The sequence below is a fragment of the Mesorhizobium maamorense genome (genome assembly GCF_044998965.1).
Classification (GTDB): domain Bacteria; phylum Pseudomonadota; class Alphaproteobacteria; order Rhizobiales; family Rhizobiaceae; genus Mesorhizobium.
The window spans coordinates 3336582-3393725 of record NZ_CP173356.1 but is presented as its reverse complement, the minus strand read 5'-3'; the positions used below and the strand labels follow the sequence as shown (position 1 = coordinate 3393725).

The 57144-nt window shown below is 61.6% G+C and carries 51 protein-coding genes and 4 pseudogenes (2 of these 55 running past the window's edge); 28 read left to right on the top strand and 27 right to left on the bottom strand.

What is annotated here, in order from left to right:
• Window positions 1-19, bottom strand: the beginning of a protein-coding gene (locus tag ACIU1A_RS17220) for a basic amino acid/polyamine antiporter (RefSeq protein WP_404924756.1). 1412 nt of this gene lie to the left of the window's left edge; only the first 19 of its 1431 coding nucleotides appear in the window; the start codon lies at window positions 17-19; its stop codon lies off the left edge, out of view.
• Window positions 20-284: 265 nt separating this feature from the next.
• Here ACIU1A_RS17220 and ACIU1A_RS17215 point away from each other — a divergent pair, with 265 nt between their 5' ends.
• The 4 genes from ACIU1A_RS17215 to ACIU1A_RS17200 all read left to right on the top strand — a co-directional run bounded on the left by ACIU1A_RS17215 (window position 285) and on the right by ACIU1A_RS17200 (window position 4671).
• Window positions 285-1718: a basic amino acid/polyamine antiporter gene (locus ACIU1A_RS17215; RefSeq protein ID WP_404924755.1), complete on the top strand. Its 1434-nt coding sequence runs from the start codon at window positions 285-287 to the stop codon at window positions 1716-1718.
• A gap of 18 nt (window positions 1719-1736) precedes the next feature.
• Window positions 1737-2981, top strand: coding sequence for an arginine deiminase (gene arcA, locus ACIU1A_RS17210; RefSeq protein WP_140499398.1), 1245 nt, complete (start codon window positions 1737-1739; stop codon window positions 2979-2981).
• Between the two features lie 199 nt (window positions 2982-3180).
• Window positions 3181-3495 (top strand): YMGG-like glycine zipper-containing protein, encoded by a 315-nt coding sequence (locus ACIU1A_RS17205; RefSeq protein ID WP_348640490.1) that lies wholly within the window; start codon window positions 3181-3183, stop codon window positions 3493-3495.
• A 147-nt stretch (window positions 3496-3642) separates the two neighbouring features.
• Window positions 3643-4671 carry an AI-2E family transporter gene (locus ACIU1A_RS17200; protein ID WP_404927944.1) on the top strand — a complete coding sequence of 343 codons (1029 nt, stop codon included), beginning with the start codon at window positions 3643-3645 and terminating at the stop codon, window positions 4669-4671.
• 31 nt (window positions 4672-4702) lie between these two features.
• Here ACIU1A_RS17200 and ACIU1A_RS17195 read toward each other — a convergent pair whose 3' ends face one another.
• The 5 genes from ACIU1A_RS17195 to ACIU1A_RS17175 all read right to left on the bottom strand — a co-directional run bounded on the left by ACIU1A_RS17195 (window position 4703) and on the right by ACIU1A_RS17175 (window position 8189).
• Window positions 4703-4945, bottom strand: a complete 243-nt coding sequence (locus ACIU1A_RS17195) for a hypothetical protein (RefSeq protein WP_404924754.1) — start codon at window positions 4943-4945, stop codon at window positions 4703-4705.
• Between the two features lie 186 nt (window positions 4946-5131).
• Entirely contained in the window at window positions 5132-5653 is a 522-nt protein-coding gene (locus ACIU1A_RS17190; RefSeq protein ID WP_140499392.1) for a DUF1269 domain-containing protein, read from the bottom strand.
• A 415-nt stretch (window positions 5654-6068) separates the two neighbouring features.
• Window positions 6069-6614: an HdeD family acid-resistance protein gene (locus ACIU1A_RS17185; RefSeq protein WP_181165256.1), complete on the bottom strand. Its 546-nt coding sequence runs from the start codon at window positions 6612-6614 to the stop codon at window positions 6069-6071.
• 807 nt (window positions 6615-7421) lie between these two features.
• On the bottom strand, window positions 7422-7982 hold the full coding sequence (locus ACIU1A_RS17180) for a hypothetical protein (RefSeq protein ID WP_404924753.1): 561 nt from the start codon (window positions 7980-7982) through the stop codon (window positions 7422-7424).
• Between the two features lie 57 nt (window positions 7983-8039).
• Window positions 8040-8189: a BA14K family protein gene (locus tag ACIU1A_RS17175; protein ID WP_224618859.1), complete on the bottom strand. Its 150-nt coding sequence runs from the start codon at window positions 8187-8189 to the stop codon at window positions 8040-8042.
• Between the two features lie 172 nt (window positions 8190-8361).
• Here ACIU1A_RS17175 and ACIU1A_RS17170 point away from each other — a divergent pair, with 172 nt between their 5' ends.
• The 3 genes from ACIU1A_RS17170 to ACIU1A_RS17160 all read left to right on the top strand — a co-directional run bounded on the left by ACIU1A_RS17170 (window position 8362) and on the right by ACIU1A_RS17160 (window position 11117).
• On the top strand, window positions 8362-8610 hold the full coding sequence (locus tag ACIU1A_RS17170) for a hypothetical protein (RefSeq protein ID WP_404924752.1): 249 nt from the start codon (window positions 8362-8364) through the stop codon (window positions 8608-8610).
• 655 nt (window positions 8611-9265) lie between these two features.
• A complete protein-coding gene (locus ACIU1A_RS17165; RefSeq protein WP_404924751.1) occupies window positions 9266-10732 on the top strand; it encodes a Do family serine endopeptidase in 1467 nt (488 codons plus the stop codon).
• A 244-nt stretch (window positions 10733-10976) separates the two neighbouring features.
• The gene (locus ACIU1A_RS17160; RefSeq protein WP_404924750.1) at window positions 10977-11117 is read left to right on the top strand and encodes a hypothetical protein; all 141 of its coding nucleotides are present in this window, start codon (window positions 10977-10979) and stop codon (window positions 11115-11117) included.
• 8 nt (window positions 11118-11125) lie between these two features.
• On the opposite strand, the gene ACIU1A_RS17155 is transcribed toward ACIU1A_RS17160, so the two are convergent.
• The 3 genes from ACIU1A_RS17155 to ACIU1A_RS17145 all read right to left on the bottom strand — a co-directional run bounded on the left by ACIU1A_RS17155 (window position 11126) and on the right by ACIU1A_RS17145 (window position 15526).
• Window positions 11126-12748 (bottom strand): alpha/beta hydrolase, encoded by a 1623-nt coding sequence (locus tag ACIU1A_RS17155; RefSeq protein ID WP_404927943.1) that lies wholly within the window; start codon window positions 12746-12748, stop codon window positions 11126-11128.
• Window positions 12749-13417: 669 nt separating this feature from the next.
• The gene (locus ACIU1A_RS17150) at window positions 13418-14314 is read right to left on the bottom strand and encodes an NAD(P)-dependent oxidoreductase (RefSeq protein ID WP_140521322.1); all 897 of its coding nucleotides are present in this window, start codon (window positions 14312-14314) and stop codon (window positions 13418-13420) included.
• Window positions 14315-14368: 54 nt separating this feature from the next.
• Entirely contained in the window at window positions 14369-15526 is a 1158-nt protein-coding gene (locus ACIU1A_RS17145) for a mandelate racemase/muconate lactonizing enzyme family protein (RefSeq protein ID WP_140521323.1), read from the bottom strand.
• A gap of 289 nt (window positions 15527-15815) precedes the next feature.
• Here ACIU1A_RS17145 and ACIU1A_RS17140 point away from each other — a divergent pair, with 289 nt between their 5' ends.
• Window positions 15816-16802, top strand: coding sequence for an aldo/keto reductase (locus ACIU1A_RS17140; RefSeq protein ID WP_404924749.1), 987 nt, complete (start codon window positions 15816-15818; stop codon window positions 16800-16802).
• An 84-nt stretch (window positions 16803-16886) separates the two neighbouring features.
• On the opposite strand, the gene ACIU1A_RS17135 is transcribed toward ACIU1A_RS17140, so the two are convergent.
• Complete coding sequence (locus ACIU1A_RS17135) at window positions 16887-17585, bottom strand: FadR/GntR family transcriptional regulator (RefSeq protein WP_140521325.1); 699 nt, start codon at window positions 17583-17585, stop codon at window positions 16887-16889.
• Between the two features lie 349 nt (window positions 17586-17934).
• On the opposite strand from ACIU1A_RS17135, the gene ACIU1A_RS17130 reads away from it, so the two are divergent.
• From ACIU1A_RS17130 to ACIU1A_RS17105, 6 genes and pseudogenes are all read left to right on the top strand, one after another.
• A complete protein-coding gene (locus ACIU1A_RS17130) occupies window positions 17935-19218 on the top strand; it encodes a sugar ABC transporter substrate-binding protein (protein ID WP_140559912.1) in 1284 nt (427 codons plus the stop codon).
• Window positions 19219-19220: 2 nt separating this feature from the next.
• Complete coding sequence (locus tag ACIU1A_RS17125; protein ID WP_224618856.1) at window positions 19221-20144, top strand: carbohydrate ABC transporter permease; 924 nt, start codon at window positions 19221-19223, stop codon at window positions 20142-20144.
• Entirely contained in the window at window positions 20141-21019 is an 879-nt protein-coding gene (locus tag ACIU1A_RS17120) for a carbohydrate ABC transporter permease (protein WP_140825185.1), read from the top strand. The genes ACIU1A_RS17125 and ACIU1A_RS17120 overlap by 4 nt, the downstream gene beginning before the upstream one ends.
• A 106-nt stretch (window positions 21020-21125) precedes the next feature.
• Window positions 21126-21882 (top strand): annotated as a pseudogene (locus ACIU1A_RS17115) (ribonuclease activity regulator RraA).
• Between the two features lie 25 nt (window positions 21883-21907).
• Window positions 21908-22963, top strand: coding sequence for an ABC transporter ATP-binding protein (locus ACIU1A_RS17110; RefSeq protein ID WP_140559909.1), 1056 nt, complete (start codon window positions 21908-21910; stop codon window positions 22961-22963).
• 284 nt (window positions 22964-23247) lie between these two features.
• Entirely contained in the window at window positions 23248-23454 is a 207-nt protein-coding gene (locus ACIU1A_RS17105) for a DUF6494 family protein (protein ID WP_140499366.1), read from the top strand.
• 27 nt (window positions 23455-23481) lie between these two features.
• Here ACIU1A_RS17105 and ACIU1A_RS17100 read toward each other — a convergent pair whose 3' ends face one another.
• Window positions 23482-24357 carry a helix-turn-helix transcriptional regulator gene (locus tag ACIU1A_RS17100; protein WP_140517421.1) on the bottom strand — a complete coding sequence of 292 codons (876 nt, stop codon included), beginning with the start codon at window positions 24355-24357 and terminating at the stop codon, window positions 23482-23484.
• Between the two features lie 95 nt (window positions 24358-24452).
• On the opposite strand from ACIU1A_RS17100, the gene ACIU1A_RS17095 reads away from it, so the two are divergent.
• The 5 genes and pseudogenes from ACIU1A_RS17095 to ACIU1A_RS17075 all read left to right on the top strand — a co-directional run bounded on the left by ACIU1A_RS17095 (window position 24453) and on the right by ACIU1A_RS17075 (window position 29849).
• Window positions 24453-25145 (top strand): ABC transporter permease, encoded by a 693-nt coding sequence (locus ACIU1A_RS17095; RefSeq protein ID WP_140499362.1) that lies wholly within the window; start codon window positions 24453-24455, stop codon window positions 25143-25145.
• 2 nt (window positions 25146-25147) lie between these two features.
• Window positions 25148-25869, top strand: a pseudogene (locus tag ACIU1A_RS17090) (ATP-binding cassette domain-containing protein).
• Between the two features lie 20 nt (window positions 25870-25889).
• On the top strand, window positions 25890-26717 hold the full coding sequence (locus ACIU1A_RS17085; protein WP_140499358.1) for an extracellular solute-binding protein: 828 nt from the start codon (window positions 25890-25892) through the stop codon (window positions 26715-26717).
• 42 nt (window positions 26718-26759) lie between these two features.
• Complete coding sequence (locus ACIU1A_RS17080; RefSeq protein ID WP_404927942.1) at window positions 26760-27887, top strand: molybdopterin-binding protein; 1128 nt, start codon at window positions 26760-26762, stop codon at window positions 27885-27887.
• Window positions 27888-27901: 14 nt separating this feature from the next.
• Window positions 27902-29849: pseudogene (locus tag ACIU1A_RS17075) on the top strand (molybdopterin biosynthesis protein).
• Here ACIU1A_RS17075 and mobA read toward each other — a convergent pair.
• Window positions 29833-30474 carry a molybdenum cofactor guanylyltransferase MobA gene (gene mobA / locus ACIU1A_RS17070; RefSeq protein ID WP_404924748.1) on the bottom strand — a complete coding sequence of 214 codons (642 nt, stop codon included), beginning with the start codon at window positions 30472-30474 and terminating at the stop codon, window positions 29833-29835. The pseudogene ACIU1A_RS17075 and the gene mobA sit on opposite strands and share 17 nt — an antisense overlap.
• Entirely contained in the window at window positions 30464-31348 is an 885-nt protein-coding gene (locus ACIU1A_RS17065) for a formate dehydrogenase accessory sulfurtransferase FdhD (RefSeq protein ID WP_404927941.1), read from the bottom strand. The genes mobA and ACIU1A_RS17065 overlap by 11 nt, the downstream gene beginning before the upstream one ends.
• A gap of 150 nt (window positions 31349-31498) precedes the next feature.
• On the opposite strand from ACIU1A_RS17065, the gene glp reads away from it, so the two are divergent.
• From glp to fdhF, 4 genes and pseudogenes are all read left to right on the top strand, one after another.
• On the top strand, window positions 31499-32755 hold the full coding sequence (gene glp, locus ACIU1A_RS17060) for a gephyrin-like molybdotransferase Glp (protein ID WP_140499352.1): 1257 nt from the start codon (window positions 31499-31501) through the stop codon (window positions 32753-32755).
• Window positions 32756-32831: 76 nt separating this feature from the next.
• On the top strand, window positions 32832-33083 hold the full coding sequence (locus ACIU1A_RS17055; RefSeq protein WP_404924747.1) for a sulfurtransferase TusA family protein: 252 nt from the start codon (window positions 32832-32834) through the stop codon (window positions 33081-33083).
• Between the two features lie 149 nt (window positions 33084-33232).
• A pseudogene (locus ACIU1A_RS17050) lies at window positions 33233-34905 on the top strand (NAD(P)H-dependent oxidoreductase subunit E).
• Window positions 34905-37697 (top strand): formate dehydrogenase subunit alpha, encoded by a 2793-nt coding sequence (gene fdhF, locus ACIU1A_RS17045; protein WP_404924746.1) that lies wholly within the window; start codon window positions 34905-34907, stop codon window positions 37695-37697. The pseudogene ACIU1A_RS17050 and the gene fdhF overlap by 1 nt, the downstream one beginning before the upstream one ends.
• A 263-nt stretch (window positions 37698-37960) precedes the next feature.
• On the opposite strand, the gene ACIU1A_RS17040 is transcribed toward fdhF, so the two are convergent.
• The 10 genes from ACIU1A_RS17040 to ACIU1A_RS16995 all read right to left on the bottom strand — a co-directional run bounded on the left by ACIU1A_RS17040 (window position 37961) and on the right by ACIU1A_RS16995 (window position 46875).
• Window positions 37961-38335, bottom strand: coding sequence for an SH3 domain-containing protein (locus tag ACIU1A_RS17040; protein WP_281405101.1), 375 nt, complete (start codon window positions 38333-38335; stop codon window positions 37961-37963).
• Window positions 38336-38662: 327 nt separating this feature from the next.
• Window positions 38663-39967, bottom strand: a complete 1305-nt coding sequence (locus ACIU1A_RS17035) for an SPOR domain-containing protein (RefSeq protein ID WP_404924745.1) — start codon at window positions 39965-39967, stop codon at window positions 38663-38665.
• A gap of 285 nt (window positions 39968-40252) precedes the next feature.
• Window positions 40253-40945 carry an amino acid ABC transporter permease gene (locus ACIU1A_RS17030; RefSeq protein WP_140622759.1) on the bottom strand — a complete coding sequence of 231 codons (693 nt, stop codon included), beginning with the start codon at window positions 40943-40945 and terminating at the stop codon, window positions 40253-40255.
• Window positions 40946-40965: 20 nt separating this feature from the next.
• Window positions 40966-41682, bottom strand: a complete 717-nt coding sequence (locus ACIU1A_RS17025) for an amino acid ABC transporter permease (RefSeq protein WP_140499340.1) — start codon at window positions 41680-41682, stop codon at window positions 40966-40968.
• Window positions 41683-41748: 66 nt separating this feature from the next.
• Window positions 41749-42576 (bottom strand): transporter substrate-binding domain-containing protein, encoded by an 828-nt coding sequence (locus ACIU1A_RS17020; RefSeq protein ID WP_140499338.1) that lies wholly within the window; start codon window positions 42574-42576, stop codon window positions 41749-41751.
• A gap of 24 nt (window positions 42577-42600) precedes the next feature.
• Window positions 42601-43341 (bottom strand): amino acid ABC transporter ATP-binding protein, encoded by a 741-nt coding sequence (locus ACIU1A_RS17015; RefSeq protein ID WP_140521338.1) that lies wholly within the window; start codon window positions 43339-43341, stop codon window positions 42601-42603.
• A gap of 57 nt (window positions 43342-43398) precedes the next feature.
• Window positions 43399-43962, bottom strand: a complete 564-nt coding sequence (locus ACIU1A_RS17010) for a peroxidase-related enzyme (protein WP_140622763.1) — start codon at window positions 43960-43962, stop codon at window positions 43399-43401.
• Window positions 43959-44441 carry a CMD domain-containing protein gene (locus ACIU1A_RS17005; RefSeq protein WP_140728375.1) on the bottom strand — a complete coding sequence of 161 codons (483 nt, stop codon included), beginning with the start codon at window positions 44439-44441 and terminating at the stop codon, window positions 43959-43961. The genes ACIU1A_RS17010 and ACIU1A_RS17005 overlap by 4 nt, the downstream gene beginning before the upstream one ends.
• On the bottom strand, window positions 44438-45907 hold the full coding sequence (locus ACIU1A_RS17000) for an NAD(P)-binding domain-containing protein (protein ID WP_404924744.1): 1470 nt from the start codon (window positions 45905-45907) through the stop codon (window positions 44438-44440). The genes ACIU1A_RS17005 and ACIU1A_RS17000 overlap by 4 nt, the downstream gene beginning before the upstream one ends.
• Complete coding sequence (locus ACIU1A_RS16995) at window positions 45904-46875, bottom strand: LysR family transcriptional regulator (protein ID WP_404924743.1); 972 nt, start codon at window positions 46873-46875, stop codon at window positions 45904-45906. Before ACIU1A_RS16995 ends, ACIU1A_RS17000 begins: the two co-directional genes overlap by 4 nt.
• A 241-nt stretch (window positions 46876-47116) precedes the next feature.
• Between ACIU1A_RS16995 and ACIU1A_RS16990 the strand changes: the two genes are divergently transcribed.
• On the top strand, window positions 47117-48187 hold the full coding sequence (locus tag ACIU1A_RS16990) for an NAD/NADP octopine/nopaline dehydrogenase family protein (protein ID WP_404924742.1): 1071 nt from the start codon (window positions 47117-47119) through the stop codon (window positions 48185-48187).
• Between the two features lie 382 nt (window positions 48188-48569).
• On the opposite strand, the gene ACIU1A_RS16985 is transcribed toward ACIU1A_RS16990, so the two are convergent.
• Window positions 48570-49007, bottom strand: coding sequence for an Lrp/AsnC family transcriptional regulator (locus ACIU1A_RS16985; protein WP_140499320.1), 438 nt, complete (start codon window positions 49005-49007; stop codon window positions 48570-48572).
• A gap of 126 nt (window positions 49008-49133) precedes the next feature.
• On the opposite strand from ACIU1A_RS16985, the gene rocF reads away from it, so the two are divergent.
• The gene (gene rocF / locus ACIU1A_RS16980; protein ID WP_140499318.1) at window positions 49134-50054 is read left to right on the top strand and encodes an arginase; all 921 of its coding nucleotides are present in this window, start codon (window positions 49134-49136) and stop codon (window positions 50052-50054) included.
• A gap of 3 nt (window positions 50055-50057) precedes the next feature.
• Window positions 50058-51125, top strand: coding sequence for an ornithine cyclodeaminase (locus tag ACIU1A_RS16975; RefSeq protein ID WP_140559895.1), 1068 nt, complete (start codon window positions 50058-50060; stop codon window positions 51123-51125).
• A gap of 131 nt (window positions 51126-51256) precedes the next feature.
• On the opposite strand, the gene ACIU1A_RS16970 is transcribed toward ACIU1A_RS16975, so the two are convergent.
• From ACIU1A_RS16970 to ACIU1A_RS16960, 3 genes are read right to left on the bottom strand one after another with little or no spacing between them, the layout of a single operon-like run.
• Window positions 51257-52072, bottom strand: a complete 816-nt coding sequence (locus ACIU1A_RS16970) for an alpha/beta hydrolase (protein ID WP_404924741.1) — start codon at window positions 52070-52072, stop codon at window positions 51257-51259.
• An 11-nt stretch (window positions 52073-52083) separates the two neighbouring features.
• Window positions 52084-53571: an NAD-dependent succinate-semialdehyde dehydrogenase gene (locus ACIU1A_RS16965; RefSeq protein ID WP_404924740.1), complete on the bottom strand. Its 1488-nt coding sequence runs from the start codon at window positions 53569-53571 to the stop codon at window positions 52084-52086.
• 14 nt (window positions 53572-53585) lie between these two features.
• Window positions 53586-54809 (bottom strand): iron-containing alcohol dehydrogenase, encoded by a 1224-nt coding sequence (locus tag ACIU1A_RS16960; protein WP_404924739.1) that lies wholly within the window; start codon window positions 54807-54809, stop codon window positions 53586-53588.
• A 209-nt stretch (window positions 54810-55018) separates the two neighbouring features.
• Here ACIU1A_RS16960 and ACIU1A_RS16955 point away from each other — a divergent pair, with 209 nt between their 5' ends.
• On the top strand, window positions 55019-55717 hold the full coding sequence (locus ACIU1A_RS16955) for a GntR family transcriptional regulator (protein ID WP_140517369.1): 699 nt from the start codon (window positions 55019-55021) through the stop codon (window positions 55715-55717).
• 6 nt (window positions 55718-55723) lie between these two features.
• A protein-coding gene (locus tag ACIU1A_RS16950; protein WP_404924738.1) for a sugar ABC transporter ATP-binding protein crosses the window boundary here: on the top strand, window positions 55724-57144 show its 5' portion. It continues 157 nt past the right edge of the window; the window shows 1421 of its 1578 coding nt (coding positions 1-1421); it begins with the start codon at window positions 55724-55726; its stop codon lies off the right edge, out of view.

Genomic DNA, 57144 nt, shown 5'->3' with positions numbered 1-57144 from the left:
GCTGAACGGTCGAGTTCATTGAATTTGGATCAACAATTCCTTGGCGGACGGCGGTCCAGCGGCCTCATTGTTACGCCTGCAACCTATCTCGAATCTGGCGCCCACGTGATTGGCATAAAATCCCACTAGTATACCTGACGTCCAAAACCTTTGCCTTGGCTCGTTTAACCGGTTGCCGATATTCGCATTTACTGCTTCTGATCAGACATAACCTTGCTGGACCGAGACGTGTCGGCGAGGCGTCTGATCGCGAACTCTGGTTCGCGCAGCCAGGAGAGCGGTTTATGACTTCAAACGAAAATCAGAAGCTTTCGCTGTTTGCGCTGACCAGCATGGTTGTGGGATCGATGGTCGGCGCGGGCATCTTCAATCTGCCTGGCCGGTTCGCGACTGCGACAGGTCCGTTCGGCGCAATCATCGCCTGGGCAATTGCGGGAACCGGCATGTACATGCTGGCGCGGGTGTTCCAGGCGTTGGCCGAGAAGAGGCCAGACATCGACTCAGGCGTCTTCGCCTATGCCAAGGCCGGCTTCGGCAACTACATGGGCTTCCTGTCCGCCTTCGGCTACTGGCTCGGTAGTTGCCTGGGCAACGTCTTCTATTGGGTGCTCATCGGCTCGACGCTGGGGCGGTTCTTTCCCGGGATCTTTGGGGACGGCAGCAGCGCCATCGCCATCATCGTCTCGTTGATCGGCATCTGGGCTTTCCACTTCATGATCCTGCGCGGCGTCGAGCAGGCGACCTTCATCAATACTGTCGTGACGATTGCCAAGATCGTGCCGATCCTGGTCTTCATCCTGCTCCTGATCTTCTTCTTTCATTTCGGGCAGTTCCGCGAGAATTTCTTCGGCGGCTTGGACATGCCGCCGAAGTCCCTGATCGCCCAGGTGCGCGACACAATGCTGATCACGGTCTTCGTCTTCCTCGGCATCGAGGGCGCCAGCGTCTATTCCCGCTTTGCCAAGGAGCGTTCCGACGTCGGTACGGCGACGATTCTCGGTTTCGTCGGCGTCACAGGCCTGATGGTAGCGGTCACGCTGCTGCCCTACGCGGCTCTGCCGCAATCGGCTGTCGCCGGTGTCCAGCAGCCGTCGATGGCCGGCGTTCTCGAAGCGGTCGTCGGTCACTGGGGTGCGGTCTTCATCTCGATCGGCGTTCTGATCTCGGTGCTCGGCGCCTATCTCGCCTGGTCCCTAATCTGCGCCGAGGTGCTGTTCGCGGCGGCGAAGTCGGAGGACATGCCAAGGCTCTTCGCAGCGCAGAATGGCAACAAGGTTCCCGCTAACGCACTCTGGCTCACCAACATCGTCGTATCGCTCTTCGTGATTTCCACCTACTGGTCGCGGGACGCGTTCAACTTCATGCTCGACATGACGAGCGTCACCGCGTTGCTGCCCTACCTGCTCGTGGCTGGCTACGGCATCCTGCTCGCTCGTAGCGGCGTTGGCTATGAAAAGACGCCGGATCAGCGCGGCCGCGACCAGATCTTCGCCTGGATCGCGGCGATTTACACGATCTTCATGTTCGTCGCCGCCGGGCTCAAATACGTGCTGCTTGTTGCCGTCCTCTTCGCGCCCGGAACTATCCTCTACGTCTGGGCGCGGCGCGAGCAGAAATTGCAGCTGTTCACGCTCGCCGAACTCTTCGTGTTCGCCGTCACGCTCATCGCTGGCCTGATCGGAGCCTACGGGCTGCTGACGGGCGCCATCGCACCTTGAACAGAAAGAAGGAAGGTCATGACAAACAATACTTCATTCGGCGTTCATTCAGAGGTTGGTCAGTTGCGCAAGGTCATGGTGTGCGCTCCCGGCCGCGCCCACCAGCGGCTGACACCCAGCAATTGTGACGCACTCCTCTTCGACGACGTGCTCTGGGTAGACAATGCCAAGCGCGATCATTTCGACTTCATGACCAAGATGCGCGACAGGGGCGTCGAGGTGGTCGAGATGCACAATCTGCTCGCCGAGACGGTCGCCATTCCGGAAGCCAAGAAGTGGATCCTCGACCAGCAGATCGTACCGAACCAGGTCGGCCTCGGCCTCATCGACGAGGTCCGCTCCTATCTCGACGGCCTCTCTAATCGCGACCTCGCTGAAACACTGATCGGCGGGCTGTCGACCTTCGAATTCCCGGAAAGCATCGGCGGCGAACAACTGGCGCTGATCCGTGACGCGGCCGGCGTCAACGAATATCTGCTGCCGCCTTTGCCCAACACGCTCTACACCCGGGACACCACCTGCTGGATCTATGGCGGCGTGACGCTGAACGCCCTTTATTGGCCTGCGCGCCACGAGGAGACCATCCTCACCACGTCGATATACAAGTTCCACCCGGACTTCGCCGGCAAGGTCAATGTCTGGTGGGGTGACCCGACCAGGGATTGGGGGCTTGCCACATTCGAGGGTGGGGACGTCATGCCTATCGGCAAGGGCAATGTGCTTATCGGCATGAGCGAGCGCACTTCGCGCCAGGCTATCAGCCAAGTGGCGGCGGCCCTGTTTGAGAAAGGAGCTGCCGAACGTGTGATCGTCGCCGCAATGCCTAAGCTGCGCGCGGCGATGCATCTCGACACGGTATTCACGTTTGCCGATCGCGACTGCGTGCTGATGTATCCGGACATCGTCAACGGCATTGACGCATTCTCCTATCGCCCTGACGGCAAGGGGGGCGTCGAACTCCACAAGGACAAAGGCAGTTTCATTGAGACGGTGCGTGACTCGCTTGGTCTCAAGAAGATGCGCGTCGTTGAAACCGGCGGCAACGACTACATGCGCGAGCGCACCCAGTGGGACAGCGGCGCCAACTTGGTTTGCGCCTCGCCTGGTGTCGTCTTTGCCTACGATCGCAACACGTACACAAATACGCTGCTGCGCAAGGAAGGCATAGAAGTCATCACTATCTCAGGCGCGGAGCTCGGCCGTGGCCGAGGCGGGGGTCATTGCATGACATGTCCCATCATTCGTGATGCGGTCGACTATTGATAGCAATCCGGCCAGGCTCGGTACAGGCGGCCGGTCGGCCCCCCAAATAGTCTGAAGGCCGTGCCTGTCGGACGGCCTCCAGCACATAAAGACCGTCTACCCCAGAATTGCTCATAGAGCGTTGGAGTCGCTCCCAATCCTTTAGGAACAATCGGCACATTGTTTGGACGGAATGCTCGTTGTTGGCGAGCGGATGTAAATGTACCCAGGAGATGAAATCATGAGAAGTATTATATTTGTTTCTGCTTTGGCTCTGATGGCTGCGGGTTGTACTGCTACGGAACAGCGAACAGCAGGCACGGCGCTGGCAGGAGCCGGAACGGGTGCGGTCATCGGCGGCCTTGCAAACGGCAGTCGAGGTGCCCTTGTAGGCGCGGCGGTCGGTGGCGGCACAGGGGCTGTGGTCGGCGCTGCCACGGCACCGCGCGCGCATCATCGCGAATGCTGGGTTCGTGATCGCTGGGGTCACACGGTTCGCGATCGTCAGGGTCGACCCATCACAAAACGGTGCTAGGCGCGATGCGTAAGATCAGCTTTATTCAGCACGAATCGAGCTGGTTAAGCGATATCGATGGACATTGGTCTGGGCGCTGAGCAAGCTTCCGGACCAATTTCGGAGTTGTCTGTAACGCCATCCAGCCGGCCGGGAACAGACCATACCATGGCAAAGCGAACGCTCTTTGCGCCTACGTATATTCTGGCGGTTATCGCCGTCGTATGGGCGCTGCAGGCCGCTGCCTCAATTTTCGCGCCAGTCGTGTGCGCTCTTTTCCTCATCGCGCTGGTGTGGCCATTGCAGCGCAACCTGCAGCGGCTTCTTCCAAAGCTGATCGCACTGGCGATAGTCGTCTGTGTCGTCGTCCTGGCATTCTTCGCCTTTGCATCGATCGCCAGTTGGGGTTTTGGCCGCATTGGCCGATCGGTCCTCGCCGACAGCGCCCGCTTTCAAGGACTCTATAGTCAACTCGCCGAGTGGTTGGAAGGGCACGGTGTCGTGATGGCCGGCGCCTGGGCCGAGCATTTCAATGTCGGCTGGTTCGTGCGGATAGCTCAGGGCGTGACCGCAAGGCTGAATACCGTGATCTCGTTCTGGATCGTTGTCGTCGTTTACGTGCTTCTGGGTCTTCTCGACGCTGAAGCGGCGGCTCGCAATGCTCGTGTAGCGCTGAGCGCCCAGGCGGCGGCCGCACTGATCAATGGCAGCAGTCAGACAGCATCGAAATGGCGACGTTACATGCTGGTTCGGACATTGATGAGCCTTGCGACCGGTTCGATGGTGTGCGCGCTTTCGGCGGCTTTCGGACTGCGGTTTGCCGCCGAGTGGGGCGTTATCGCCTTCACCTTGAACTATATTCCGTTTATCGGGCCGTTCGTCGCGACATTCTTGCCGACGCTTTACGCGCTCGCGCAGTTCGGATCGCCACAGGCCGCCGTCTCGATTTTTGCCGGCCTCAACATCATTCAGTTCGTCATCGGCAGCTACATAGAACCGCGGGTTGCCGGTTACGTGTTGGCGATGTCGCCTTTTGTGGTGCTGTTTTCGGTCTTCTTCTGGTCGTTTCTTTGGGGTGTGTTCGGCGCGTTCATAGGTGTGCCCATCACCATCGCGCTGGTTACTTTTTGCTCGCAATCGTCGGCGACCCTTTGGATCGCTCAGTTGCTTGGGTCCGCCGATCGGCGGAACGCGTGATTGCCGCCAGGAAATTCGATTGGCCGGGCCCCTAGCGACGTCCGGATCCCGCGCCCCGGACGAGGCCGATGATACAAACCGACAGGATGCCGCCAAGAAGGCCGGCAATGCCGACGCCAATCAGCACGCCGGGCGTGAGGGTGCCGACACCACGAGCGGTGGCATCGACAGCATTTTCGACGTTGCCGAGGAAGTTTGCCAAGGCGGGAATCCGACCGGCCAGCCCTGTCAGGGTCAGTCCTCCCAGGACGCCAGCCGCCGCGACGATTTCCAACCCAGCGCAGCCATGCGCCAAAACCAGGTCGTAGCGAAAGCTCCGCCCGCGCCGCAGATGGCTTCAATCAGAAGCAGGGCCGCTGTCTCAAGGCCGGACATGCTTGCATCGCCCACTTGCTATCCGGCCATCCATCGCCCTTGCCGACCAGCAGAATTCCGATTCCGGGATATTCCGTGACCGCGGTCAGGCGGTCGCGGCCGCGCCTTGGCCGGCCATCGCCGAAGCGCGTTGAAGCGCATCGCGCAGAACCTGCTCCTTCGTCTCATCCAGCGACGTCTTAAGCACCACACCGCCAAAGGCCTGGATCTCCTTGAGCACCTTGTCCGCTGTCATCTCGTGCGCGAGCACGAACAGGGCAGCGTCCCCAGGCTGGATGCTGGCTGACAGATCGCGCATGAACGCATCGTTGATACCCACGTCCGTCAAAGCGCCGCCAAGGGCTCCGGAGGTGGCGCCGACCGCAAGCCCGATCAGCGGATTCAGGAAGAGAACACCGATAAGCAAGCCCCAGAAGCTACCGGATACAGCGCCTGCCGCCGTCGTATTCACAAGTTGATTGAGCTTAATCGCACCCGCCTCGGTCTTCGTGGCAATAACCGCGTCGCCAAGTTTAATAACGTATTCCTTTTGAAGTCCTATGAGCCGTTGACGTACCTCTTCAGCCTTGGCCTCGTTTGGATAGACGATGACGATCAGATCGGACATGGGGCCTTCCTAGGCTAAGACTTTCCAAGGGCACGTAATACACATCCTAGAAGGTGAAAGATTGAGCCGGAAATCCGAATAGTGTGCAGCACGTCTCATTTTGCTTGCCTGTCCGACTGGCAAGCCTGCGGTCTCGACATTGGTTGTCGGCCGCTTCGTCCGTTGCGCTCGGCTTTGTCGCGACGAATTCTCCTCCGGAGCCGCCCGAACTTCTCCTATGTGATCAGAGGCGCGCTGCTGGTCTCGAGGGGTGGCTGATCCCGATCATGCGGCATCGTGCGCATCGACGGGCCGTTCGCGACGTCCAGGACAAAATGAAACCCTACGCAAAAAGCTTGCCGCGCTTGAGAACCGTCGCGGCAGGACAGGAGCCAATGCCGCAAAGCGGGTAACGGTCACGGTGAAAATGGTTGGATCATCGGGTCGTATCCGTTGGCCGAAAGCCTGTAACGAGCCAGCCCAGGCCGTGAAGAACTAGGTCGATACCCACGAACGCCCCAATCACCCAAACCCCGGTCGATGGCCATCCGATGAGTATCAAGAAGCCAGCCGCGAGACCGAACAGGCCGGAAACAAGCATCATCCATCGGTCGGTGGACAGGTAGCGCAGGCTCAAAGACATTCTTCCGAGCCCAGATATCACGAGCACGACACCGAGCACCCATGTGAGGATGATAGATCCCAGCACCGGCAAGCTGATGAGCAGGCAGCCAAAAACGACGTACAGGATGCCGAGCATCGTCTGCCAGAGAAAACCACGCCACCCGCCGGCCCAGATGGCGAGGGCGATCTCGACAAAGCCGGCGCATACGATCGCAATTCCCAGGACAAGCGCGCTGATGGTCGTGGCCAGCGCCAGATCGCCCAACACGAAGATCCCTGCCAGGATAAAGACGATTCCGATCGCCGAGTTCGTCCACGCAGATCGTCTGGGTTGCTGGGTCTCGGACAACTGCGTCATTCCCTTGCCTCCCTGAGTCATCTACGAATGCGGTGGAAATCCACCACGCGGCCAGTACGGGCATTCAGCACTATTTCGAAAGTGCTGCCGCCAATGCGACGCGCGTGATAAACAAAATTGCGTCCCCGGCAGTCCACGCGACGCACGTCCCTGAAGCCTCTGCTCTGAATCAATCGCTGGCCTTGAGCGCAAGTAATCGCGCGGCCGTTGTTAAGGTTTGATCCGATATTTATATTTACGGTCACAGCTCCCGCTGGGGACACAGCGGCAAGAGGAATACCAAAGCCGAGTGCGGCACTTAACAGGGCAGCTAGTGCATATCTCCGCATATCTTTCGTCCTCTTTGGTGAATTAAGCCGACATCACGCGCATGCGAACACGTTGTCAATAATTCTGCATGGTGGCTCGGATATTTGGAGACACAATGCCTAGTTTCTGGATTCTTTGCATTTTATGCGCTGCCGTCAGAGCGCGTGCGTTTTCGGTATTATTGTCGAAGCGCATCTCTTGGGATTAAAGCGTGTCGCGTCGAAACAGATTCAGGCGACGCGCTTTAAGTCTTTGTTTTGATGCATATCGTTGTCCCAGAACCGCTGCGCACTTCTGGGCGACATGCATTAACCGCTGGTTTGACGGATGGAGATTGTCATGGGTGCCATTGTTCCTGCCGCCGGCCGCGCCGAGGCACCAGGCGTCCAGAAACACTGCAATGCACGAGGAGCCGACGCGTATCTGGAATCTCGAAAGCTGCGATGAAATGCGCGACCGAACTGGATAGTCTTCATCAGTTTTCGCGAGGTGGGAGGCTCAACCGCCGGCGCATAGAGATGGCACAGCTCGGCCAACACCCCAGGACAGGCGTCCCTGTATGATGGTCAGCGTCCACTGACCGTTCGAATACGTCGTTCCTTCCGGTCCCTTGGAGGGCAGATCGACCTCGGCCGCGTCGTTGACGGATACAGAAGCGCGATCCCCGAGGAGACGCACTGCCAGACGCGTGCCGTCCTGGCACTCGTAGTGACTGACCGGGTAGGGATTGCCCGCGCCGATCGACGTGCCAAACGCGGAATGCTTGAAGCTTACAATCATCATGGCGCTGATTGCCGCGATCGATAGATTTTTTAGCACAATAGTCCTCCCAACTGGCGCATCGACGTGGATGAAAACAGAGAACCATGTCTTCCCTGCGGACCTGCGACTTTCGGACCGAGATTCGTCGCATCGACCAGAACGCCGGACATGTATCAATTGATCGGCAAACGCCTTCGCGGAGATGCTCTTTGAACAGGCGGGATACTTCCGCTGGCTCACGCCAATGGCCCCGCCGGCCTTTGCCAGGCTCGCTTTTGCTCCCGTCCAAGCTTGCATTCAGCCGTTTCAACAAATCCCAGTAGGCTTCCTAGCACCAGCGAGCCCAGAGCGCACTCAGAAGGGCGAGATGCACTGCCGGCGTGGGCCATTGTAGGGCTGCCAGCTATTGTCCGAGACCCGGTAGGAGCGGTACCGCTGCGAGCACCAGTTCACATGGTTGTTCCAAGCGCTGTGATTGTGCTGGCGGGCAGCCGAGATCGCCATCCCGCCGAGCAGCATTCCGCCAATGAGGCCCGCGGCGACGGCGCCGCTATTGTTCCTCGAATGCCGGTGATGGCGTGGCGGACGCGAGGGCCGATAATGGGGTGGCCTGTGGTGCGGTGGCCGTACTCCATGTCCCGGTCGATGGCGGGAAGGCCTCCTTAGGTCAATGTTCGTGACCGTATCGGAAACCGACGGCCTTAGCGCTCCGACGGGCATTGCCCAGGTGGGGGCTGCCATGCTTGCGATGATCGCAGCGACGATGATGCGCTTCATATGCTTCTCCGTGGACTTCATCCCGCCGTGCGACCTGCTGCTGCGGATGGCATCAAAGCCAAGTAATTTAAGGCAGTACCTGGTTTTCTTGGAATATGCGGTGAATCCCAAACGTGGATCGAGCGTTTATTTCTTGCTTGCGGTATGAATGAGGTTAGTCGAACAGCATGTCTTCCGCCAATGACGCCCGTCGCGACAGGCGCCACCAGTGTTGCTCGAATGCCGGTGGCGATGCGGGACGGAGGGCCAGTGGTGTGGTAGCGGTGCGCCGGTCTTTAGCGAGCTAGCGACAGACCCTCTCGACGCCTCGCTTGGACGATAATCACCTCCTGGGGAGGCTCTCACCCTGCGGAAAATCACCGCCCGGAGCGGCCTCTTGGCGTCCCGGCGACAAAGGCGCGCCCCATGCCATGCGCGCTACCTTCAAATGGCCTGCCATGCAATCAACACATAGAGAACTCGCGATGAAATTCGATCTGAAATCGCCGCCCGGCAAGCCCCGGCCCAATGTCGCGTAAACTCCGAATAAATCGGAAGGCACATTCACTTTTTCTAGTGTCGATTTAGATTGTCGTGACATCGCAAATCCAACGAATTCGATGTCACAGAATTGAATAATAATCGAACGTGCAAGTTACAAATTTGCAATATTCGTGAAAATAAATATACATATTGTCTTTATAAATATTATGGAATGAAAATGACAAAACTTTCATGATATGGAAATGATGCCGTAATGTAGGTTCTTCTAATCATCCTGGCCAAGGATGCTCAGTGCATCTCACTCAAAAGGATGGAACCCCATGAATATTGTCCCCAATTCGTATTCCGGAACTCGTCGGCGCCTGGCGGCGGCTGTAGTGTCGCTGAGCGCTGTAGGCGTCGGAGCTGTTGTTTCCGGCACTGCCCCCGTGCTGGCCGACGCGGTGCATGTCCAGGCGCCGCAGATGCCGAGCTTCGCCGATGTCGTCGAGCAGGTTTCGCCGGCGGTCGTCAGCGTCAAGGTCAAGTCCACGGTCCAGCCGGTCGCCGACGACGGTTCCGACGATCAGGATGGTTTCGAGAACCTGCCCGACAACCGGCAGCAGGGCGGCTTCAAACATGGTGACGGCAAGCCGCGCCCGGTGGCACAGGGTTCAGGCTTCTTCATCTCGGAGGACGGATATCTCGTCACCAACAATCACGTCGTCTCGGAAGGCTCGTCCTTCACCATCGTCACCAGTGACGGTAAGGAACTCGACGCCAAGCTGGTCGGCACCGATCCGCGGACGGACCTGGCTGTGCTGAAGGTCGATGGCGGCGGCAAGTTCACCTATGTCGACTTCGCCGACGACTCCAAGATCCGCATCGGTGATTGGGTGGTGGCAGTCGGCAACCCGTTCGGCCTCGGCGGCACCGTCACTTCCGGCATTGTATCCGCTCGGGGCCGCGATATCGGCGCCGGCCCCTATGACGACTTCATCCAGATCGATGCTCCGGTCAATCATGGTAATTCGGGGGGCCCGACTTTCAATCTCAATGGCCAGGTGATCGGTATCAACACAGCCATCTTCTCGCCGTCGGGCGGCAGTGTCGGCATTGGCTTCGACATCCCGGCCTCGACCGCCAAGCTGGTCGTGAAAGACCTGATGAAGGAAGGCTCCATCAAACGCGGTTGGCTCGGCGTCCAGATCCAGCCGGTCACCGCTGAAATTGCTGAATCGCTTGGTCTGAAATCCGACAAGGGCACACTGGTTTCGACCGCTCAGGACGCTGGTCCCAGCAACAAGGCAGGCATTGCCGCCGGTGACGTCATCACCCAGGTCGACGGCAAGGATGTCGATTCGCCCAAAGACCTCGCCCGCACGATCGGCGCCTATGCGCCGGGCAAGTCGGTCGATCTTACCGTATTGCGTAATGGCAAAAGCCAGACGATCAAGGTCGATCTCGGCACACTGCCGTCCAGCGACAAACAAGCCTCCGGCGATGACGGCAAGCAGGTCTCGCCTGCCAAGGCCGACGCATTGGCCGATCTTGGCCTGACCATCGCCAAGTCAGACGATGGCAAAGGACTGGTCGTCACCGATGTGGATCCCAATAGCGATGCGGCCGATCGTGGCATCCAGCCGGGCGATGTCATCACCGCCGTCAGTTCGGCCAAGGTGAACACCACTGATGACGTCTCCAAAGCCATGGCCGATGCAGCCAAGGCTGGCCGCAAGGCCGTACTGATGCAGATCACCCGCGACGACTCGAGCCGGTTCGTCGCGCTGCCCGTGGGCAAGGCCTGACAGAAGGCGGTCTGGAGCCTGGCGGTTTCAGGGCGCCCGCCCCAAATGCTGCCGCCGCGATAGCCGCGAACATCCAGCAATTTGCCGCGGCGATGTCTGCCGCCAAGCCGCTGCGGGAACAAGGAGCCGAGCACGTCAGTCCGTCGTCGTGCCTCGCTCCTGGCGGCAGCGGGCTCCCTACGCCCGCTGCCGTTTTCCGCCATTTACGTCAGTGGCAAATCGACTGCATCGTGAGCCTAAACGGATGTCGGGGCTCGCGGTGTTTCTTCTGCTCACCATGTTCGTCAGCACGCCCACGCTCGGCACGGGCCGCACGACGAGACTCCAGGGAGTGGTCCATCTCGGCATATTCGCCATGTTCCTGCTGATTTCGGCCGTGCCCTGAAGCCCCAGCTAGCCGCCTCTGTCGGCCTGTGCTGCAACCTTGCTGGCAAGATGGGTTTTGAGGGCGGCGAGGTCCTGTCGCGACCAGTCCTTCACGCCCAACACCGCGCTCCAGGCTTCCACATAGTCCTGCGGCGCGTAGACATGGCCGTAGCCGATCGGCGTGGTTGTCGCCACGGCCATATCGAGACCGAGCTGCAGCATGGTCACCACCGGGTACCAGCTCAGTTGCGGCGAGACGTCCGGCCCGCGCGGCGCCTTCATCCAATCCGGCTGCCGGTAGGCGTCGCGATAGTCGAAGAATACGATCGGGTCGCTGGCATATTGCAGGTAGACGATCCTCAGCGGCCCCCAGGGCGTGTCGGGCGCCACTGCCGGGCCGTTCTGGCTCATGAACCGGACCAGGCTGCTGTCGCGGAAGATCGGCAGCCACTGCGGCGAGCCGTTGTTGCGCGTATCGCTCAACGAGCGCCAGATGCGGCTTTCGAAGGGCGGGCCGCTCCAGAGTGCGCCGCTGATCGGGTCGCCGAAGATCTCGAACAGCCCGGCCGATCTTTCGGAGTTCATGGCGCCAAGGCTGAGTCCGTGCAGATAAAGCCTCGGCCGCGACTGCTTCGGCAGGGTGGTCCAGTAGCCGTAGATTTCGAGGAACAGCGCGCGGGCCGTCTCGGCGCCGTATTCCGGCTGCGCCAGCAGCGAAAGCGGACTGCTCAGATAGGAATATTGCGCGGCGACGCTGGCGACATCGCCGCGGCACAGATATTCGAGCGCATCCATCGAGGCCGGATCGATCCATCCGGTGCCGGTTGGCGTGATGACCACAAGCGTGGATTTGCTGAAGCCGCCCGCCCGCTTCAGCTCCTCCAGCGCGAGTTTCGCGCGGGCCTGCGCACTGTCCGCCGCTCCCAGCCCGACATAGACCCGGACCGGCTGTTGCGCCGGGCGGCCGGTGAAGGTTCCTATCTCGGCGGCGGCGGGACCGTCCGCGATGAACTCGCGGCCGGCGCGGCCGAGCTCGTCCCACCTGACCAGCGAGGCGGGGCTTCCGGTCCTGGAGGCTTCGCTCGGCTGCTGGCGCTCCGGTTCCATGAGTGCGTCGAACTTGGCGAACGAGGAGTCGAGCGCGCCGAAGATCGCGCGGATCGCAACGTCGCTCACCAGCAACCAGATGAGCAGCACGGCGACAGCGGCGCCGGCGACATTCGCCAGGCGCCGGGGTATGTAGCGTCTCAGTGCCCCGGCGATGGCGCGCACCAGCCAAGCGACAAGGCGCGCCAGCGCCAGCACGACGATGAAGATGCAAATGGCCAGGGCGCAGACATTGACGGGATGAGCGCCATCGACAGCCGGCATGCCCATCACCGCGCGGATGGAGTTCTGCCAGGCACCGGATCGCCACAGCGCCACAACGGCAAGGCCGAGGCACGGGACCAGGATGATCGCCTTGGACAGCAAACGCGGCCGTGGCGGCAGTTCCGGAATCTCGAGATATTTCCACAGCCACCGCAAGGCGACGCCAAGGCTGTAGCCGATGGCGAAGCACGCGCCCGCCAGTACGCCTTGCGTCAGGTCGGTGCGGGGAACGAGCGTCGGCGTCAGGGCGGCCGCGAAGAACAGCATGCCGAGGGCCATGCCGACACCGGAGAGCGATCGCCAGATACTAAGGAAACGAGTAGTTGTCACTTGGGTGTTACGCCTCGAGTTGGACCGCAGGATAACGTTGGCCTATGGTTTTTATATCTTCGGAGTCGCGCGTCCGCTATTGGCCTCCTAACCAGTCGGGCTCATGCCCTGGGTCACATGCATCGACCCCTTTGCGGGACAAGACAGAGATACCACGCGTAGTAAAAACTAGTGCTCCCCCGGTTCCTTAGGTTCGCCAGACCATACCAGAGAATATGAAGGAAACGGGTTGCCGAACCGTCCGCTAACGTGTTGACTTCCATTAGAAGACGTCGACCCTCCGGGCCGACCATTGTCGTTATCCGCCATTAGGCTACGAAGCGGTTCGCCAAGGCGATTCGAGGCGATGGTCTAGACACTCGCCGATCGCATCGTCTGCGGATGGCAGCTTTGCGCCTCCAACCCGCCGTTTAGCTCCAAACTGCGTGAGCTAGGAAGCAGACGTTGGACTAGCCCGGTCAAAGGCCCTGAAGCCATGTGGCACCGCAGCGCCGGCAATATTCGTGAACCGAGTGCTACGTTTACCCAGCGCGCTGCTTGAGTTCAGGAAAATCTGGTCTCTGCGCCAACCTTGGCCTCAGGAACATCCCCATCTACCGCCGCCTTCTCCGCCACCAGTCAAGTATCCGCAGGCTGTGTGCGCCAGTCATACTCTTGCCGGAACCCAAGGATGTCGCGCAGCTTCCGATTTGAGATCGGTCCCTCAAATACATCCAGGGCGCGTGTGACTGGTATGTTGGGTGCGTGCTTGCTGAGAAATTCCGCCGTCGGCATCTCGGCCACGATGTTGTCGTTGACTGCGTTGAATATCTGGAACCCCAAGCCGTCCTTCTCGATGCACAGATCGACGATCTGGCCGAGATCGCGCACGTCCATGTAGGTCCAGCCGTCGCGCCGCCGTTTCGAGGCGTCGGCCAGGAATTCCGGGAAGCGGCCATAGTCCCGCGGTTCGACGACTCCGCCGATCCGCAGGGCGTAGACGTCGGCTCCAGTACGGGAGGCGAAAGAGCGCGCAATCTTCTCCCCCAGCACTTTGGAGAGACCATAGCTGTCGGTCGGATCGACGTCATAGTCCTCGTCCACAGGAAACGATGTGAAATCGCGGTCGCCTTCGGCAAAGCACACACCGTACACCGTTTCGCTGGAAGCAGTGACGATCTTGCGGATGCCAAGCTTGGTGGCGGCTTCGATCACATTGTAGGTCGACTGCACATTGGCGGTGAACATGGCGTTATCCGGTCGCAGGAATATCCGCGGGATCGCCGCGAAATGGACCACTGCGTCGACCGGGCCGCGGCTCCTTCCGCCGAAGTATTCGTTGAACCCGAAATGCAGCGTCAGGGCATTGTAGGTCTCGCCAGCGTCCGCAAGATTGGTGATGACGGTGTCGACGCCCTGCACATCGAGCGGCGTCAGGTCGAGATTCAGAACCTGATGCCCGCGCTCGAGCAGGTAGGGTATGACGTGCCGGCCGATCTTGCCACTGCCGCCGGTGAAGATGATCCGCTTGCCCATGATTTCCTCACAACGGATTTGTTTGATCGGGCAGCGCAATCCGCCCGGTCCGGTCTATTCAAAGATGCCGAAGCCTGGCACGGCGTGCTTGCGGACGCCTTCCATGTCGAGCTCGACGCCGATGCCGGGCACGTCAGGCACCACGATGTGGCCGTCCTCGACGATCGACTTCGCGCCGTCCGGAAGGCGCACGTAACTGTCCCACGCCTCCCGCTCTTCAAGCGCGTGCCACTCTAGAACGAGGAAGTTCGGAACGCTGGCGCAGACATGGCATGTCGCCATCGTGCCCAGCGGCGTCGACACCAGATGCGGCGCGAACGGCACATAGTACATCTCGGCGAGATTCGCGATCTTGCGGCTTTCCGCAAGGCCGCCGCATTTCGGCACGTCAGGCATGATGACGTCGGCGCCATAGTTCTGGAACAGTTCGCGGAAGCCCCAGCGCAGGTAGAGATTTTCGCCGACGCAGATCGGCGTCTTGGTCCGCATGCGGATCTGCTTCAGGGCCTCGACATTTTCCGCCGGGATCGGCTCTTCCAGCCAGAGAAGGTTGAACCGTTCCATCTCGGCCGCTATGCGGCTGGCGCTGAGCACGTCGTAGCGCGCGTGCAGGTCGATGCAGAGATCGACGTCGGGGCCGATCGCATCGCGGACCGCTGCAACACGCTCGACCATGAAGCGCAACTCGGCGCCGTTGATGGTATGGTTCACCGCGTCGAACTTCGCCGGGTGGCGCAGATTGTCGATGTCGAATTTCAGCGCCGTGAAGCCTTCCGCCACCATGCGGCGCGCGCGTGCCGCGCATCCCTGCGGCGATCCCGATTCCTCATCGCCATCGCCGCAATCTGCATAGAGTCTTATCCGGTCGCGGAACTTGCCGCCGAACAAGCGATAAAGCGGCTGCCCGGCGGCTTTCGCCGCCACGTCCCAGAGCGCCATCTCCAGCCCGGTCAGCGCGATGAGAAAGACGCCGGCTTGCGCACCGGAAAACACATGGTCACGGCGAATCTTGTCCCAGCAATATTCGACATTGCGCGGATCCTGGCCGATCAGTTCCGACTTCAGTTCCGAAATCAGCCCGACGATTGCGGCGGCGCCTGCATCGGGATTTGCCTCGCCATAACCGGAGATGCCGGCGTCCGTATCAATGCGGATCAGGGTCGCCTTGCCGTGATAGGCGACGACCGCTGTCCTGATGTCCGTGATCTTCATCGAAACCTCCTCCCCGTGATGGCGCGCAGCGCCTTCAAATGCATATGGTCAGTTTAGATCAACTTGTCCAATAAGCATACAAGATGGGAAGATGGGACGTAAACCCCCTTTGAACGATTTTGCGCGAATACACCTCGCAACGGCAGGTATCATTGAATCATTTGGGAAATTCGTGGCTCCGCGCCAAGCGCCATAAATGCGCCAGAACCTACTTGTTAGACGAGTATATAAGCGTATAAATTGGACATCAGCAGGGTGATAGCCCTGCCTGCCAATCAGGAGGAACAGGATGCAACAGCGACAGTTGGGATCGTCGCCGGTCAGGGTATCGGAGATCGGTCTAGGCACTTGGGGTATGTCCGGCGCCTTTTGGGGCGCGGCCGACGACGAGGAATCGATCCGAGTGATCCGACGCGCCGCAGAGCTTGGCATAACGCTGATCGACACGGCCGAAGCCTATGGACATGGCCATGCCGAGGAGATCGTCGGCAAGGCACTGGCCGGCCGTCGCGACAAGGCTGTTATCGCGACCAAGGTTGCGCCCAATCACCTCGAACCCGCCGCGATTGAGGCGGCGCTCGACGGTTCGCTGAAGCGGATGCAGACGGACTATGTCGATGTCTATTTTGTCCACTGGCCGAACTCGGATTTTCCGATCGGCCCGACCATGGAGATGATGGAGCGGCTGCGGTCGTCCGGGCGTATCAAGGCAGTCGGCGTCTCGAATTTCAGCACCGCCGACATGGACAGCGCCCGTCAGCATGGCGTCATCGACGTGCTCCAGCCACCCTACAACATGCTGTGGCGCGAGGTTGAGGCTGAGACGCTGCCCTATTGCCGCAAGCATAATATCGGCGTGATGCCCTATAGCGGTCTCGCCCAGGGTTTGCTTACAGGGCTGTTGTCGCCGGACACCAAATTCGTCGAAGGCGATGAGCGCCGCACCACCGTTCTGTTCCAGCCGGGCACCTACGAGCGCGCGGTTGACGCCGTCGACGCCCTGAAGCCGATTGCGGCGCGCTACGGCAAGACGGTTCCGCAGCTTGCGATCCAGTGGCTTACCAACAGGCCGGGCGTGAGTTCGCCGCTGGTCGGCGCGCGCACGGTCAAGGAACTCGAGGAAAATGCTGAGAGCACAGGCTGGGCGATTTCCGACGCGGACATCGCTGCCATCGACAAGATTACCGGACCGGTATGGGCGGAAATCAAAGACAAGGGCGACATGTTCGGTTTTCGCGCGCGCCAGCGCCAGGAACAGCAAGCAAAAAGCGCCTGATATCGGCCGCGTCCTCCCGGCGCGCAGCGGCGCGGCCAGCCCGATTGCTGGCTGCGCCGCTCGGGAGCATCGGCTGGCGATCTCTTATGGGGGCAGGCCAACGGCCGTGGTGATCTTCAGGTGCCGGCGCATCGCCTCTTCCGCCCGTTTTGCATCACGCGCCACGAGCGCCTCGTAGATCGCTCTGTGCATCTCAGTCGCCGAGGGCAGGGCATGAGGCACCTGGTTGCTGATGCGCCTGCTTGCCATCTGCCACCACCGGGACGAGTACATGAAGCGGTCGAGGATCCTATTCTTGGCTGCCCGGCAAATCTCCATGTGGAAATCCAGATCGAGTTTCAGATAGGCGTCCGCATTGTCTTCGCTGGCCGACATCGCTGCCAGCAGGGTGCCGAGACGCTCAAGGTTTTCTTTGGTCATATGCTTGGCCGCGATGGCGGTGATGGCCGGTTCGATGATTATCCGCGTCGCGTGCGCTTCCGCCAAGATCTCGCGGGTCTGCTCGGGCGGCAGCCAGTCGATAAGCAATGGACTGAGGTAGTCCCATTCGTCTGCGGGACGCAGCACCACGCGTCGTCCCTGCGCGATCTCGATCATGTCGAGAGACGCCAGGATCTTGAGCGCTTCCCGTGCCACCGCGCGCGAAACCCCGAACTCCTGAAGGATCTGCTGCTCCGACGGTCCCTGGCCGCCGGCGACGCCGCTGCTGGCGATGCGGCGCGCGAGCACGCCGGCCACCTGCTTGGGCAAAGTTTGAAGCTTGACCTCCATGGCATCCATCATTAACATCCACTTGTCTGATAAGCTTATAGGCTGATAGCTAGATATGCAGTCAACTTATCTCATGGTGCTCAGTAGCCTATAACTCGGCCTGCGGGAAGGGAGGATCGAACGGTGGAGCTCGTCCAATCCCGACTCCCGCTGTCCGAAATCAGGACCGATACGCCTTCGCGAACGCCCAGGCGCCTTGGAACAAACGTGCCTAATCGCCCGGCCGGCTCGCAAGCGTCGTTCGGGACGTAATCCAGGCAGTCTCGCTGCGGGAGGAGCAAGCCGCCGCGGATTTGCCGGAAAGGTTGAAGTTATCGGCCGACCCTTGGATGGGCCGACCAATCAAACCAAGGAGGAGATTATGATGTCCGCAAACCTATCGAGACGCAAATTCCTGGCCGCGAGCGCGGCAGTGACGGCCGGCTCGCTAGCCGCGCCATGGATCGCCAGGGCAGACGCGAACGAGATCACCGCACTGCTGATCACCGGCGGCCCGCTCTATCCCAAATACTGGGAAAAGATCATTCAGGATTTCACCGCCAAGACCGGTATCAAGGTTCGCTACGACTTGCTGGAATTCACCCCGCTGACCGCGAAGGTGGTCACGTTGAGCGCAGCGCGATCGAGCCAATACGATGTCTATAGCACCCATACGGCGCAGATCGATTCCTACTTCAACCATTTTGCGCCGCTGAACAGCTATTTCAGCGACAGCGAACTCGCGGAATTCTACCCGGTCGCTGTCAAGTATCTGCGCGATCCCAAGACCGGAAATCTGGCGGCCATTCCGCGCAACATGGATTCGCGCGTCCAGTACTACCGCAGCGATATCTATCAGGAAAAAGGCCTGAAGCCGGCTGAGACCTGGGAGGAGCTCGTCGACGTCGGGCTGAAACTGACCGGCAATGGCCATTATGGGCTGGTCGTGCCGGGGCAGGGCGATCCAGCACAACGCACCTTCAGCGATCTGCTCTGGCAAGCCGGCGGCGATTGGGTGGACCAGGCCAACAAGCCGGCCTTCAATTCCGAAGCCGGCATCAAGGCCCTGACCTTCTATCGCGATCTCATCCAGAAGCACAAAATCGTGCCACCCGATGCGGTCGGCTATCAGTGGAACGAGAATTCGACCGAATTCTCGTCCGGCACGGTCTATGCGAATTTCGATTGGCCGGGCGCCTTCGCGACCCTATCGAATCCGGAGACCTCACGTGTCGTCGGCAAGTGGTCGACTGCGCCCTACGTCAAGGACAAGGCCGCGATTTCATGCGCCATTTCGCATGCCATGGCGCTCAACGGACAATCCGGACGCAAGGACGCCGCCGTCGAATTCATCAAGTATACGGTCGGTCCGGAGGCGCAGCGGTTGCAGTTCGACCAATTCACCAACTTTCCCAGCAGCCAGGCGATCGCCAAGGAAGTGATATCAGCGGCAAAGGGGCCTCAGGCCGTGTGGCTGCAGCAGCTCGAGACGACGATAGCCAACGGCAAGGAATGGCCGAAGCTAGCCGGCTTCTCGAAAGTCTGCACGCTGATGTTTTCGGCCATCGAACAGGCCTTGACCGACCAGGTCTCTCCCGCGGACTCGCTTAACCAGGCGGCGACGGAGGCTGAGGAGATCATGCGTCGGGCCGGAGCTTACGATTGACGATGCCGTCCGTCGCGCAGCATACAGTGTCGAGGCGTCGGCGACGTTCGCCGCTGCCCTACACCTGGCAGAGAGGATACCTTCTGGCCAGCCCGGCGCTCCTCGTCATGCTGGCCATCCTGCTCTATCCGCTCGGATACTCTTTCACCATGAGTTTCTTCCGCTGGGATCTGAGCGGTTCGGCGCCCTTCATCGGGATGGCAAATTACACCGACGAACTCTTCGGCCGCCAGTTCAACCAGGCACTGCGAAATCAGACCATATTCAGCATCATTTCGATCACGATTGAAGTGGTGGCTGGAATGGCGATCGCCGTGCTCGTCAATGGCAAATTGCGCGGCATGCGGCTCGCGCGCACCTTGCTCCTGGTGCCTCCGATGATCGCGCCCGCAGTGGTGGGCCTGAATTTCCGGTGGCTGTTCAACACCCAGTACGGCCTGGTCGACGCGCTGTTGCGCATGTTCAACCTGCCCGACATTCCATGGCTCAACCATCCGACCTGGGCGCTCGTCTCGGTGATCGTCGCCGATGTCTGGCAGAACACGCCGTTGATGGTGCTACTGTTCCTTGCCGGCCTGCAGTCCTTGCCGCAGGAACCGCTCGAGGCGGCCACCGTGGACGGCGCCACGCCATGGCAGCGCTTCTGGCATATCGTGCTGCCGCTGATGCGTCCGATCATCATGATCGCCCTGATGCTTCGCATCATCGACACGTTCCGGACCTTCGACGTCGTCTGGCTGATGACGCAGGGCGGGCCGGGCGGCGCCACCAACCTGCTCACCGTCTATTCCTACCTGCTGGCGTTTCAGGCGGTGGATTTCGGACATGCGGCGGCCGTCTCCTACATTGCTTTGGGGATGTCGCTGTTCGTGCTCGGGCTCCTCTACGGAATACCGTGGCTGATTGCGAAACGGAGAGCGATATGAGCGAAGCCGCAATCGTTAGCGCACGTCCCAGGCCAAAGCGCCGGCGCCGTCGATTTACGGTGGGAACCGCCGGCCAGTATATGGCGCTGGCCCTGACCGTCGCGTTCACCGTCTTTCCGCTGGTATGGCTGTTCCTAACGTCGATCCGCAGTTCGGCCGACATCTTCTCGGTGCCGGTGCACATCATTCCCGAGACCGCGACGCTAACACAATACGTCTCCGTTTTCGCGGAGTACGACACGATGGACTATGTCTGGAACACCGTCATCGTCTCGACGGCGACGGTCATCCTCGTCCATCTGCTGGCCATTCCTTGCGCCTATGCCTTGTCGCGTTTCAGGATGCCGGGCGCCATGCTGATTTTCGGGCTGCTTTTGATCATGCGCATGATCCCGGTCATAGCGCTTGCCATTCCGCTCTTTGCCGTGTTTGCCGCCATGGGCATTCTCGACACCATCTGGGCGCTGATCCTGAGCCATACGGCGGCCAAACTGCCTGTCGCCATCTGGCTGCTTCTGGGCTTCATCCAGGACGTGCCGAAAGAGATCGAGGAGGCTGCCCAGTCGGACGGCGCCGGCACGGTGCGCACGCTGGTCCAGATCGTGACGCCGCTGATTGCTCCTGGTATTGGCGCCAGCGCGGTCATCACCTTCCTCTTCACCTGGAACGACCTGCTGCTTGCCCTGACCCTGACCTCCAGCAAGGCCGCGCAGACTCTGCCGGTCGGGCTCACCAACTTCGTCTCGCAATTCGGCATCGACTGGGGCGCGATGTCGGCAGCCGGCGTCCTGATGGTCATCCCGACCCTGGTGTTTGTCTGGTTTGCCCAGGGGCTGCTGGTCAAGGGTCTCACCACCGGTGCCGTCCGCGGCTGAATGGCGGACATGCACCCAGAACGCTCGACGGCTTCGACGACGTGATACGCAACTGAGTGACGATCGGTGGGGTCAGGGACCTCGCCGCGCAATCGGAGGATACGGAATGGCAGCTGATCAGATACCGGCGATATCGGACATTTCGCGGCCGCCGAGACAATTGGTCGATGCGCTTGCGGCGATCGGCTCGGCGACGCTGGCCAGCGAACTCTACCACAAGATGGGCATTCGCGACCCGCAGATACGGGGCCCGCGTCCATTGAGGCTGGGCCGCACGGCGGCGGGGCCTGCTCTCACGCTCCAGTGCATGCCGAAGCGCGAGGATCTCTACAACGAGACCGAATATGAGGAGCCGGAGCGGCAGTTACACCGTCACGTGCTCTATCCCACGCAGCCGGGCGACATGGTGGTGGTCGATGCGCGCGGCGATCTGGGAAGCGGCATCTTCGGCGAGATGATGCTGACCTATTTCGCCGGGCGCGGCGGGGCCGGCGTGGTTGTCGACGGCTGCATCCGCGATTCCGCCCAGGCGGCGGCTTTGGACATCGGCATCTGGGTGAGGGACGTCACGCCGAATTTCCACGCCCAAACCAACATCGTGCCGTTCGCCGTCAACGTTCCCATCGCCTGCTCGAACGTGCTGGTCATCCCTGGCGATATCATCGTCGCCGACGATGACGGCGTGGTCGTCGTGCCGGTCGCCCTTGCTCCAAAATTGGTCGAGCTCGCCGGCGCGCATATTGAGTGGGAAGAGTTTTCGCGCTCGCGCCTGGCGCAAGGGGGGAGACCTGCGGAAATACTATCCGTTGAGCCCCGAGGGCGAGGCCGAATACCGAGCATGGCGGCATGCTCAACAAAAATGAGTGGTGCCGGACGGGAGGACAATAGGTGTCTGCAATTGAGATAGAACAGCTCGGCAAGAGCTTCGGCGCCGTGGAAGTTTTGCGCGATGTCAATATCGAGATCGCCAGCGGCGAGTTCGTGGTGCTGGTCGGTCCGTCAGGCTGCGGCAAGTCAACGCTGCTACGCATGATCGCCGGGCTGGAAGAGCAGACGACCGGCGAGATCCGCATCGGCGGGCGTGTCGTCGACGAGATGCCGGCCAAGTCGCGCGACATAGCCATGGTCTTCCAGAGCTACGCGCTCTATCCGCATATGAGCGTGGCCGACAATATGAGCTTCGCGCTTCGACTGGCGAAGGTCCCTAGGGAAGAGATTGTCTCGAGGGTCAAGGCGGCGGCCGAAATCCTTGGCCTCCAGGATCTGCTTGGCCGCATGCCGCGGCAGTTGTCCGGCGGCCAGCGCCAACGTGTCGCCATGGGCCGCGCCATCGTGCGCGATCCAGCCGCTTTCCTGTTTGATGAGCCGCTCAGCAACCTCGATGCCAAGTTGCGTGTCAAGATGCGCGCCGAAATCAAGAAGCTTCACCAACGGCTCGGCCGAACAAGCATCTATGTCACGCATGACCAGACCGAGGCGATGACGCTCGCCGACCGCATCGTGGTGTTGAACAAAGGCCGGATCGAACAGATCGGCAGCCCCTCCGAGCTCTACGAGAACCCAGCCAATCTGTTCGTCGCAAGCTTTATCGGCTCGCCGGAAATGAACCTGATCGAGGGCCGCATCGACAACGGCGCATTTGTCGCCGATCAGGGCTTGCGCTTACCCTTGCCGGCGGATGCTCGGATGGGCGACAGAGATGGGGTAGTCTACGGGATTCGTCCGCAGCACATTTCGGTTGGTGGCAACCACTCTCAGGCGAGGGTGCAAGTGGTCGAACCGACCGGTGAGGCCCAGGAGCTTACATTAAGTGCAGGTGGAGTGGACCTCGTGGCCGAGGTGCGGGATCAGCCGCCCTTCAAACTTGATCAAGAGGTTGGGTTGGAGATCATCGTATCCAAGGTGCATCTGTTCGATGCTCGTAGTGGCACCAGGATTGCTTAGGGCGCGCTGACGGGCGAAAAAGCAGCCCATTCCATCGCGAAACCACCGGTGATCGCCGTTTACCCATCGGCCGTCACGGCAATCGCCCGCGGCGCTCCGGCATGACCAGGGATCTCGGCACCACGCGTTGTTAGGCCACAGAGGAACGGACCGCATCAGACATAGTGCGGGCGTCGTCCTCGTTGCACCCCGGGCCATTCCGTGCTCCGTTAGCGCAGCGCCGCCGTTGCGGGCACCAAGCTTGCCGGACCGGCCATATCGTCCACACCGTTCGAGGCAATCATATGACCCAGAATATGGAAACCGATCCCTTCAACGTCTCCATGCGCAAGTTCCTGAAGCAGGTCGGCGTGACTTCGCAGCAGGCAATCGAGAAAGCCGTCGCGGAGAAGGGCCTGAAAGGACAGGGCCGACTGACCGTGAGGGCCGTCATCACCTCGGAGCCGGCAGGCTTGCGCCATGTCGTCGAGGGCGAGATCGATCTTGGATGAGAGCTGCGGCTTGATCGGGGTCGGCGGCTATTTGAAGAACCGTATCTGCCCGGCCGGCGATGGATCGTATCCGCAAAGCTCGGCGGCGCGGCTGGCGAAGATTTCCTGCCGCAGGAAACGCAGGAGCGCCTGGATCGGTTGCTGGAAATAGGTCCGCTGCCGCATCAGGAGATCGAAACTTTCCCAGGCCAATGGAACGAAATCGAGGCCAGCGGCGCGTGCGGCCGCGCGCGTGGCAATTCCGCAATCGGCCCTGCCAATGCGCACGGCAGCCGCGAGATCGGGTCCGGTCAGGCAGGGCGGCTCCAACCGGTTGACGTCGTCTTGTTTCGCGCCGGAGTCCGCCAGCAATTGCGTGAGCAGCATGTCCGCGCCTGCGCCGCGTTGACGAACCGCGATGCGTGCGCCGGTCGCAAGTACGTCGGTCAGGTTGTTGAGCGATTTTGGATTGCCTGGCGCGAGCAGCAGGCCTTGCTCGCGGCGGGCGAATCCGACCAGCACCGCATCGTAAAGCCGCGGCCTAGTCGCAATCGCGGCGACATTCGGGTCCGGGTCGGGGCTGTGGAAATGGATCGCGGCGACAGACACCTCGCCGCGCAGCAGGCGTGTCACGCCGGCTTCCGTGCCTTCCGTCAGAAAGGCCAGGCCGGAGCCTGATTGGCGGAGAGCCCATTCGAGCAGGTCGTCCTGGCTGCCACCGACGATCGGCGGCGGCTCGGATTGCGTCATTCCTGCGGGCCGGACCAACCCCGACATGACCCAACGGTCGAGTTCATGCCGTGGAAACAGCCACTTGCCCGCCACCTTGCTGCACGGGACACGCTCCTCCGCAATCAGCTCATAAAGCTTGCGCTCACCAATGCGCAGATAGTCGGCGGCTTCGGACGTCGTCAGCAAATCCATCCTGCATTGATATGCATATTCCTGTTCAGGTTCAAGGATTTGACAGTGACGGAGGAGTTGCAGGACATTGACACGGGACAGGACTGCGAGGAGCAATGTCGGAAGGGCTGGGCACATGGCAACTGATCGCGAGCGGCGACGCCACGCTGTTTGCCATCGTGCGCCTGTCGCTCGCCGTGAGCCTTTCGGCTGTCGCGATCGCCATGGTCGCAGGCCTGCCGCTGGGCGCAATTATCGCGCTGGCACGTTTTCCCGGTCGTTCGGCGATCGTCGTGCTGCTGAACGGTTTCATGGGCCTGCCGCCGGTGGTGGTCGGGCTGACGGTCTATCTGCTGCTATCGCGATCCGGGCCGCTGGGTGAATTCGGCCTCTTGTTCACACCCGCCGCGATGGTCATCGCGCAGGCGCTATTGGTGCTGCCCATCATTGCTGCTCTGACTCGCCAAACGGTCGAGGATCTGTGGCGCGAGTACCGTGAGGAACTGACTGCGATGCAGGTCGGGCCGGCGGGCTTGGTCGCCACGCTTTTGTGGGACGGCCGCTTCAGCCTCGTCACGGCTCTGCTCGCGGGTTTCGGCAGGGCGGCGGCCGAGGTCGGCACCGTGATGATCGTCGGCGGCAACATTGATGGCTTCACCCGCACCATGACGACGGCAATCGCACTTGAAACCTCGAAGGGAAACCTGCCGCTCGCCATGGGGCTCGGCCTGATGCTGATTTTCCTCATCTTGCTGATCAACGCCGCCGCCTGGGGCGTGCGAGTTTGGTCCGAGCAACGGGCTGGCTAGGGATGCGAGCTGCTCAGAGCGATCTTCCACTTGTCCTCGATGACGTGTCGCTGGTCGCCGGTGCGACGACCATCCTGGACCGGGTGAACCTGACGATCGGGCCGCGCGCGCCGACTCTGGTCGTCGGTCCGAACGGGTCGGGCAAAACCTCCCTGCTGCGGCTCTGCATGGGGCTTGTTGCACCTTCTGCTGGAACCCTGACTTGGGGGGACGAACGTTTTCCCCGCCGACACGGCGTGCAATCCTGTTCCAGAAGCCGGTGATGCTGCGTCGCTCGGCGGCCGCGAATGTCGCCTATGCACTGGCTCAAGCGGGCTGTCCGCGCCGGCTCCGGGCCCCGCGCGTGGAGGAACTGCTCGAGCGCGTCGGTCTTCTCGATCTCGCGACACGTCCGGCACGGCATCTCTCCGGTGGCGAGCAGCAGCGGCTGGCCCTCGCCCGCGCCCTGGCGCGCCAGCCGGAAATCCTGCTGCTCGACGAGCCGACAGCCAGCCTCGATCCGGCGGCGACGCGTTTTGTCGAGCAGATCATCATCACGGCTGCCCAATCGGGCACGAAGATCATCATGGCGTCGCACCATCTCGGTCAAGTGCGCAGAATCGCGGGAGACGTCGTTTTTCTGCTCCGAGGGCGCGTTTGCGAGCATGCCGACGCCGACGACTTCCTTGACCGCCCCGCGACCCCGCAAGCCGCTGCCTTCGTGCGCGGCGAGCTCGTGCTTTGATCAACTGGACCGAGATTGAGATGCTGACCCGCCGAATATTCTCTGCGCTTGTGGTGCTTCTGATGCTAGCAGGCGGCGCGCCTGCCCAGGACCAGTCGATCGTCGTGGCGTCGACGACCTCGACCCAGGATTCCGGCCTGTTCGATCACATCCTGCCGCTGTTCGAGAAGAAAACCGGCATCGGCGTGAAGATTGTCGCTCAGGGCACCGGTCAGGCGCTCGACACCGGTCGGCGCGGCGATGCCGACGTGGTCTTCGTCCATGCCAAGGCGCAGGAGGAGAAGTTCATCGAGGAAGGCTTCGGGGTGAAGCGCTTCGACGTGATGTACAACGACTTCGTCCTCGTTGGCCCCAAGAGCGACCCAGCGGGCGTCAGCGGGACCAAGGACATCGCAGCCGCGCTGATTGCCATCAAAGCCAAGAAGGCGGCCTTCGTGTCGCGTGGTGACAGGTCCGGCACCCATTCGGCCGAATTGGGTCTGTGGAAGACGGCCGGCATCGACATCGAGGCGGCCAGGGGCCCATGGTACAAGGAGATCGGGCAGGGCATGGGGGCGGCGCTCAACGCCGCGGCAGCCATGAACGCCTATACGCTTTCCGATCGTGGCACCTGGCTGTCGTTCAAGAATCGTGGCGAGTTGGACATCGCCGTCGAGGGCGACAAGCGGCTGTTCAATCAGTATGGCGTGATGCTGGTGAATCCTCATAAGCATCCAAGCGTCAAAGTGGAGGCCGGCCAGCGCTTCATCGATTGGCTGATTTCTCCGGAAGGCCAGAAGGCGATCGGAGAGTACAAGATCGACGGCCAGCAGCTCTTCTTCCCGAACGCGCAGCGCGGGCGTTCCTGAAGCTGGTTGCAAACAGGCTCGCGTCTGCTTCAATATCGCGCCATGACGAGAACGTTTTCTTCGACGGGCCCGCTGACTCTCCTGGAAGCGGCGCTCGACGCGCTGCTCCATGGTGTAATGCCCGTCACCCCCCGCTTGGTGCCGCTTGAACAAGCCTTGGGCTATGTCGCTGCCGGGATGCCGCCTGTCGTGCCGGCTCAGCCTGTGCGAGATATCGCTGCCATTGACGGCTGGGCGTGTCGCGCCCTCGACCTCGTGGGGGCATCAGCCTATTCGCCCTTAGTTTTGCCGGTCGCGCCGATCTGGGTCGAGACGGGTGAGGCCATGCCTGAAGATCGCGACTGTATGCTGCAGGCCGGCCTCGTCGATTGCAGTGGACCGATGATCCAAGCAGCAGCTGAAGCCGTGCCCGGTCAGGGTGTGCGCCGGGCGGGCGAGGATATGGCGGCGGCCCGCCCGCCAATGCTTGAGGGAAAGGCGATCGGCGTCGCCGACCTGCTGGTCGCCCGCAAAGTGGGACTGAGCCAGCTTGCCATACGGAGCCCGCGCGTGCGCGTGATCGATGTCGCTGCCGACAGCCACGAGACATTCTCCATGCGGCTCGTGGTCGAGAGCCTGAGTGCCTCGGGCGTTTCGATCGTCGGTATAGAGACCGTAGAGCGCGACGCGGTATCGATCATTGTCGCTCTTGATGGCGAGGCCTGCGATTTTCTGCTCCTGATCGGCGGTACTGGTGACGGCCACGCCGACGTGACCGCCGAGGCTCTGGCGCGGCGCGGGGTGTTGATTGGGCACGGCATTGCCTTACGGCCCGGAGGGACAACGGCAATAGGCCGGCTCGGCAAGACACCGGTGGTCGCATTGGCCGGATCGCCACACCAAGCTTTCGCCGGGTTCCTTGCGCTTGTCCAGCCAGTCCTGGACCGCCTGTCGGGCAGATCTGAACGGCCCGGCATCATCTTGCCGCTCTCGCGGAAAATCTCATCCGCGGTCGGACTTTACGAGCTCGTTCTGCTCGGGAAGGAAAGGGACATGTGGACGCCGCTCGCGGTCGGCGACTTTTCGCTGGACGCGATGCGGCTTGCCGACGCCTGGCTTGCGGTCCCGGGCGATAGTGAAGGGTATGCCGCCGGCACGCCCGTCTCCGCCTTTCCGCTCCGCAACTTTTGATCGAGTGAGCCGCTATGACGAATTCTCCATCATCGGCCCGGCAGAACAGCGGGCAGGAGCAGTTCCTGACGATATTGTCGCGCGAAGCTGCGCTGGCTCGCTTCGAGGCAGCGCTGTTTCCCCGCCCGTTGCCGACCGAGACGCGGACGCTGGCCGACGCGCTCGGGCTGGTTCTTGCCGAGGACGTGGCGGCGCCGGTCGACGTGCCGCCCTTCGACCGCTCCAATGTCGATGGCTTCGCGGTACGTGCGGCCGATCTGGCTGCCGCCTCTGAAACCCGTCCCGTTCGGCTTGAGCTGAATGCGGAAGCGATTGCCTGCGGCACGGTTCCGCAACTCCCCGTTCTGACCGGAACCGCCACGCCCATCGCAACCGGCGGGCCGCTGCCGCGTGGCGCGGACGCCATCATCATGGTGGAGCATACGCATCCGGTGGGATTGAGTGCCATCGAGGTGGGGCGCGGCATCTCGCCCGGCCAGTTTGTCTCCAATGCAGGATCCGACATGGCGCGAGGAGAGGTCGTGCTGCGCACCGGAACGCAAATCGGCTCGCGCGAAATCGGCATGCTCGCCGCGTGCGGAATCGCACAAGTGGCCGTGGCGCGCAGGCCAAGCGTGGCTGTGCTCTCCACTGGCGATGAACTCGTTCAGCCAGGCGAGCCGCTGCGGGCGGCCGGCATCTATGATGCCAACGGGCCGATCATCGCTGCGGCTGTCACTGAAAATGGCGGCGAAGCGCATTTTCTCGGCGCCTTCCCGGACGACGAGGCAACGCTTGAGACGGCTATGCGCGAGGCGCTCGCCGCCCACGACGTAATGATCCTGTCGGGCGGCACGTCCAAAGGGGCAGGGGATGTCACGCATCGCATTATCGGCCGACTGGGCAAACCCGGCATCATCGCCCACGGCGTGGCGCTGAAGCCCGGAAAGCCGCTTTGCCTAGCGGTGTGCGGGGGCAAGCCGGTCATCGTCCTGCCGGGATTTCCGACCTCGGCCATGTTCACCTTCCATGACATGGTGGTACCCGCCCTGCGGCGCATGGCGGGGCTGCCGCCGCGCGTCGATGCTCAGATCACCGCAAGCCTTCCGTTGCGGGTTCCTTCAGAACTCGGACGGACCGAATTCGCGATGGTCTCCCTTGTGCAAGGGCAGGGAGGATTGACGGCCTATCCGACTGGTAGGGGCTCGGGAGCGATAACATCCTTTACCCAGGCGGATGGCTTCATCCGCATCGAGGCCCTGGCCGATCACGTGCCTGCCGGTGCCGACGTAGCGGTGACGCTGTTCACGCCGCGGGTCCGCGTTCCCGACCTCGTCGTCATCGGCAGTCATTGTGTCGGCCTCGATCTGGTCGTTGGCGAACTTTTGCGTCGCGGGATTTCGGTGCGCTCGCTGTCTGTGGGAAGCCTGGGCGGTCTTGCGGCGGCCAAGCGCGGCGAGTGCGATCTCGCTCCCATCCATCTCTTCGACCCGAAGACGCGGAACTACAACGCGCCCTTCCTCGGTGACGGTCTCGAACTCGTGCCAGGCTGGCGGCGCATGCAAGGTTTGGTGTTCCGCCGAGGGGACGAGCGCTTCGAGGGCCTCGGCGCGGAGGACGCGGTCCGTGCCGCGCTCGCCGATCCCGATTGCATGATGGTCAACCGCAACCAAGGCTCGGGAACGCGTATCCTGATCGACCAACTCCTCGGCGCGGAACGCCCGGACGGCTACTGGAACCAGCCGCGCACACAATGCCGTGGCCGCGGCGGTAGCGCAGAAGCGCGCTGACTGGGGCGTCACCATTGCGCCGGTCGCGCGTGCGGCCGGGCTCGGTCTTATTCCGTTGACCGAAGAGCACTACGACTTCGCGCTGGTTTGCGCGCGAAAGGATCGGCCCGCGGTGCACGCGTTCCTCGAAGTTCTCCAGGCCGACGAGGTGCATTCGGCGCTGGAGCGCGCGGGGTTCAGCCGGCCGGGTTAGCGTCGAGCAACGCGGCCAGCCGCTCGGCTTCGGCGAGGTCCTCGACCGTGTTGGCGTTGAAGAACGGGTCCACGGGCTCTGCCGGCCAGGATACGGTGGCAAGGCCGTAGCGGGTGGTCCACCGGTCGATCTTGCGCAGGCCCTCGTTGGTCAACGCATGCCGCAATTCGTCCCGCAGGGCGACTTTCCAGAGCCCGATGACCGGATGCGCCTGACCGCCGGATGCCGCCACCGCCAAATCGGCCCCCTCGGTCATGCGCGCCCGCTGGAGGCGTGCAACGAGATCGCGCGGCAGGAAAGGACAATCACCGGCGGCGCTGACCACCCACTCGACGTCGGGCCTGTTGTCCGCCGTCCAATCGAGCGCGGCGAGCATGCCGGCGAGCGGCCCCGGATAACCCTCGATCGTGTCGGCGACGACGGGCAGGCCAAAACGGGCGAAGCGAATGGGGTCGCCATTGGCATTAAGCACGAGCCCGTCGCATTGCGGTCCTAGCCGGTCGATGACATGCTCGAGCATCGTGCGTCCGCCGATCACGCGCGTCGGCTTGTCCCCGCCGCCCATGCGCCGACCCAGACCGCCGGCGAGCACGACGCCCAGCGTCATGGGCCGCTCAGTCGTCATGCTCGGCACCCTTGCGGCGGTGGCGCGGCGCTTCCTCATCGACCGAAGCGATATCCTGGTCGAAGACGATCCGCTCCTGACCCGAAAGTGCGGTGAAGCGCTTGCCGCGCGCCCGGCCGACCAGCGTCAGCCCCACTTGGCGGGCCAGCGCCACGCCCCAGGCGGTGAAGCCGGAGCGCGAAACCAGGATGGGAATGCCCATCCGAACCGTCTTGATCGTCATCTCGGAGGTCAGCCGCCCGGTCGTGTAGATGATCTTGTCCCCCGGATCGATGGCGTGGCGGTACATCCAGCCAGCGATCTTGTCGACAGCGTTATGGCGGCCGACGTCTTCCATATAGCAGATTGGCATGCCCTTCCTGCAAAGGACGCAGCCATGGATGGCGCCTGCTTCCAGATAGAGCGACGGCGTGGTGTTGATTTTGTGCGTCAGCTCGTAGAGCCAGGAGGTTCGAAGCTCAGCGGGCGGGAGCGTGATGTCCTCGATCGCCTCCAGCACGTCGCCGAAGGCGGTGCCTTGGGCGCAACCAGAAGTCTGCGTTCGCTTTCTGAGCTTCTGTTCGTAGTCGGTGTTGCGCTCGGTGCGAACGACCACGACCTGGAGGTCCTCGTCATACTCGACGTCCGTCACCACATCGGTGGGCAGAAGCATGTTCTGGTTCAGCAGATAGCCGAGCGCAAGATATTCAGGATAGTCGTTGACCGTCATCATCGTGACGATCTCCTGAGCGTTGAGATAGAGCGTCAGGGCACGTTCGATCGGTACGCGGACCTCTACCGCCGCGCCTGTATGGTCGACGCCCGCAACCAGCTCCGTCAGCCGTTGGTCTTGCGGATCGGGTGTGATGATAGCGTGTTCCGGTTGGCGTAGCATCAAAGGCATGGCAGTCTCCTGACGTCGTATTCTGGCTCGCGCCTGCGCTAGCTTGCCGTATCTTACAGGCTGTTCAACCGAAGCTGATTAAAAAAAGCCGGATTGATGCGATTACGAAGAAGCCGACACGCTCGTAGAGTGGGAATATAGATGGCGCAAATCTCGGATGACTGCTTCGCTTTCGGCGGACAGATGCGGCCCATCGACGAGACTGCCGCGCTGATCGCCTCGAAACTCAGCGCCGTACAGGAGGTCGAGACGGTCCCGCTCTTGCTGGCGGATGGGCGCGTCCTGGCAAAAAAGATGGTGGCATCGCTGCCGCTGCCGCCCTTCACGAATTCCGCGGTCGACGGCTACGCCGTGCGAGGGGCAGATCTGCCGCAGACCGTCGAGACGGCATTCGCCGTTGCCGGGAGGGTTCAGGCCGGCATGGCGGCGAATGAACCTGTGCGGCCGGGCCAGACGGTACGCATCTTCACTGGCGCTCCAATGCCCGACGGGGTCGACACGGTGTTCATGCAGGAAGACGTGAGCATCGACGGCTCCGGCAGGATCCTTCTCCCGCCCGGCCTGAAAAAGGGTGCCAATGTGCGCCCTGCGGGTGAAGATGTCGCATTGGGCGAGGCCGTCCTCCCGGCGGGCCATCGGATGCGGCCGCAAGATATCGCGCTCGCCGCCGCATTGGGGTTCACGGAACTCCAGGTTAGGCGCAGGATACGCGTCGCAGTGTTCTCGACCGGGGACGAAATCGTCGCGCCGGGAGACATGCGCGGACCGGCGCAGCTTTTCGACTCCAACCGTTTCATGCTGACGGCGATGCTCGCTCGACTCTGCTGCGACATCACCGATCTCGGTATCCTCGTGGACGATAGTAGCCTGATCGCTGAAAAGCTGAGCGAAGCGGCATTGAGCCATGACCTGATCCTGACTTCGGGCGGTGTGTCGACGGGCGAGGCAGATTGCGTGAAGGCCGCCGTCGAGAGTGCCGGAACCCTGGTGTTCTGGCGCGTCGCGATCAAGCCGGGCCGGCCGGTCGCCATGGGGGTGATCGATGGAACCCCGCTGATCGGACTTCCTGGCAATCCGGTGGCGAGCTTCGTCACCTTCGCGCATATTGCCCGCCCGGCAATCCTCGCCCTTGCGGGGGCCCTCCAGCAACCACCGACCCCGATCGCTATGCGGGCCGCCTTTTCCTATAGCAAAAAGCAGGGACGGCGCGAGTATGTGCGAGCAAGCGTACGCGCGGCCGCGGATGGATGCTACGAAGCGACGAAGTTTCCCAGGGAAGGCGCAGGACTGTTGTCATCCCTGGTCGCGACCGACGGTCTCGTCGAGTTGGGAGAGGAGATAGTCCGTGTCGAGCCAGGTCACACGGTCCAGTTCCTCCCCTATTCCAGTCTTATGTGAGCGCCGTCGGATCGCGTCCTCGAAACGAGAGCCGGAACCCAGGCTCGATTGACGCGGCCAGGTCCCGTCGGGCATCATGCCGACCATGATAACCACGACGCAGTTGGATCTGACCGGGCTTAAGTGCCCTTTGCCAGCACTGAAGACTCGTAAGGCGCTGAAAGCCTTGAAGCCAGGCGAGCGGCTCGAGGTTCACTGCACGGACCCGCTGGCGGTCATCGATATCCCCAATCTGCTCAACGAGATGGGCGAGCGACTTGAAGCGACGGAACGCGACGGCGATCGCGTCGTGTTCATGATCGAAAAGACGCAGCCCGCGACGATGTGACGAGTTGCACCCCGTCGGCGGCGGCCCCAAGATTTGCGAGGCAATGCTTGCGCTGGTCGTGCAGGGGACATGTCGTGCCTCATAGTCGACATCCTGGTCCGCGGGGTATCGTTAAGAGGTAAGGGCGTTTCACTCGGGGAGGTGAGCACATGACGATCCAGGAACGACGGCCGCGTGATCGCGGACCAAAGGGCAGGCCGCTGGATGACGCCGCGCTCGCCGAGGTCCAGGCGCTCCTGGGCGCGCGCCAGCGACGGCGCGACTTGCTGATCGAATTCCTTCATCTGATCCAGGACCGATATGGCTGCCTGTCGGCGCGGCATTTGCGGGCGCTGGCGCAAGACATGCGCTTGTCGCAGGCCGAGATCTACGAGGTGGCGACCTTCTATGACCATTTCGACGTTGTGAAGGAAGGCGAGACGCCGCCTGCGCCGTTGACAATCCGCGTGTGCGATTCAGTGAGTTGCATGCTGGCGGGCGCCGACACGCTCCTGGCTGAATTGCAAGCGGGCGCCGATCCAGCGGCGATCAGGGTCATGCGCGCGCCCTGCATGGGCCGTTGCGCTGGCGCGCCTGCCGCGCGTATCGGTCATCGCGAGGTCGACCAGGCAACCGCCGAGGGCCTGAGGCGCATGGCCGCGGCAGCGGAGACCGGTGTGAACGTGCCCGATTATGTCGGGCTGGAGGCGTATCGGCAGGCGGGCGGCTACCAGCTTTTGCAGCGGGTACGGATTGGGGCGCTGACCACGGACGAGCTCATCGCCACCGTGGGCGATGCGGGCTTGAGGGGTCTGGGCGGTGCGGGTTTTCCCGCTGGCAAGAAGTGGCAGTTCGTGCGCTCCTATCCGGGCCCGCGTCTGATGTCGATCAATGGCGACGAGGGTGAGCCCGGCACCTTCAAGGACCGCATCTATCTCGAGCGAGATCCGCACCGTGCCTTTGAGGGTGCATTGATCGCGGCGCACGCCGTCGAGGCGGAACGGATCTATCTTTACATGCGTGACGAATACCCTGCGGTGCTCGCCATTCTTCGTCAGGAGATCGCCGCGCTCGAGGCCACCGGCATCGTCAAGCCGGGCTTCATCGAGCTCCGCCGCGGCGCTGGCGCGTATATCTGCGGCGAGGAGAGTGCGATGCTGGAAAGCATCGAGGGCAAGCGCGGCATGCCGCGCCACCGCCCCCTACATCGCCGAGGTCGGCCTGTTCGGACGACCGACGCTCAACCATAATGTCGAGACGCTCTGGTGGATCCGCGACATCGTCGAAAAGGGCGCGCAATGGTTCGCTGCGCAGGGCAGGCCCGGCCACCCTGGCATCCGCTCATGGTCTGTATCCGGCCGGGTGAAAAATCCCGGCGTCAAGCTGGCGCCGGCCGGCGTCACGGTACGCGAATTGATCGACGACTATTGCGGCGGCATGGCGGACGGTCATGAGTTCAAGGCCTATTTGCCGGGTGGCGCCTCAGGCGGCATCCTGCCAGCAGCACTGGGGGACATTCCGCTCGATTTCGGCGGCGATCTGGCCAAGCAGGGCGCCTTCGTCGGCTCCCATGCTATAGTCGTGTTCTCGCGGGCCGACAATATAAAGCAGGTCACGCTCAACCTCATGAAATTCTTCAAACATGAGAGCTGCGGGAAGTGCACGCCTTGTCGCGAGGGAACCGAAAAGTTGGTGGCTATCTTGCAGGAGCAGGGCCCGATGCCGGAAGATAAGATTCTGCGACCTCGAAGCCGTGATGCGCGATTCGTCGATCTGCGGCCTGGGCCAGGCGGCGCCCAATCCGATCAACCATCTGCTGACGCATTTCCGGAGTGACCTCTGATGGCCGAGAGCGTGGTATTCACCCTCAATGGGCAAACCGTGAGCGCCGCCCCCGGCGAGACTATCTGGGATGTCGCCAAGCGCCAGGGAACAAAGATTCCGCACCTGTGCCATGTCGACATGCCGGGCTATCGTCCCGACGGCAATTGCCGCGCCTGCATGGTCGACATCGAAGGCGAGCGCGTGCTGGCTGCCTCCTGCGTTCGCCAGCCTTCCGCCGGCATGGTCGTGAAAACCGATACCGAACGCGCCCGCAAATCGCGCGAGATGGTATTCGAGCTCCTCGCAAGCAACATGCGACCGGCGAGCGACGGTCCAGACAACCAGTCGGCATTCTGGCAATGGGCCGGTTCGATGGGGATTTCGGGCAGCCGATACCGTTCCAAGTTCACCGAGGAGGGGCTAGCGCCAGAATTCGACATCACCAATCCGGCCATTGCCGTCAATCTCGACGCGTGCATCACCTGCGGCGCTTGCGTGCGCGCCTGCCGCGAGGTGCAGGTCAACGACGTGATCGGCATGGCCGAGCGCGGCAATCACTCGATTCCTGTCTTCGATATGCACGATCCGATGGGCCTGTCGACCTGCGTCACCTGTGGCGAATGCGTCCAGGCTTGCCCGACTGGTGCGCTCTACGAGAAATCGCTGATGGACGAGACCGGCAAGACGCGTGTCGTCCAGGCGTTCGACAAGGTCGTCGATACGGTTTGCCCGTTTTGCGGCGTTGGCTGCCAGACGCAGGTCGCCGTCAAGGACAATAAAATCGTCCAGGTTGACGGCCGTAACGGTCCGGCGAACGAGAACCGGCTCTGCGTCAAGGGGCGCTTTGGCTTCGACTATGTTATGTCGCCCGAACGGCTGACGAAGCCGCTGATCCGGCGCGACGACGCGCCGAAGGCCGGCGACATTGATCTGCGCAATGTCGACCCGCTGACAGTGTTCCGCGAGGCCAGCTGGGAAGAGGCGCTGGAGCGCGCCGCCAGCGGGCTGAAACGCATCCGCGACCAGCATGGTGGCAAGGCGCTGGCTGGCTTCGGCTCGGCAAAGGGGTCGAACGAAGAGGCCTATCTCTTCCAGAAATTCGTCCGGCAGGGTTTCGGCACCAACAATATCGACCACTGCACCCGGCTCTGCCACGCCTCTTCCGTGGCCGCTCTGATGGAGGGCGTTGGCTCTGGCGCGGTCTCGGCGCCTTTCATGGACGCCATGAAGGCCGAATGCGTGATCATCATCGGGGCGCGGCCGGCGACAAACCATCCAGTGGCCGCCACCTATTTCAAGCAAGCGGCAAAGCTCGGCACCAAGCTGATCGTGATGGATCCACGCGGCCAGGAACTGATGCGCCACGCCAGTTATGCGCTGCGCTTCAAGCCGGGCAGCGACGTGGCGATGCTCAACGCGCTGCTGCACGTCATCATAGAAGAGAGGCTCTATGACGAGCAGTACATCCAGGCCAATGTCTCCGGCTTCGAGGCATTGAAGGCTAAGGTGAAGGATTTTTCGCCCGAGGCGATGGCTCCCGTCTGCGGCATCGAGGCCGGTGTGCTGCGCGAGGTGGCGCGCACCTATGCCAAGGCGGAGCGCTCAATGATTTTTTGGGGCATGGGCATTTCGCAGCACACCCACGGCACGGACAATTCGCGCTGCCTGATCGCGCTGGCGCTGATCACCGGCCATGTCGGGCGCGCCGGCACAGGCCTGCATCCGCTGCGCGGCCAGAACAATGTCCAGGGCGCCTCGGACGCGGGCCTCATCCCGATGTATTTCCCCGACTACAAATCGGTGGAGAATGCCGATATCCGCGGCCAGTACGAGAATTTCTGGGGCCAGACGCTCGACCCCAAACGCGGCTTGACCGTCGTCGAGATCGTCGACGCGATCCATGACGGCGAGATCCGGGGCATGTACATCATGGGCGAGAACCCGGCCATGTCCGATCCGGACCAGAGCCATGCGCGCGCCGCACTCGCCAAGCTAGAGCATCTGGTTGTTCAGGATATCTTCCTGACCGAAACAGCGTGGCATGCCGACGTGGTGCTCCCTGCCTCCGCGCATGCGGAGAAGCTCGGCACTTACACCAATACCAATCGGCAGGTGCAGATCGGCCGGCCGGCCGTCAACCTGCCGGGCGAGGCGCGGCAGGACCTCGATCTCATCATCGAGCTTGCCGGACGCATGGGGCTGGACTGGAACTACAGGCACGTTTCGGATGTCTTCGCCGAAATGGCGCAAGTAATGCCGTCGCTGAAGCACATTTCCTGGGAGCGCATCGAACGCGAGGAGTCCGTCGTCTATCCTGCCGATGGTCCTGATGTTCCTGGCAACGAGATCGTCTTCACCACCGGGTTTCCGACCGCGGATGGCCGCGGGCGCATCGTGCCCGCCGACCTCCTGCCTCCCGACGAGGTGCCCGACGACGAATATCCTCTGGTGCTAACCACTGGTCGCTTGCTGGAGCACTGGCACACGGGCGCCATGACGCGCCGCGCCGGGGTGCTCAACGCGATCGAGCCCTACGGCATTGCCGCGATGAATCCCTACGAGATCAAGCGCCGCGGCCTTGCGCAGGGAGACGTGATCAACGTGGAGACGCGGCGCGGCGTCGTCGAAGCCATTCTGCGGGCCGATCGAGAGGTCGCCGATGGCATGGTGTTCATGCCGTTCTGCTTTAACGAGAGCCCGGCCAACATGCTTACCAATCCTATGCTCGATCCTTACGGCAAGATCCCCGAGTTCAAATATTGTGCCGCGCGGATCGTGCCGGCATCGAGATCGGTCGAAGCTGCCGAATGACGTTTGGAAACTGCCCGCGGAGGTGGTGTTGGGCGATGGCTGACTTGAGGAAGTCCATTGTCCGACGGCCGCCGGAATAGTCGGGCAGGCCGTCGCGAAGGCTCGCGACAGGTGGGAGGGGCTCTGTCGGCGGCCAGATGTCAGCCATAGTTGTGCGGAACGCCTTCAACTCGGCGTTTTTCTCGCGAGGTTTGATTTGGCTGAAGGCGACGCGAGATGCGATCACCGGCCGACCAGCAGCAGCCTTCCGGCGAGTGCTGCTGTTAGAGTATATCGTTAGGATAGATGCCCCAAAGGCGGGTTTGCCTGACGAAGCCTGCCAGCGAATTGACCGCGACCCTGCACCATTGGCCGTCGCAGCGCACCAGTTCGACAATTACTTCCGGCGCCAGCCATGCGGTGACGAGGCTGGAAACCGAAGGCTTCCCGCGCAGCGCGATCTTGTCCTTGCTCCATGGGGCGGTTACAGCGGTCCTTCGCCCCGAAAGAAGCGGACCGAAGACCCAGCCGGATGTTCCCTGCCAGTCTCGCACGCGCCGCCAGTTTCCATATTCCTGGTAGATTTCAAGCGGAATCCTGGGCCGGACATAAACCCATTCGACGTCATATTGGGTGCCCGGTCCGACCCGCATATTCACAGGAGAACTCTTCAACGACGCGAAGCGGGGCAAGGCAATCCCATTGGCGGCAGCTTGAGGGCCAGCCTTTGTGACAGTTGCAACACATAGTGCAGCGATGAGGCAACAACGAAGGACGCTACCCGTGACGAAAAAGCCGCAACCGGCGTCTTGATAAGTCGACGAGACGACGTTGCTCCGAGGCGCACAACCGCGGCGTCTCACAGCGAAGCCCTATGCGAAGGATTGAAGAGGGCTCGAGGACATCTTTCGATATTGCCGCGTGGTCCTGATGGGACAACGTCGGGAGAGGCGAGTTGCAGCGTTCGCATGGGCGTTCGATCCCACCTACCGAGTGAGCGCGTAGCAATCGATTTTTTTGAGCGCCAGTCGCCCGCAAGCGCGCCACGCTTCCGACTTGTTATCGAAGCCGCCATATCGGGCGCGGTAGTACACATCGCCATCTTTTTCGAAGGCCTCGGTAAAAGCAGAAGTGTTCGAAAGCAGTTTTGGCGCTTTGCGAGCCGCGAGTGAAAGGATTTCACGAGCTGCGGCCTTGCTTGGCATCGATCCAATCTGGATGATCCATTGACCTTCTTGGGTGGAAGCGGTGCTGATCGGATCGATGGCATCGGCAGACAAGGCCTGCTCCCTGGACACATCGCCCATCGCCTCAGCGGCGAAAGCGGCTCGGGAATCGGCCACCTGGGCCGGCTTCCACGTCGGAGTGGGCACCGATGCGTTCGAAGCCGCGGAGGCGACCAATGCGCTTTCTCCGCCACGATCGATCCTGAACCGGTCCGGACCGTTGGAAGCCTTAGCCAGATAGCGGCTGATGAGACGCTTCATGCGTGCATCTCGGCTCCTGACCGTATGTCCGCCCATCACCACCGCGACGATGCTGCGGCCCTGCGCCTCGACGGAAGAAACCAGGTTGAAGCCCGAGGCATTCGTGTATCCCGTTTTGATCCCATCCACGCCCTTCACCCGGCCGAGCAGATGGTTGTGATTGCCGAAGCGCCGACCTTTGTATTTGAAGGATCGGGTGTTGAAGTAGGAATAATAGCCAGGGTGATGATCCCTGAGCGCCAGGCCAAGGCGTGCCATGTCGCGCGCCGTGGTCTTCTGGGCTGTGTCGGGCAGTCCGTTAGCGTTTCTGAACGTGGTGGAGGTCATTCCTAACTGTCGTGCTTTTTGCGTCATGAGACGTGCGAAGCCGGCCTCCGACCCGCCGAGGAACTCGCCAATGGCCGTCGCGGCATCGTTGGCGGACTTCGTTACCAGGGCCAATATGACCTGTTCGACGTTGATCGTTTGACCCTGCTTCAGTCCGAGCTTGGAGGGCGCCTCGTTGGCAGCATTGGCCGATACCGGTATTGCCGTGCCTTTCGAGATCCTGCCGCTCTCGAGGGCGTCGAAGATGAGGTAGAGCGTCATCATCTTGGTGAGAGATGCTGGATAGCGCGGAACGTCCGCATGATCCCTGTAGAGGGTCTTGCCTGTCTTGGCATCGATGACAATGGCTGAAAATCTGGAATTGGCCTGCACGGCGGAAGCAGAGGCGGCGCAAAACACGATGACGACCGAGATCCTCAAGGCGAATTTCAACAATGACGCCGGGAAGGCGACAAGCTTCTCCAATACCAGATACATTCGCCCGCCCGTCGCCGCTCCGTGTAAAATGTGGCCGGGCGATCCGGCCATCGGATCACAAAGCTAGGCAGGCACCGTTACCAATTGGTTATCGCACTCTTAACGAGAGGCCTCAAATTGTCTCGGCTCTATCCCTCGATTCCGCACCAGATAAGGTCGGTCCCCGTGACGGTTCGCGGAACTTGACGCCGCACGGCTCGAAGCGCGCATCGATTGCGGCGCCGACTACCAGGATGCTTCCGCGGAAGACAAGCCGATCTTGCTAGAAGATTCTATTCTACATCCTCACGTCCGTACCCTAAGCGCTTGCTCCAGCCTGTCGGCGATCTGTGTGACGAGATAGGCAATCACCATGTAGATCACGACGGCAATTACGAAGGCTTCGAGATAGTAGAAATTCAACGCGGCGGTCAGCTGTGACTGCGCGAAGATATCGACAACTTCGATGGCGAATCCGAGTGAAAGCGCCTTCATAATAACCATCATCGAGGTTGTCAGATCGGGAATTGCTGTCAGGGCGACCTGGGGAAATAGCACCCGTCGAAACAGTTGCCCCCTTGTATAGCCAAGCGAATAGGCTGCGTCTGCCTGACCGGTGTCAAAGGCGTTGAGGGCTCCCTTGATAATCTCGGCCTGGAACGCGGCGACACAGCCGGTCACCGCAATGACAAGGATAACCCAATTGGGCGTTTGGTGGGCGTTGAAGTCTATGCCAACCAATGAAAACAGAAACTGAAGCGCGGGGGGAAGACCGAAATAGGCGAGGAAGATCACGATCACCATCGGAACGCCCTTGAAGACGACCTTGTAGGCCATGACGAGCTCTCGCAGTGCGGGAATCCGTCTATATTCCACAAGCGCAAACAGGCTGCCGACCATCGTCGAGAGCACGAAGATCGTGAGGGCCATTGCAAGCGTTACGGGTACGGCGCCCAGAATTTCCCGCGAGTCCTGGAGCAGGATATCGGTCTCAAACATGGTCAAATACCCTTGTTAGGTCACACGCTCGCGATCAGTGTGTTCTTGATCTGAGCAGATGTCGTAGCCTCCGGTGCCTGCATCGGGGAACGAAGCTCGAAGAAGCGGACGATGAGCCATGCGATCAGGCACATCACCGAATAGATGACCGCCAGCACGAGATAGGTTTCGAACTGGTACTGATTATAGTCGCGCTCCATGATCAAATGCGCGGTCGCCATGACATCCGCCGCCCCGATGTACATCACCAGCGCAACGTTATGGATCAGGTAGATGACGGAGTTCCCGTAGCCCGGCAATGCGAAGTGCACTGCTTGTGGCCCGATGACGCGCGTGATTTTCTGGCGAAAGGTATATCCAAGACTGTCTGCCGCATCATGCTGGCCGCGATCGACGGCCAGATATGCAGGTCGCAGGACTTCTGACAGGTAGCCGCCGTGATAAAAGCTCAATGCCACCATGGCGGCGATCGTCGGCGAGAAAAAATCTTCGGAGCCGAACAGGATTACCAGCAAGGGAAGCCCGTAAAACGCAACGAACAATTGGAGGACGACGGGAACACTCCGGGCATAGGATACGTAGAGATCCGCCAGGTGACTGATCACTGGCACCCTGCGGACCCGGAGTGTTGTCGCAAGGAGAGCTAGGCAGAACCCAGCAATGAGGGCCGTAAAAGTGATGGCCAGCGTCAGCGGCAACGCCGAGAGCAACTCGGGAATCATAGCAGAAACGTCCACTTGGAACACTCCTTCTTGCAGTTCTGCCTCAACGCCGGCTATCCAGATGCAGCTGAGGACGCCTTGTTACTTCATGTACTTCACGATGTCCTCGCCGAACCACTTCTGCGAGAGCTTGTCGATCGTGCCGTCGTCCTTCAGTTCCTTGAGCACCTTGTTGACGTCCTCGGCCAGGATCTTGTTTTCCGCTGACCGGTGAATCAGCATGTACGTGTTGTTGCTGTAGACCGGATCGGATGCCACGATATCGAGCTTCTTGTTGTCGATGACCGCCTGCTCACCGAGGTTAGACGGTAGAACCAATGCGTCGAACTTGCCGTTCTGAACTTCATCCAGGCGGTTCGGGTAGGGGATCCCGGCGCTCGATGCCGTGACGTCGAGCTTGTATTGCGGATTCTCTTTCTGCCAGTTCATGATGAACTTGTAGGTTCCGCCACCGGCTGTGGTCGGAACGATCCTCTTGCCGACCAGGTCCTTCATTTCCTTTATGCCGCTGTCTTTCTTGCTGTAGATTTTCATCAGACTGGCGCCCATCGGGTTCTCTGGAATGATGAATTGCTTCTCTCGCTCGGGCGACTTGTAGTAGCCACCTACGGCGATGTCGTACTTCCCGGTGGCAAGGCCGGTTTCCTGGGCGATGTCAGAGACACCTTCCATTTCGAACTTGTATTGCGGCAGCTTCGCATTGATCGCCCTCAGAAGATCGGGCTCATAGCCTTGCGGTTCGACGCCGATGGCGCCCCAGGCCAGCGGCTTGGATTCGGCAGACGTCGCGATCTTGATCGTCCGGACGGTCTGACCATAGCTGGTCCCCGCGGTTGCAAGGGCAATTGCGATGCCACCAGCGACGGCCAGGACATAGCGGCGGGAAAAACCGGATGTGATTGCAGACATTTCTTGGGTTCCCTTCTTGTTGAGCTATTGAAAAGCGAGTTCTGACTGCAGGAATTGAGCCAGTCGTGGACTGGAAGGCGCGTCGAAGATTTCAGCCGGACTGCCGTCGGCGGCAACCACGCCACGGTCCATGAAAACGATACGGTTCGAGATGTTCTTTGCGAATTGCATCTCGTGGGTCACAAGCAGCGACGTGATCCCTGACGACGTGACATCCTTGATCACCTTCAAAACTTCACCGACAAGTTCAGGGTCCAGCGATGACGTAGGCTCATCGAAGAGGATGACGTCAGGACGCACCGCCAGCGCGCGTGCGATGCCGGTGCGCTGGAGCTGGCCGCCCGAGAGCTGGGATGGATAGCTGTCTCGCTTCGACGAGAGACCGACCCGATCGAGCTCTCTGAGCGCGATTTCCCGCGCCTCTTCCCTGGATTTGCGCTGCACCACAACGAGCGGATCCATCACGTTCTGGAGGACCGTCATGTTCTTGAAGACGTTGAACTGCTGAAAGACCATCGCGGTCCTCAACCGGATCGCCTGGACAGCGGCCTTGTCGGCACGCTGGTAGTCCATCCGAATCTGATCGAACGCGATGGTTCCTGACGACGGCTTGGCCAGATAGTTGATGCATTTCAGCAGCGTGGTCTTGCCGGTGCCACTGGGGCCGATGATCGACACCACGTCACCCCGCTTTACCGAGAGATTGACGCCGTTCAGGACCTGCGTGCTTCCGTAAGACAGCTTTATATCTTTGAGTTCAAGCATTGCTGGTTGGCCCTTCGGAAAGTGTGGGACGGACTGGCTTGACCGGATGCAACGTCATCACCCGCTCTCCGCATGGCCCAGGACGTGCATCAGCCGGTTTGCCCAGCCGAAGATCGCTATGGCGTGGACGAGGTCGATGATCTCGGCATCATTCATGCCGACTGATCGCAGCGAGGCGACGTCGTCTGCCGTCGCTTCCGACGGCGCCGCCGACAGGCGGCGGGCAAAGTTGTAGACTGCCGCATCGCGCGACCCAAGCTTTTCAGGTTTGTCGAGATACAGCGCCGTGACCACTTCATCGCTCTTGGTCAGCTCTGCATGCCGGCGGGCGTGAACGACGGCACAGAATTTGCAGCCATTGACGATCGAGGCACCCAGTGCGCCAAGCTCGCGGTCGGGACGGGCAAGCCCGCCCTCGACGTACATGATCGCGTTGAACAACACCGTGCGGGCAAGATAGCTCTCGGGATCATGCACAAGGGTGCGCACATATTCCGAAACTTTCTTGGCCGACGGCGTAACCTTCATTGCTTCGAGCTGTTCCGGCGTTGCCTCCGATAGCTCGACCGGTGCGATATAGGGATGCCAATTCAGCGGCTTCAGGCGCACCGAGGAAATCATGCCCGCCTCATCAATCGCAAGCCGGTCGCGACCCGGGTCTGGAAGTTGATGAAGGCAATCAATTCGGAGAGTGCAACAATCTGGGGGTTGTCCAATCCGGCTTGGGCGAGCAGGGCAATGTGGCTCGCCTCCGCCTTTTTCGGCGTCAGGGTGATCAGGTCAACATGTCGGGCGATGGTCGCCAGGGGTTCATTCAAACCCGTTTCCCCCCAGGCCAAGGACAGAAGCTGCTCCGTGGGACCAAGCTGAGCCAGTTGTACATCATATTCGGCCATCAGGACGGGATCGGCGTTCAGAGCTGCCATGCGACGGGCCAGAGCGACCCGCAAATTCGGTGCCAGCCCCTGATCGTTTGCCGGCTGCAGGACGGAGAGGCGACATTCCTCGGCCCCTCGCACAAATTCGGGCCGAAACCGCCGTGCAGCGAAAAGGGCATCGTCCGGTGAAAGACCTGCAGCCTTGTCCATTGCGTCGATCACAGTGCGGCCTCCTTATGCAACAAGGGTGTTGAATCGACCCATTCGTCGCCCAGAAGTTCCGGGGTGTCATAGGCGATCAGATTGGCGAAGTGGGTTTCGACGTCTTCGGCGAACAGCGACGCGGCAATGCCGCGGACCAGACGGTCGGCACCGGCGCTGACGGCCGGGATATCGCCGGAGACCTTACCATGGGTCAGCATGGCGGCGTCGTTGAAGCAGTGGACATGCGCCAGCATCGGGCAGGAACCGGGGACGCGCTCGCGGAATTCGAAGGCGGGGCCGAGATCCGGTGCCTCCAACATGCCTGCGCGCGGCGGCCCCATGTCCGGCGTATATCGACCATCCGACCAGGTGCGAATGTGTGGGGCGAGGGCAGCGAATTCCGGGCGACCACTGAAGTCATTTGAAAAGCCGGTCGCAGCGATCATGAAATCGTAGCGCATCGGTCCTTGCGTGGTTTCGACCAGAAGGCCTCCGGCATCTTCCTTTACCGCGACCACGCCGCAGTCGAGAAAGAAGCGGGCATTCGCATGACGAGACACGCGAAGCGTCGATGAACGCGGCGGCGGCGTCTGGGTCGAGGCGGTGTAGTCGAAGAATCTCCACTTCCAGGCGTCAGGCAAATGATACATGCCGAGGATGACACCCTGGCTGCCGATCCCGGTCAGCTTGTTGATGCGCGGCATTTCTTTGCGCCGGATCAACATGTCGACTGAACCGGCGCCCGCCTCGAGCGCCGTCGCGGCATTGTCCGTCGAAGAGGCACCGGCGCCGATAACCGCCACACGCTTGCCCTTCAGTGCATCGAAATCGATATCGTCGGCAGAATGGGCCCAATAGGAGCGATCGATGCCCCTGAGGAAATCGGGCACGGCAAAACCGCCGAGACCGGACCGACCGGTGGCTAGAACGAGACGACGGGTGAGAACCCGGCCGGTTTCCGCGCCCTCGACATCGATCGCAATCAGATCGCCAACGGCTGCAACGCCTGTCATGCGCACGCTGTTGCGCACTGGCAGACCAAGCACGTTCCGGTACCAGACCAGGTAGTCCATCCACTGGCCCTTGGGGATTTTGTCCAGCGACCGCCATGCCTCGACGCCCCATTGTGCCGTGAACCAGGCGCGGAATGTCAGTTGCGGCAGACCGAGCGACGGACCGTGCAGCGTTTTCGGCGACCGGAGCGTTTGCATGCGGGCAAACGTTATCCATGGCCCTTCGAAGCCGGCCGGAGCCGCGTCATAGGCGACGACATTGGTTATCCCCGTCAGCACCAGCTTTGCGGTGGCAGCAAGTCCGCACATGCCGGCGCCGATCACAACGACGTCACGGACCGGCACGCCATCGCGCGAACGTGCGGGAACCCATGGCTTGGCAGGCAGTTCGAGAAAATCGAGGTCCTGAGCAAGTTGTGCTTCAAGCGCGGCTAGACCTCTCGGGGGGAGCGAACTGGGCGTGTGCTTCATATTCCCGTTCCGTGATTTGTGCCGGAGGCAGGATCGGTCACCAATTGGCCGGCCAGGGTCGGATCGAGTTTCTTGAAGCCAACGATCGACCGTTCAGCCACCGCCTCGACCGCATCCACCAACGCCTGCGCGACTGGACGAAGGGGGCGTTTTTCGCCAGCCACAACACCCCAATAAAAGAGGACGGTTACATCGATCGGGCGAATGACGACCCCAGGCGGGCCCACGCCATAGGCGGTGAGGGGGTCGATGACAGCCGCAACACCAGTCCGGCGTACGATCTGCAACGCGCCATAGGCGGTATTCGTGCGGATTACTGGCCCGGTGTCGATGCCCCTGGCAGCCAATGCCTTGGAGACATGCAGCTGGAAACGCAGCGGGTTGAGCAACGTGGCGACGCGGCGGCCGGCAAAAGCGGAAAGCGGTATGACATCTAGTTCGGCCAGCGGATCATCCTCCCGCACGGCAGCAACATCAGGCGCCGAATAGAGCCGCAGGACATCCAGACCGGGCGTATCGAGCGGCAGGCTTGAAAACCCGACCTCGGCACGTCCGCTGCGCACTTCCTGAGCGACGGTCGAGGGAAGGAACTGCCCGAGATGCGTCTCGTGCGGAAGCTCGGCACCTTGGAGTTCAGCCAAGGCCGTGGGGATCAAGCCGGTGCCGATCGCGGAGGTGGTGACGATCTGCAGGATTCGCCCTCTGCCGGCGGCGATCATCTTGGCCCGCGCTGCGAGTTCGGTGAAGGACATCAGCAGGCGTCGTGCTTCCTCCTCGAACGCGACTCCTTCTTCAGACAACTGCACCCGTCGACCGATCCGATGCAGCAATTCGAAGCCAAGTTCGGCCTCGAGCTCCTGAATGGTGCGCGTCACCGCAGGCTGGGAACGCCCGAGCATGTCAGCCGCCCTGGTGATACTGCCGCTGGCAGCAACCGCAAGGAAGGTCTGAAGGTCCCGCGTTTCCATGTTTCTCCTACATGCGTAATCCGTATGATTGACATCGTCTCATTCGTTTTTGATATATGTCAAGCGGAAACGAATGTTCGTTACGGGCTTTGTGCATATGCCGGCTTCAGCGCCAGAATCCGGGTCGGAGGCGGACAGGGACGTCAGACGCGGCTCCAGCTTGCGAAGCCTCCTGAAGAAAGAATTCAGGTGACGGCGGCAAGGATTCTCGAACCACAAGGCCTGCGACAGGAGGAATATTATGCGCGTGAGTATTCTGGGCGCCGGAGCAATTGCTTATGGCCTTGCCGCCTATTTGGCAGGATCGGGGCATTCGCCAATGCTTTGGTCACCGTCGGGGAAGCGCACCAAGGGGTTGGCTACCGGCGAATTGTTGAAAGCGACGGGGGACATCGCGGCGACGGTACCGATGCGCATCGCCAAGGATTGCAAGGATGCCATCGCCAACGCGGACGTGGTGGTGATTGCACTTCCGGCTTACGGCCACAGGATGGTGATGGATGCTGCTGTCCCCCATCTGATCGATGGAATTCCGGTCATCATCAGTTCGCATTGTTCGTTCGGGGCACTGTATCTCTCCAAGCGGTTGGCGGAGCGCAAGGTCAGCTTGCCAATCGTTCTTTGGGGCACAACACTGTTGACCGGGCGGCAACTCGGGCCAACCGAGGTCCATGTCACCACCATTCGCCAGAAGCTTGATGTCGCGACGCTGCCTTTCAAAGCTCAGGATGAAGGATACGGATTTTGCACGAGCCTATTTGGTGATCGTTTCGTCAAGCGCGACGGCATGCTTGCGATCGCGCTCAGCAACCTCAATCCGCAAAACCACTTGGGAATTGCCCTCCTCAACCTGACACGCATGGAAAAAGCCGAGCAATGGAGCCAGGGGGGAAACGTCACCCCTGCCGCTGGCCGCCTTATCGAGGCTCTGGATGCCGAACGGCTAGCCATCGCGGCCCATTTTGGTATCGCGGTTCGCACTGTCCAGGAGCATTTTTCATTGTCGTTTCATGTTCCGAAGGGAACCGTTTCGGAGATGAACCAGGAGATGGATCGTCAAGGCCGTGGCGGCTTTGGTCCGACAACAATCGAAAGCCGCTACATTCTCGAGGATGTTCCGTTCGGACTGCTGCCGACCGTATTGTTGGGTAAGATCACCGAGAAACCGGCGACGCTCCACGAGTCTGGAGTTTCGATATTATCGGCGGCTTACGGTCGCGATCTCAGGGGAGATAACGATATTCTTCCTGCGCTCGGCCTCGAGGGAATAGCAAAGGCGGATCTTGAAAACCTTTGCCGCACGGGGTTTTGAGTGCGCCCGCAGTCGATGCGGCATGATCAAGTTTGAGGCGCACCGCGCTATATCATCGTCGGTTCATGTAACGGTGGCGCCCAGCGTCAGGGCGATGTCGCCGCACGAGTTCGAGGCGAGGCTCATCTAATCTCGAAGGGCAGGGAACAGATCCTGCCGTTCAAGACGGCCGAGCCGGAAGGCCACCATCATTAGGACGAGACCGGCTTTGACGCGGGTCGAAGACAGATCTCGCCGCTCACGCAGCTCTGTTCCTCTCAGCGAGGTCCGCGCCCCGCTGGAGGTTACAGGTTGAGCAAGTCCGAGCTCATTAGGGTTGCGCTGCACAACGACATAGGGGCAGTACTGCCGGTTTGCCAGCCAACCTATTCGCAGACAGCGATCAAAGCCGCGCCTTGGTGCTCCGGGGTGTCGCCAACAACAGGCTGGTCTCGCTGCCGGTGATGCCGGGGATCAGGCGGATGCGCCGCAGCACGGCGTCGAATTCGGTCAGTGTCTGTGTCCCCAGTTCTATCACCAGGTCCCAGCGGCCGTTGGTGGTATGGATCGTCGAAACCTCCGAGAAGCCGCCAAGAGCGCGGATCACACGATCGGCGGCATGCCCTTCGATTTCCACCATCATGATGCCGCGTACACGCTGGTCGACGGCATCGGCTCGCAGGATGACGGTATAACCGATGATCGCACCGGCTTTTTCAAGGCGCTCTATGCGAGACCTGACCGTTGCCCGCGAGACGCTGACATCCATGGCAAGGTCCGAGATGCTGCGCCGCGCGTCATGCCGCAAAAGCGTGATGAGCTGTTCGTCAAGCTGATCCATGGCTCAGAATGCAATCAAATCATTCCATTTTGATAGCCCATTTCGACAAATTTGCCAATTTGATATGTTCATCCTGCCAGTTATCCGCGCTCCAATGAGGCCTAGAAAACGCGCGGGGAAATACGGATGCATTGTACGATCGTCGGGGCACCGATCCAGGTCGGCTCGGGCCGGATGGGTTGCGAGATGGGACCTAGTGCGCTGCGTACCGCAGGCCTGGCGGCAGCGCTCACTGAACTCGGGCATACGCTGGCCGACCTTGGCACCGTCGCCTCTGCCGATCTGCGCCCGATCAGCCACGGCAATGCCGCCTTGAAGGCGCTGCCGGAAATCGTCGCATGGACGGCGGCGATTACCGAGGCGGCCTATGCAGCCAGCGCCGGCGCCATGCCGATCTTCCTTGGTGGCGACCACAGCATTTCCGCCGGCACGCTGGCCGGTATCGCCCGCCGGGCGGCGGAAGCCGGCCGCCCGCTGTTCGTGCTGTGGCTCGACGCACATCCTGATTTTCACACGCTCGACACCACGACCAGCGGGAATTTGCATGGCGTGCCGCTGGCTTATGCCAGCGGGCAACCCGGCTTCGAAGGCTACTTCCCCAGCCTGGCGGCTTGCGTGGATCCGGCCCGTATCTGCACACTGGGCATCCGCAGCGTCGATCCGGCGGAGCGCGAAGCGCTACGCAAGGCGGGCGTCACCGTGCACGACATGCGGATGATTGACGAATACGGCATGGCCCCGCTGCTTCGCGCCTTTCTCGAGCGGGTCAGTGCCGAAAACGGCATGCTGCATGTCAGCCTCGATGTCGATTTTCTCGACCCTTCGATCGCGCCTGCCGTGGGCACCACCGTGCCGGGCGGCGCCACCTTCCGCGAGGCTCATCTGGTGATGGAGATGTTGCACGACAGCCATCTCGTCACCAGCCTCGACCTGGTCGAGCTCAATCCCGCACTCGACGAACGCAACCGCACCGCAACCCTTCTCGTGGACCTGACCGCGAGCCTGATGGGCCGGCGGATCATGGACCGTCCCACACGGAGTTATTGAACTGTGACCCCCCATCTGAACATCGTGCCCTTCGTCAGCGTCGATCACATGATGAAGCTGGTTCTTGCCGTCGGCATCGATCGCTTTCTCATCGATCTCGCTGCCTATATCGAAGAGGATTTCCGACGCTGGGAATTGTTCGACAAGACCCCGCGCATCGCTTCGCACAGCATCGACGGCGTCATCGAACTGATGCCTACGAGCGACGGACAGCTCTACGGCTTCAAGTATGTCAACGGTCATCCAAAAAACACGCGCGACGGGCGCCAGACCGTGACGGCGTTCGGCGTGATGGCCGATGTCGGCAATGGCTATCCGATGCTGCTTTCGGAAATGACCATCCTGACCGCGTTGCGCACGGCGGCGACGTCGGCCGTCGCGGCCAAATACCTTGCTCCCAATGCGGCGGACTGCATGGCAATCATCGGCAATGGCGCCCAGTCGGAATTCCAGGCCATCGCCTTCAAGGCCCTGCTCGGCATCGACAGGCTTCGCCTCTATGACATCGATCGGTCGGCATCCTTGAAGTGCGCGAAAAACCTTGCGGGGTTCGGTTTCGACATCGCGATCTGCGCTTCGGCGCAGGAGGCGGTGGAAGGGGCTCACATCATCACGACGGTCACCGCCGACAAACGCTCCGCGACCATCCTGACGGACAACATGGTCGGATCGGGCGTGCACATAAATGCCGTCGGCGGCGATTGCCCCGGCAAGACGGAATTGCATCGCGATATTCTGCTGCGCTCCGACATATTCGTCGAATACCCGCCGCAGTCGCGCATCGAGGGTGAAGTCCAGCAACTCGAGCCGGACCATCCCGTGACGGAGTTGTGGCAAGTGATGACCGGCAAGGCCGCCGGCCGCCGGGATGCCAGCCAGATCACCTTGTTCGATTCCGTCGGCTTTGCGATCGAGGACTTTTCCGCGCTGCGCTACGTCCGCGACCAGCTTCAGCGCACCGGCCTCTACGAGGAGCTCGATCTGCTGGCGGACCCGGATGAGCCACGCGACCTCTTCGGCATGCTGCTGCGCGCCGACAAGGCCGCCCAGATCACGGCCGTATCCGGCTGAGTTTTCGCAGAAAGCCTGCTGCAAAATGCCCGCCCGAGGGCGGAATGTAATCTGCATGGGATCGGAGGGCGGGAGCTGCGCAACGCGCGGCGGCTGAATATCCCTGGCTAAAGTCGCCGACGCCAATGGCCTCAGACGGAAACCAGGTTTGTCAGCAGGGTTGCCGCCTCGGTGCCGGCCAAGCCCAGGTCGCGAACGCTGCTCATGTGATTGGTTGCAGGAAGGGTGGTCTGCGAGACCTGTAGTGCCTGCTCCTTCAGATGCCGCGCAAACACCTCGGCCTGCCTGTGGAATGGCGGCGTTTCGTCGGCGCCGACAGCGATCTCGACCGACACTGACGGATCGAAACGGCGGGTGAGCGGCGAGAACCTGGCTGCATCCTCGTCCGTGATCGCGATCTCGGCGGCAAGGAAGGAGGTCTGAAGCGGCTTCAGGTCGTAGAGCCCGCCAAGTAGCAACGCGCCTTTGATTGTCGATGTCCGGCCGTCGTCATTGAAAAGCATCGTCGCAAGTTGGGCGCCGGCTGAATGTCCGCTCACGGTCAGGCGCTCGGTATCGCCGCCGTGATCGCCGATATGGTCGAGCACCCAGCTTTTGGCGCGCCGCACCTGGTCGACGATCGTGGCCATCCTCACAGCCGGCATCAGCGCATAATCGACGATGACCGCGATTGCGCCGGCGCGCGTCACCGTCTCGGCGACATAGGAATAGTCGCGCTTGGAGAACATGCGCCAGTAGCCGCCATGGATGAACATATGGACCGGCAGGCGGTCGCGCTTGCCCTCCGGAAAGAACAGGTCGATGGTCTCGGTGGCATCCGCTCCATAGGCGATATCGGCAACCATCGGCATGGTTGCCCGCACCTCCGTGCTGCGACGAACGATCTCGGCGACGATGTCGTCGAACTCGGCGACGTGGTCGCGGATGCGGAAAGGATCATTCTGCATGGGGTGCCCGTTCACATGGTCACGGCGATGTACTTCGCCTCCATGAACTCGGCAATGCCGTGCTTCTGTCCGCCTTCGCGGCCAAGGCCGCTCTGCTTGACGCCGCCGAAAGGTGCCGCCGGATCCGACATCAGGCCGCGATTGAGCGCGACCATGCCCGTTTCGATCTTCGATGCCACGTGCATGCCCCTGGCCAGATCACGCGTGTAGATGTAGGCGGCAAGGCCGTATTCCGTGTCGTTGGCGCGCGCGATGACTTCGTCCTCGTTCTCGAAGCGGCTGATCGGGGCCACCGGACCGAATATCTCCTCCTGCGCCATCTCGGCATTGGCGGGCACGTCCCGAAGGACGGTCGGCGGATAGAAATAGCCCTTGTCGTCGGCGACCGCGCCGCCGCACAGGATCCTGGCCCCACGGGCGACCGCGTCCTTGACCAGCCGATCGATCTTGTCGACGGCCTTCCTGGTAATCAACGGACCGCATTCGGTGTCCGGGTCGGTGCCTGAACCGAGCTTGAGCGCGGCCATGCGTTGGCGCAGACCTTCGGCAAACGCGTCATGGATGCCGGCCTGCGCGTAGATGCGGTTGGCTGCCGTGCAGGCCTCGCCGGCGTTTCGCATCTTGGCGACCATCGCGCCGTCGAGGGCCGCGTCCAGGTCGGCGTCATCGAAGACGATGAACGGGGCGTTGCCGCCGAGTTCCATAGAGCATGAGATGACGTGCTTGGCTGCTTCGGCCAGCAGAACGCGACCCACGCCGGTCGAACCGGTGAAGGATAGCTTGCGGACGCGCGGGTCGGCGAGCATGGCGGCGGTCACTGGTCCGGGGTTCGAAGTGGTGAGCACATTGACGACGCCGGGAGGCACGCCCGCCTCCTCGTACAGCGCGGCCAGCGCGTAGGCGGTCAGGGGCGTCTCGCTGGCGGGCTTCAGAACGACGGTGCAGCCGGCGGCCAGCGCCGGCGCGATCTTGCGTGTCGCCATGGCGGCGGGGAAATTCCAGGGCGTTATGAGCACGCAGATGCCGATCGGATGATAATCGACGACGATCCGGTTGGCGCCTGACGGCGCCAGGCCGAACTCGCCGCTGATGCGGACTGCTTCCTCGGCATTCCAGCGGAAGAACTCGGCCGCATAGGCGACCTCGCCGCGCGCGTCGCGCAGCGCCTTGCCGTTCTCCAGCGAGATCAGCGCCGCCAGCGTCTCGGACCGTTCGACCATCAATTCGAAGCAACGCCGCAGGATTTCCGAACGCTTGCGCGGCGCGGTTGCGCGCCAGCTTGCAGCCGCCTTCGCAGCCGCCTCGACGGCAGCGGCGGCATCGGCAATCGTGGCGTCCGGGACAGCCGCAATCACGGCCTCCGTGGAAGGATCGATCACCTCAATGAGGCGACCGTCGGAAGACGGTCGCCAGTGTCCGTCGATATAGAGGCCGTGCGAGAATGTGGTGTAGTCGAACATGTCCGGATCTTCGTTGAGTTGCCCTTGGGGTACGTTCATCTCATCACCTCTGGTCAGACTGAGCTTGCGGCCATGTCGCCGTCATAGGCGGCCCTCACCAGCCGCCGCATCGCGGCGATGTCGAAAGGACGAGGGTTGTTCTTGATCAGTCGATCGATGCCGAGCGCCTGCTCGGCGGTCCAGTCGATCTTGTCGTGTGGAAGACCCAGATCGGCCAGCGTCCGGGTGATGCCGATCGCACCGAACAGCCGGGCCACCTCATCGATGGTGGCGCGCGCGGTCGCCTCGGCGCTCTTTGTCTCCGTCACCCCCAGAGCGGCGCCGACCGCCGCGATTTCGTCGGTCGCGGCGGGCAGGTTGTAGCTCATCACGTAGGGAAGCATCGTCGCCACGCCCAATCCGTGCGGCGTATGGGTAAGCGCGCCGACGGGATATTGCACGGCGTGGGCAGCCGCCGTTCCGGCCGTGCCGAAAGCGCAGCCGGCCGCCAGCGCTCCCATCATGACATCGGCGCGTGCGTCTTCGTCCGAGCCGTCCCGGTAAGCCTTTTCGAGACTGCGGCCCAGGAGTTGGATGGCCAGCAGCGCGAAATGATCGGTCAGCGCGCTCTTGCCGACAAAGACATGCCGCTGCGGCAAGTGCGGATCGGAGCCGCGTTTGGCGGACGTGAAGGCTTCGATCGCGTGGGTGAGCGCGTCGGCTCCGGCGATCGCCGTGAGGGAGGGCGGGCATGTCGCGGTGAGTTCCGGATCGCAGAGCGCGACCGCGGCAATGAGATGGGGACTGGAAATGCCGACCTTCAGTGTTCGCTCCGGATCGGAGATCACCGCTACCGGCGTCACTTCCGAACCGGTGCCGGCGGTGGTCGGGACCGCGATTACCGGGAGCGTGGGGCCGGCCACCTTGAACTCCCCGTAGTAGTCCTGAAGCCGCCCGCCGTGGCTAATCAGCAACGCGGCGCTTTTGGCCATGTCCAGGCAGCTGCCGCCACCGATCCCGATCACCATGTCCGGCTTGAAGTCCTTCGCATGGGCGGCGCAGACGGCAACGCTGTCACGGGGGACATCCGGGAGGATGCGATCGTACACGAGCGTTTGGATCGAGCCAGCTCTCAGTGCCGCGCTGATTTGCGCGAACATTGGCGTTCCGGCGAAACGCTCATCCGTGCAGATGAATGCGCGCCGGCCATATTTGGCGGCAATATCAGGCAGCGCATGGCGCTGGCCTTTGCCGAAAAGAATCTCACGCGGCAACCGGGCTGCTGCAAATAGCGTCATGAACTGTGTCCTTCGAATATGGATTGGGGAGCGGGGGATCGGAGATCACCGCTTGCCCAGCGTGCGTGGCCTGGTTCGGGCAAGGCACGGGCCAGAGCCGTCGTCGAGTTTTCCTGCCTCACGAAATATCCTCTATAAAATCGTATAGGATATAGGATTGAATTGCGCGGAGCATCGTGTTAGAGGTCGCCCCTGTCAAGAGGCAAAACATGCAGAATCCAGACCTTACCGTCGACAATGACGCTCGGTTGACAGGCCGCATTCAGCGCGCCAACAGCCTGTCGGGCGACGTCTACGAGGCGATCTTCCAGCAGCTGATGTCGCTGAAAATAGCTCCGGGATCGCGGATCACCGTCGACAACCTTGTCAAGGAGTTCAACGTCTCGCATACGCCGATCCGCGAAGCTCTTGGGCGGCTGGAAGGCGAGGGCCTGGTGGTGAAAACCCATCTGATCGGGTACCGGGCCGCGCCCCAGATCACACGGCGCCGTTTCGACGAACTCTATGAACTGCGCCTGCTGCTCGAACCTGCAGCCGCCGCCAAGGCAGCCGCTGCGCTCGACGAAGCCCGGCTGATGATTTTGCAGGAGGCGGCTGGCGTGATGGCCAGGCGCGTGAGCAAGGACGAACGCCTGCGTTATTCGAACTTCGCCCGCCAGGATGCCATCTTCCACGACAAGGTCATGGAGTTCGCGCAGAACGAGCTCATCCGCGAAACGCTGAACCACCAGCACACCCACTTCCACATTTTCCGCCTAATGTATCACTCGCGGGTCACCGAGGAGGCGCTCGACGAGCACGAAGCCATCCTCGCCGCTTTCGCGGCCAGCGATCCGGTTGCCGCCGAAAAGGCGATGCGCGTGCACATAGAGAATTCGCGGGACAGGCTCCTGCCTGCATTCGAGTAGGCCGCGATGTCAGTTGCCACTCGCATCGACGGAAGCGTCACCGCTTTGCCGCCGGAGCCCACACCGGCTGTGGCTCCGGTGCTGCGCGCGGAAGGGCTTTGCAAACAATACGGCCCGGTGACCGTGTTGTCGGACATCACGCTGGATATTTTCCCTGGCGAGATCCATGCCGTCATCGGCGAGAATGGCGCCGGCAAGTCGACGTTCATGCGCTTGCTTTCCGGTTACATCGAGCCAACCGCCGGCAGCCTGTCCATGGCCGGTGACCGCGTGAGTTTCAGGACACCTCACCAGGCGCAGGCGGCAGGCATCGCGCTGGTGCATCAGGAAATCCTCCTGGCCGAAGCGCTCACGGTGACTGACAATCTCTTTCTCGGCCGCGAGCTCTCCAGGCGCGGAATCGTCGATGATGGCGCCATGCGCCGCATAGCGGCCGCGAAACTGGCCGAGATCGGTTGCGAGGTGTCGCCGACCGCGCTGGTCCGAGACATTTCGCTGGCGGATCGCCAGCTCGTGCAAATCGCCCGCGCGTTGCTCGACGACCACAGGGTCGTCATCTTCGACGAGCCAACAGCGGTGCTGACCGGTGGGGAGGTCGAGCGTTTGCTCGCCATCATCTTCGGGCTCAGGGCGCGGGGCATCGCGGTTCTCTACATCAGCCATCGCCTCGACGAGGTGCAGCGGCTGGCGGACAAGGTCACGGTCCTGCGCGACGGCAAGATGATCGGCACCTATCCCGGCCATGCGTTGAGCCAGGCCGACATGGCGCAGCTTATGGTCGGGCGCGAACTCGCCGCGCTTTATCCTCACAAGCGCGAGGTCCAGACGAGCCGGCCCATGCTGACCGTCAGAAACGCGACTGTTCCAGGTTATGCACGGGACGTGTCCTTTACCGTTCACAAAAGCGAGATTCTTGGCTTCGCCGGCATGATCGGGGCGGGGCGAACCGAGTTGTTCGAAGGCATTGTGGGGCTTAGGCCGGCGACGGCTACGATCGAGCTCAACGGTTCGTCGATACAGATACGTTCGCAGCGCGAGGCCATAGAGGCGGGCATCGGCTATCTGACGGAAGATCGCAAGGGCAAGGGCCTGCTTTTGCAGGAGCGGCTGGCGCCGAACCTGACTCTCTCGTCGCTTGGCCTTCTGCATCCGGGACTGCTGGTTCTGCGCGGTCGCGAATCCGAGGCGCTCGCCCGGGCCGTCTCCAGCTACGACATCCGGGTGAAGAGCCACAACGCCAGGGCAGGGCAGCTTTCGGGCGGAAACCAGCAGAAACTTCTGCTGGCCAAGGTGCTTCTGACCAATCCTTCGGTCGTGATCATCGATGAGCCGACGCGCGGGATCGACATCGCCAACAAGGCGCAGATCTACGCCTTCATCCAGGAACTCGTGAGCCAAGGCAAAGCCTGCATCGTCATCTCCTCGGA

Bases quoted from the DNA above. Each gene is read 5' to 3' on its own strand.
- ACIU1A_RS17215 (WP_404924755.1), top strand. From the start codon at position 285: ATGACTTCAAACGAAAATCAGAAGCTTTCGCTGTTTGCGCTGACCAGC.
- arcA (WP_140499398.1), top strand. From the start codon at position 1,737: ATGACAAACAATACTTCATTCGGCGTTCATTCAGAGGTTGGTCAGTTG.
- ACIU1A_RS17205 (WP_348640490.1), top strand. From the start codon at position 3,181: ATGTACCCAGGAGATGAAATCATGAGAAGTATTATATTTGTTTCTGCT.
- ACIU1A_RS17200 (WP_404927944.1), top strand. From the start codon at position 3,643: ATGGCAAAGCGAACGCTCTTTGCGCCTACGTATATTCTGGCGGTTATC.
- ACIU1A_RS17190 (WP_140499392.1), bottom strand. From the start codon at position 5,653: ATGTCCGATCTGATCGTCATCGTCTATCCAAACGAGGCCAAGGCTGAA.
- ACIU1A_RS17185 (WP_181165256.1), bottom strand. From the start codon at position 6,614: ATGACGCAGTTGTCCGAGACCCAGCAACCCAGACGATCTGCGTGGACG.
- ACIU1A_RS17180 (WP_404924753.1), bottom strand. From the start codon at position 7,982: ATGCAAGCTTGGACGGGAGCAAAAGCGAGCCTGGCAAAGGCCGGCGGG.
- ACIU1A_RS17175 (WP_224618859.1), bottom strand. From the start codon at position 8,189: ATGGCGATCTCGGCTGCCCGCCAGCACAATCACAGCGCTTGGAACAAC.
- ACIU1A_RS17165 (WP_404924751.1), top strand. From the start codon at position 9,266: ATGAATATTGTCCCCAATTCGTATTCCGGAACTCGTCGGCGCCTGGCG.
- ACIU1A_RS17160 (WP_404924750.1), top strand. From the start codon at position 10,977: ATGTCGGGGCTCGCGGTGTTTCTTCTGCTCACCATGTTCGTCAGCACG.
- ACIU1A_RS17155 (WP_404927943.1), bottom strand. From the start codon at position 12,748: ATGGCCCTCGGCATGCTGTTCTTCGCGGCCGCCCTGACGCCGACGCTC.
- ACIU1A_RS17150 (WP_140521322.1), bottom strand. From the start codon at position 14,314: ATGGGCAAGCGGATCATCTTCACCGGCGGCAGTGGCAAGATCGGCCGG.
- ACIU1A_RS17145 (WP_140521323.1), bottom strand. From the start codon at position 15,526: ATGAAGATCACGGACATCAGGACAGCGGTCGTCGCCTATCACGGCAAG.
- ACIU1A_RS17140 (WP_404924749.1), top strand. From the start codon at position 15,816: ATGCAACAGCGACAGTTGGGATCGTCGCCGGTCAGGGTATCGGAGATC.
- ACIU1A_RS17135 (WP_140521325.1), bottom strand. From the start codon at position 17,585: ATGATGGATGCCATGGAGGTCAAGCTTCAAACTTTGCCCAAGCAGGTG.
- ACIU1A_RS17130 (WP_140559912.1), top strand. From the start codon at position 17,935: ATGATGTCCGCAAACCTATCGAGACGCAAATTCCTGGCCGCGAGCGCG.
- ACIU1A_RS17125 (WP_224618856.1), top strand. From the start codon at position 19,221: ATGCCGTCCGTCGCGCAGCATACAGTGTCGAGGCGTCGGCGACGTTCG.
- ACIU1A_RS17120 (WP_140825185.1), top strand. From the start codon at position 20,141: ATGAGCGAAGCCGCAATCGTTAGCGCACGTCCCAGGCCAAAGCGCCGG.
- ACIU1A_RS17105 (WP_140499366.1), top strand. From the start codon at position 23,248: ATGACCCAGAATATGGAAACCGATCCCTTCAACGTCTCCATGCGCAAG.
- ACIU1A_RS17100 (WP_140517421.1), bottom strand. From the start codon at position 24,357: ATGGATTTGCTGACGACGTCCGAAGCCGCCGACTATCTGCGCATTGGT.
- ACIU1A_RS17095 (WP_140499362.1), top strand. From the start codon at position 24,453: ATGTCGGAAGGGCTGGGCACATGGCAACTGATCGCGAGCGGCGACGCC.
- ACIU1A_RS17085 (WP_140499358.1), top strand. From the start codon at position 25,890: ATGCTGACCCGCCGAATATTCTCTGCGCTTGTGGTGCTTCTGATGCTA.
- ACIU1A_RS17080 (WP_404927942.1), top strand. From the start codon at position 26,760: ATGACGAGAACGTTTTCTTCGACGGGCCCGCTGACTCTCCTGGAAGCG.
- mobA (WP_404924748.1), bottom strand. From the start codon at position 30,474: ATGACGACTGAGCGGCCCATGACGCTGGGCGTCGTGCTCGCCGGCGGT.
- ACIU1A_RS17065 (WP_404927941.1), bottom strand. From the start codon at position 31,348: ATGCTACGCCAACCGGAACACGCTATCATCACACCCGATCCGCAAGAC.
- glp (WP_140499352.1), top strand. From the start codon at position 31,499: ATGGCGCAAATCTCGGATGACTGCTTCGCTTTCGGCGGACAGATGCGG.
- ACIU1A_RS17055 (WP_404924747.1), top strand. From the start codon at position 32,832: ATGCCGACCATGATAACCACGACGCAGTTGGATCTGACCGGGCTTAAG.
- fdhF (WP_404924746.1), top strand. From the start codon at position 34,905: ATGGCCGAGAGCGTGGTATTCACCCTCAATGGGCAAACCGTGAGCGCC.
- ACIU1A_RS17035 (WP_404924745.1), bottom strand. From the start codon at position 39,967: ATGTATCTGGTATTGGAGAAGCTTGTCGCCTTCCCGGCGTCATTGTTG.
- ACIU1A_RS17030 (WP_140622759.1), bottom strand. From the start codon at position 40,945: ATGTTTGAGACCGATATCCTGCTCCAGGACTCGCGGGAAATTCTGGGC.
- ACIU1A_RS17020 (WP_140499338.1), bottom strand. From the start codon at position 42,576: ATGTCTGCAATCACATCCGGTTTTTCCCGCCGCTATGTCCTGGCCGTC.
- ACIU1A_RS17015 (WP_140521338.1), bottom strand. From the start codon at position 43,341: ATGCTTGAACTCAAAGATATAAAGCTGTCTTACGGAAGCACGCAGGTC.
- ACIU1A_RS17010 (WP_140622763.1), bottom strand. From the start codon at position 43,962: ATGATTTCCTCGGTGCGCCTGAAGCCGCTGAATTGGCATCCCTATATC.
- ACIU1A_RS17000 (WP_404924744.1), bottom strand. From the start codon at position 45,907: ATGAAGCACACGCCCAGTTCGCTCCCCCCGAGAGGTCTAGCCGCGCTT.
- ACIU1A_RS16995 (WP_404924743.1), bottom strand. From the start codon at position 46,875: ATGGAAACGCGGGACCTTCAGACCTTCCTTGCGGTTGCTGCCAGCGGC.
- ACIU1A_RS16990 (WP_404924742.1), top strand. From the start codon at position 47,117: ATGCGCGTGAGTATTCTGGGCGCCGGAGCAATTGCTTATGGCCTTGCC.
- ACIU1A_RS16985 (WP_140499320.1), bottom strand. From the start codon at position 49,007: ATGGATCAGCTTGACGAACAGCTCATCACGCTTTTGCGGCATGACGCG.
- rocF (WP_140499318.1), top strand. From the start codon at position 49,134: ATGCATTGTACGATCGTCGGGGCACCGATCCAGGTCGGCTCGGGCCGG.
- ACIU1A_RS16970 (WP_404924741.1), bottom strand. From the start codon at position 52,072: ATGCAGAATGATCCTTTCCGCATCCGCGACCACGTCGCCGAGTTCGAC.
- ACIU1A_RS16965 (WP_404924740.1), bottom strand. From the start codon at position 53,571: ATGAACGTACCCCAAGGGCAACTCAACGAAGATCCGGACATGTTCGAC.
- ACIU1A_RS16960 (WP_404924739.1), bottom strand. From the start codon at position 54,809: ATGACGCTATTTGCAGCAGCCCGGTTGCCGCGTGAGATTCTTTTCGGC.
- ACIU1A_RS16955 (WP_140517369.1), top strand. From the start codon at position 55,019: ATGCAGAATCCAGACCTTACCGTCGACAATGACGCTCGGTTGACAGGC.